The 57,671-nt window shown below is 38.7% G+C and carries 54 protein-coding genes and 1 riboswitch (2 of these 55 cut by a window edge); of the genes, 37 read left to right on the top strand and 17 right to left on the bottom strand.

The features are described 5' to 3' along the window. Window positions 1-2,512 carry the 5' portion of a vitamin B12 dependent-methionine synthase activation domain-containing protein gene (locus E0W68_RS01440; protein WP_135217623.1) on the bottom strand. It extends 1,730 nt beyond the left edge of the window, so 2,512 of the gene's 4,242 nt are visible here — the first part of the coding sequence; the start codon lies at window positions 2,510-2,512; the stop codon falls past the left edge of the window. A 125-nt stretch (window positions 2,513-2,637) separates the two neighbouring features. Next, window positions 2,638-2,744: riboswitch (SAM riboswitch) on the bottom strand. Between the two features lie 84 nt (window positions 2,745-2,828). Between E0W68_RS01440 and E0W68_RS01445 the strand changes: the two genes are divergently transcribed. Continuing rightward, the gene (locus tag E0W68_RS01445) at window positions 2,829-3,449 is read left to right on the top strand and encodes a hypothetical protein (protein ID WP_135217624.1); all 621 of its coding nucleotides are present in this window, start codon (window positions 2,829-2,831) and stop codon (window positions 3,447-3,449) included. Here E0W68_RS01445 and E0W68_RS01450 read toward each other — a convergent pair. Together E0W68_RS01450 and E0W68_RS01455 are read right to left on the bottom strand one after the other, a co-directional pair. After that, window positions 3,435-3,971 carry a hypothetical protein gene (locus tag E0W68_RS01450; protein ID WP_135217625.1) on the bottom strand — a complete coding sequence of 179 codons (537 nt, stop codon included), beginning with the start codon at window positions 3,969-3,971 and terminating at the stop codon, window positions 3,435-3,437. The two genes, E0W68_RS01445 and E0W68_RS01450, sit on opposite strands and share 15 nt — an antisense overlap. Before the next feature lie 104 nt (window positions 3,972-4,075). Further along, a complete protein-coding gene (locus E0W68_RS01455; protein WP_135217626.1) occupies window positions 4,076-4,519 on the bottom strand; it encodes an OsmC family protein in 444 nt (147 codons plus the stop codon). 50 nt (window positions 4,520-4,569) lie between these two features. On the opposite strand from E0W68_RS01455, the gene E0W68_RS13815 reads away from it, so the two are divergent. Together E0W68_RS13815 and metK are read left to right on the top strand one after the other, a co-directional pair. After that, window positions 4,570-4,731 carry a hypothetical protein gene (locus E0W68_RS13815; RefSeq protein WP_162845785.1) on the top strand — a complete coding sequence of 54 codons (162 nt, stop codon included), beginning with the start codon at window positions 4,570-4,572 and terminating at the stop codon, window positions 4,729-4,731. A 432-nt stretch (window positions 4,732-5,163) separates the two neighbouring features. Next, entirely contained in the window at window positions 5,164-6,414 is a 1,251-nt protein-coding gene (metK, locus tag E0W68_RS01460) for a methionine adenosyltransferase (protein ID WP_135217627.1), read from the top strand. A 72-nt stretch (window positions 6,415-6,486) separates the two neighbouring features. On the opposite strand, the gene E0W68_RS01465 is transcribed toward metK, so the two are convergent. Further along, window positions 6,487-6,705: a hypothetical protein gene (locus tag E0W68_RS01465; RefSeq protein WP_135217628.1), complete on the bottom strand. Its 219-nt coding sequence runs from the start codon at window positions 6,703-6,705 to the stop codon at window positions 6,487-6,489. A 213-nt stretch (window positions 6,706-6,918) separates the two neighbouring features. Then, window positions 6,919-7,395, bottom strand: a complete 477-nt coding sequence (locus E0W68_RS01470; protein ID WP_135217629.1) for a hypothetical protein — start codon at window positions 7,393-7,395, stop codon at window positions 6,919-6,921. A 184-nt stretch (window positions 7,396-7,579) separates the two neighbouring features. Here E0W68_RS01470 and E0W68_RS01475 point away from each other — a divergent pair, with 184 nt between their 5' ends. The 4 genes from E0W68_RS01475 (at window position 7,580) to E0W68_RS01490 (ending at window position 10,224) form a co-directional block, all read left to right on the top strand. Then, a complete protein-coding gene (locus tag E0W68_RS01475) occupies window positions 7,580-8,374 on the top strand; it encodes an NHL repeat-containing protein (protein ID WP_135217630.1) in 795 nt (264 codons plus the stop codon). After that, window positions 8,374-8,988, top strand: coding sequence for a deoxynucleoside kinase (locus E0W68_RS01480; RefSeq protein WP_135217631.1), 615 nt, complete (start codon window positions 8,374-8,376; stop codon window positions 8,986-8,988). The genes E0W68_RS01475 and E0W68_RS01480 overlap by 1 nt, the downstream gene beginning before the upstream one ends. A 130-nt stretch (window positions 8,989-9,118) precedes the next feature. Continuing rightward, on the top strand, window positions 9,119-9,799 hold the full coding sequence (locus E0W68_RS01485; protein WP_135217632.1) for a DUF433 domain-containing protein: 681 nt from the start codon (window positions 9,119-9,121) through the stop codon (window positions 9,797-9,799). Beyond that, window positions 9,799-10,224: a PIN-like domain-containing protein gene (locus tag E0W68_RS01490; RefSeq protein ID WP_135217633.1), complete on the top strand. Its 426-nt coding sequence runs from the start codon at window positions 9,799-9,801 to the stop codon at window positions 10,222-10,224. Before E0W68_RS01485 ends, E0W68_RS01490 begins: the two co-directional genes overlap by 1 nt. A gap of 57 nt (window positions 10,225-10,281) precedes the next feature. Here the strand turns inward: E0W68_RS01490 and E0W68_RS01495 are convergent, their stop codons facing one another. The 4 genes from E0W68_RS01495 to E0W68_RS01510 all read right to left on the bottom strand — a co-directional run bounded on the left by E0W68_RS01495 (window position 10,282) and on the right by E0W68_RS01510 (window position 17,166). Beyond that, entirely contained in the window at window positions 10,282-12,711 is a 2,430-nt protein-coding gene (locus E0W68_RS01495) for a sodium-translocating pyrophosphatase (protein ID WP_135217634.1), read from the bottom strand. A 114-nt stretch (window positions 12,712-12,825) separates the two neighbouring features. Further along, the gene (locus E0W68_RS01500; RefSeq protein ID WP_135217635.1) at window positions 12,826-13,356 is read right to left on the bottom strand and encodes an inorganic diphosphatase; all 531 of its coding nucleotides are present in this window, start codon (window positions 13,354-13,356) and stop codon (window positions 12,826-12,828) included. A 256-nt stretch (window positions 13,357-13,612) separates the two neighbouring features. Then, the gene (locus E0W68_RS01505; RefSeq protein ID WP_135217636.1) at window positions 13,613-16,105 is read right to left on the bottom strand and encodes a DUF5686 and carboxypeptidase-like regulatory domain-containing protein; all 2,493 of its coding nucleotides are present in this window, start codon (window positions 16,103-16,105) and stop codon (window positions 13,613-13,615) included. 65 nt (window positions 16,106-16,170) lie between these two features. Beyond that, the gene (locus tag E0W68_RS01510; protein WP_262712109.1) at window positions 16,171-17,166 is read right to left on the bottom strand and encodes a pyruvate dehydrogenase complex E1 component subunit beta; all 996 of its coding nucleotides are present in this window, start codon (window positions 17,164-17,166) and stop codon (window positions 16,171-16,173) included. Between the two features lie 203 nt (window positions 17,167-17,369). On the opposite strand from E0W68_RS01510, the gene E0W68_RS01515 reads away from it, so the two are divergent. The 14 genes from E0W68_RS01515 to porT all read left to right on the top strand — a co-directional run bounded on the left by E0W68_RS01515 (window position 17,370) and on the right by porT (window position 26,883). Then, on the top strand, window positions 17,370-18,056 hold the full coding sequence (locus E0W68_RS01515; protein WP_135217638.1) for a hypothetical protein: 687 nt from the start codon (window positions 17,370-17,372) through the stop codon (window positions 18,054-18,056). A 178-nt stretch (window positions 18,057-18,234) separates the two neighbouring features. Then, window positions 18,235-18,981, top strand: coding sequence for an electron transfer flavoprotein subunit beta/FixA family protein (locus E0W68_RS01520; RefSeq protein WP_135217639.1), 747 nt, complete (start codon window positions 18,235-18,237; stop codon window positions 18,979-18,981). Between the two features lie 90 nt (window positions 18,982-19,071). Next, on the top strand, window positions 19,072-20,040 hold the full coding sequence (locus tag E0W68_RS01525; RefSeq protein ID WP_135217640.1) for an electron transfer flavoprotein subunit alpha/FixB family protein: 969 nt from the start codon (window positions 19,072-19,074) through the stop codon (window positions 20,038-20,040). A gap of 95 nt (window positions 20,041-20,135) precedes the next feature. After that, window positions 20,136-20,756, top strand: coding sequence for a bifunctional nuclease family protein (locus tag E0W68_RS01530; RefSeq protein ID WP_135217641.1), 621 nt, complete (start codon window positions 20,136-20,138; stop codon window positions 20,754-20,756). 81 nt (window positions 20,757-20,837) lie between these two features. Then, the gene (locus E0W68_RS01535; protein ID WP_135217642.1) at window positions 20,838-21,683 is read left to right on the top strand and encodes a thymidylate synthase; all 846 of its coding nucleotides are present in this window, start codon (window positions 20,838-20,840) and stop codon (window positions 21,681-21,683) included. A gap of 35 nt (window positions 21,684-21,718) precedes the next feature. Continuing rightward, window positions 21,719-22,057, top strand: coding sequence for a 2TM domain-containing protein (locus E0W68_RS01540; protein ID WP_135217643.1), 339 nt, complete (start codon window positions 21,719-21,721; stop codon window positions 22,055-22,057). Then, the gene (locus tag E0W68_RS01545; protein ID WP_135217644.1) at window positions 22,057-22,554 is read left to right on the top strand and encodes a dihydrofolate reductase; all 498 of its coding nucleotides are present in this window, start codon (window positions 22,057-22,059) and stop codon (window positions 22,552-22,554) included. The genes E0W68_RS01540 and E0W68_RS01545 overlap by 1 nt, the downstream gene beginning before the upstream one ends. Beyond that, window positions 22,547-22,804: a DUF7660 family protein gene (locus tag E0W68_RS01550; protein ID WP_135217645.1), complete on the top strand. Its 258-nt coding sequence runs from the start codon at window positions 22,547-22,549 to the stop codon at window positions 22,802-22,804. Before E0W68_RS01545 ends, E0W68_RS01550 begins: the two co-directional genes overlap by 8 nt. A gap of 112 nt (window positions 22,805-22,916) precedes the next feature. Beyond that, window positions 22,917-23,762: a bifunctional helix-turn-helix domain-containing protein/methylated-DNA--[protein]-cysteine S-methyltransferase gene (locus tag E0W68_RS01555; RefSeq protein ID WP_135217646.1), complete on the top strand. Its 846-nt coding sequence runs from the start codon at window positions 22,917-22,919 to the stop codon at window positions 23,760-23,762. 12 nt (window positions 23,763-23,774) lie between these two features. Then, entirely contained in the window at window positions 23,775-24,488 is a 714-nt protein-coding gene (locus tag E0W68_RS01560) for a 2OG-Fe(II) oxygenase (protein WP_135217647.1), read from the top strand. A 7-nt stretch (window positions 24,489-24,495) separates the two neighbouring features. Continuing rightward, window positions 24,496-24,744 carry an Ada metal-binding domain-containing protein gene (locus tag E0W68_RS01565; RefSeq protein ID WP_135217648.1) on the top strand — a complete coding sequence of 83 codons (249 nt, stop codon included), beginning with the start codon at window positions 24,496-24,498 and terminating at the stop codon, window positions 24,742-24,744. Next, window positions 24,728-25,336 carry an alpha-ketoglutarate-dependent dioxygenase AlkB family protein gene (locus E0W68_RS01570; protein ID WP_135217649.1) on the top strand — a complete coding sequence of 203 codons (609 nt, stop codon included), beginning with the start codon at window positions 24,728-24,730 and terminating at the stop codon, window positions 25,334-25,336. The genes E0W68_RS01565 and E0W68_RS01570 overlap by 17 nt, the downstream gene beginning before the upstream one ends. Window positions 25,337-25,442: 106 nt before the next feature. Continuing rightward, on the top strand, window positions 25,443-26,174 hold the full coding sequence (gene ubiE, locus E0W68_RS01575; protein WP_135217650.1) for a bifunctional demethylmenaquinone methyltransferase/2-methoxy-6-polyprenyl-1,4-benzoquinol methylase UbiE: 732 nt from the start codon (window positions 25,443-25,445) through the stop codon (window positions 26,172-26,174). Between the two features lies 1 nt (window position 26,175). Further along, window positions 26,176-26,883, top strand: coding sequence for a type IX secretion/gliding motility protein PorT/SprT (porT, locus tag E0W68_RS01580; RefSeq protein ID WP_135217651.1), 708 nt, complete (start codon window positions 26,176-26,178; stop codon window positions 26,881-26,883). On the opposite strand, the gene E0W68_RS01585 is transcribed toward porT, so the two are convergent. Next, window positions 26,870-27,607 (bottom strand): TrmH family RNA methyltransferase, encoded by a 738-nt coding sequence (locus tag E0W68_RS01585; protein ID WP_135217652.1) that lies wholly within the window; start codon window positions 27,605-27,607, stop codon window positions 26,870-26,872. The genes porT and E0W68_RS01585 overlap by 14 nt on opposite strands. A gap of 39 nt (window positions 27,608-27,646) precedes the next feature. On the opposite strand from E0W68_RS01585, the gene tamL reads away from it, so the two are divergent. The 4 genes from tamL to E0W68_RS01605 all read left to right on the top strand — a co-directional run bounded on the left by tamL (window position 27,647) and on the right by E0W68_RS01605 (window position 32,993). Then, window positions 27,647-30,217 (top strand): translocation and assembly module lipoprotein TamL, encoded by a 2,571-nt coding sequence (gene tamL, locus E0W68_RS01590; protein ID WP_135217653.1) that lies wholly within the window; start codon window positions 27,647-27,649, stop codon window positions 30,215-30,217. A gap of 48 nt (window positions 30,218-30,265) precedes the next feature. Continuing rightward, on the top strand, window positions 30,266-31,333 hold the full coding sequence (fbaA, locus tag E0W68_RS01595; RefSeq protein ID WP_135217654.1) for a class II fructose-bisphosphate aldolase: 1,068 nt from the start codon (window positions 30,266-30,268) through the stop codon (window positions 31,331-31,333). 68 nt (window positions 31,334-31,401) lie between these two features. Beyond that, window positions 31,402-32,256, top strand: a complete 855-nt coding sequence (accD, locus tag E0W68_RS01600; protein ID WP_135217655.1) for an acetyl-CoA carboxylase, carboxyltransferase subunit beta — start codon at window positions 31,402-31,404, stop codon at window positions 32,254-32,256. A 95-nt stretch (window positions 32,257-32,351) separates the two neighbouring features. Beyond that, window positions 32,352-32,993 carry an outer membrane beta-barrel protein gene (locus E0W68_RS01605; protein WP_135217656.1) on the top strand — a complete coding sequence of 214 codons (642 nt, stop codon included), beginning with the start codon at window positions 32,352-32,354 and terminating at the stop codon, window positions 32,991-32,993. 16 nt (window positions 32,994-33,009) lie between these two features. On the opposite strand, the gene E0W68_RS01610 is transcribed toward E0W68_RS01605, so the two are convergent. After that, the gene (locus E0W68_RS01610; protein WP_135217657.1) at window positions 33,010-34,260 is read right to left on the bottom strand and encodes an ABC transporter permease; all 1,251 of its coding nucleotides are present in this window, start codon (window positions 34,258-34,260) and stop codon (window positions 33,010-33,012) included. A 157-nt stretch (window positions 34,261-34,417) separates the two neighbouring features. Between E0W68_RS01610 and purH the strand changes: the two genes are divergently transcribed. The 6 genes from purH (at window position 34,418) to rodA (ending at window position 41,519) form a co-directional block, all read left to right on the top strand. Next, window positions 34,418-35,944 (top strand): bifunctional phosphoribosylaminoimidazolecarboxamide formyltransferase/IMP cyclohydrolase, encoded by a 1,527-nt coding sequence (gene purH / locus E0W68_RS01615; RefSeq protein ID WP_135217658.1) that lies wholly within the window; start codon window positions 34,418-34,420, stop codon window positions 35,942-35,944. A 63-nt stretch (window positions 35,945-36,007) separates the two neighbouring features. Continuing rightward, window positions 36,008-37,036, top strand: a complete 1,029-nt coding sequence (locus E0W68_RS01620; RefSeq protein WP_135217659.1) for a rod shape-determining protein — start codon at window positions 36,008-36,010, stop codon at window positions 37,034-37,036. A gap of 11 nt (window positions 37,037-37,047) precedes the next feature. Further along, the gene (gene mreC / locus E0W68_RS01625; protein WP_135217660.1) at window positions 37,048-37,872 is read left to right on the top strand and encodes a rod shape-determining protein MreC; all 825 of its coding nucleotides are present in this window, start codon (window positions 37,048-37,050) and stop codon (window positions 37,870-37,872) included. Continuing rightward, window positions 37,865-38,371, top strand: a complete 507-nt coding sequence (locus tag E0W68_RS01630; RefSeq protein ID WP_135217661.1) for a rod shape-determining protein MreD — start codon at window positions 37,865-37,867, stop codon at window positions 38,369-38,371. Before mreC ends, E0W68_RS01630 begins: the two co-directional genes overlap by 8 nt. Continuing rightward, on the top strand, window positions 38,368-40,245 hold the full coding sequence (mrdA, locus tag E0W68_RS01635; RefSeq protein ID WP_135217662.1) for a penicillin-binding protein 2: 1,878 nt from the start codon (window positions 38,368-38,370) through the stop codon (window positions 40,243-40,245). Before E0W68_RS01630 ends, mrdA begins: the two co-directional genes overlap by 4 nt. A 17-nt stretch (window positions 40,246-40,262) precedes the next feature. After that, window positions 40,263-41,519, top strand: coding sequence for a rod shape-determining protein RodA (gene rodA / locus E0W68_RS01640; protein WP_135217663.1), 1,257 nt, complete (start codon window positions 40,263-40,265; stop codon window positions 41,517-41,519). A gap of 43 nt (window positions 41,520-41,562) precedes the next feature. Here the strand turns inward: rodA and E0W68_RS01645 are convergent, their stop codons facing one another. After that, window positions 41,563-42,672 carry an ABC transporter permease gene (locus tag E0W68_RS01645; RefSeq protein ID WP_135217664.1) on the bottom strand — a complete coding sequence of 370 codons (1,110 nt, stop codon included), beginning with the start codon at window positions 42,670-42,672 and terminating at the stop codon, window positions 41,563-41,565. A 4-nt stretch (window positions 42,673-42,676) separates the two neighbouring features. Continuing rightward, the gene (locus tag E0W68_RS01650) at window positions 42,677-44,920 is read right to left on the bottom strand and encodes a carboxy terminal-processing peptidase (protein WP_135217665.1); all 2,244 of its coding nucleotides are present in this window, start codon (window positions 44,918-44,920) and stop codon (window positions 42,677-42,679) included. A 141-nt stretch (window positions 44,921-45,061) separates the two neighbouring features. Here E0W68_RS01650 and surE point away from each other — a divergent pair, with 141 nt between their 5' ends. The 4 genes from surE to E0W68_RS01670 all read left to right on the top strand — a co-directional run bounded on the left by surE (window position 45,062) and on the right by E0W68_RS01670 (window position 49,864). Continuing rightward, a complete protein-coding gene (gene surE, locus E0W68_RS01655) occupies window positions 45,062-45,844 on the top strand; it encodes a 5'/3'-nucleotidase SurE (RefSeq protein WP_135217666.1) in 783 nt (260 codons plus the stop codon). 48 nt (window positions 45,845-45,892) lie between these two features. Continuing rightward, on the top strand, window positions 45,893-47,008 hold the full coding sequence (gene lpxB / locus E0W68_RS01660) for a lipid-A-disaccharide synthase (protein ID WP_135217667.1): 1,116 nt from the start codon (window positions 45,893-45,895) through the stop codon (window positions 47,006-47,008). 63 nt (window positions 47,009-47,071) lie between these two features. After that, on the top strand, window positions 47,072-47,794 hold the full coding sequence (locus E0W68_RS13920) for a C40 family peptidase (RefSeq protein WP_225990310.1): 723 nt from the start codon (window positions 47,072-47,074) through the stop codon (window positions 47,792-47,794). A 42-nt stretch (window positions 47,795-47,836) separates the two neighbouring features. Further along, on the top strand, window positions 47,837-49,864 hold the full coding sequence (locus tag E0W68_RS01670) for a ComEC/Rec2 family competence protein (RefSeq protein ID WP_135217668.1): 2,028 nt from the start codon (window positions 47,837-47,839) through the stop codon (window positions 49,862-49,864). 10 nt (window positions 49,865-49,874) lie between these two features. Here E0W68_RS01670 and E0W68_RS01675 read toward each other — a convergent pair whose 3' ends face one another. From E0W68_RS01675 to E0W68_RS01690, 4 genes are read right to left on the bottom strand one after another with little or no spacing between them, the layout of a single operon-like run. Beyond that, window positions 49,875-50,339: a thioredoxin family protein gene (locus tag E0W68_RS01675; RefSeq protein ID WP_135217669.1), complete on the bottom strand. Its 465-nt coding sequence runs from the start codon at window positions 50,337-50,339 to the stop codon at window positions 49,875-49,877. Window positions 50,340-50,386: 47 nt separating this feature from the next. Beyond that, complete coding sequence (locus E0W68_RS01680) at window positions 50,387-51,928, bottom strand: peptide MFS transporter (RefSeq protein WP_135217670.1); 1,542 nt, start codon at window positions 51,926-51,928, stop codon at window positions 50,387-50,389. Next, window positions 51,928-53,478, bottom strand: coding sequence for a peptide MFS transporter (locus tag E0W68_RS01685; protein WP_135217671.1), 1,551 nt, complete (start codon window positions 53,476-53,478; stop codon window positions 51,928-51,930). Before E0W68_RS01685 ends, E0W68_RS01680 begins: the two co-directional genes overlap by 1 nt. Further along, window positions 53,479-55,650, bottom strand: a complete 2,172-nt coding sequence (locus E0W68_RS01690; protein ID WP_135217672.1) for a S9 family peptidase — start codon at window positions 55,648-55,650, stop codon at window positions 53,479-53,481. It abuts the gene before it with no gap. A 163-nt stretch (window positions 55,651-55,813) separates the two neighbouring features. Between E0W68_RS01690 and E0W68_RS01695 the strand changes: the two genes are divergently transcribed. Then, window positions 55,814-57,139 carry a hydroxymethylglutaryl-CoA reductase, degradative gene (locus E0W68_RS01695; RefSeq protein WP_135217673.1) on the top strand — a complete coding sequence of 442 codons (1,326 nt, stop codon included), beginning with the start codon at window positions 55,814-55,816 and terminating at the stop codon, window positions 57,137-57,139. A gap of 4 nt (window positions 57,140-57,143) precedes the next feature. After that, a protein-coding gene (locus tag E0W68_RS01700) for a GYDIA family GHMP kinase (RefSeq protein ID WP_135217674.1) crosses the window boundary here: on the top strand, window positions 57,144-57,671 show its 5' portion. The gene runs 378 nt beyond the window's last position; only the first 528 of its 906 coding nucleotides appear in the window; it begins with the start codon at window positions 57,144-57,146; the stop codon falls past the right edge of the window.

Below are 57,671 nucleotides of genomic sequence, written 5' to 3' on the forward strand. Positions count from 1 at the left end.
AATTCCCTATAATATGTTGCCTCCTGAATTTATAGCCTTCAAGTTTTTTTCCGCTTAATGCGTACCATAAAAGCTTTTCAGCTTCAGTAGGTTTATTACGCATCTGTTTACAAAATTCTTTGAGCAGATTGTAATTAGCAGGATTAGCCGTTTTCCAATATAGTTGCCCTTTTAGGTTCTCTTTGGAAGTTCCCCCTTCGGGGGCGGAGGGGGCTTGGTTTATATAAGGTAACAGATATGCCACCGCTTTTTTCATCACCCGTGCTGACTTTACCACTTGTGGCAGGAACATTTTTCCGCTGCCAAAAAGGTCGCCCACTACATTCATTCCCGCCATGAGATTTATCTCGATAACCTCAATAGGTTTTGCAGCTTGCTGTCGGGCTTCCTCAACATCAGTTTCTATAAACTCATCAATCCCTTTTACCAAGGCATGGGTAAGTCTTTCCTGAACAGGTAAGGCGCGCCACTCTGCCTCTCCCCCAACCCCTCTCTTTTGGAGAGGGGAATCTGAATCTCTTACTTTTTCGGCTAATGCCAATAATCGTTCGGTAGCATCATCGCGCCTGTCGAGCAGCACATCTTCTACATGCTCCAGTAATTCTTTATCAATTTCATCATATACTTCCAGCATCTCAGGATTTACAATACCCATATCCATCCCGTTTTGTATAGCATGGTATAAAAATGCCGAGTGCATTGCCTCTCTCACCCTGTCGTTACCGCGAAAAGAAAACGATACATTACTTACCCCGCCACTCACATGGGCATAGGGCAGGTTTTCGCGTATCCATTTAGTTGCCTGAAAGAAATCTAAAGCATTTCTGCGATGCTCTTCCATTCCTGTAGCTACAGGAAATATATTCGGGTCGAAAATAATATCCTGTGGCGGGAAGTTTACTTTATTGACTAATATATCATAACTACGTTTGCAAATATCAATACGTCTTTGGTAGGTATCTGCCTGACCGGCTTCATCAAAAGCCATCACGATAACGGCAGCACCATAACGTTTTATTTTTTTGGCATGATTAATAAAAAGCTCTTCGCCTTCTTTCAGGCTGATGGAATTTACCACACTTTTGCCTTGTGTAACTTTTAGCCCTGCTTCGATGATTTCCCATTTAGAACTATCAATCATTACAGGTACTCGGGCAATATCGGGTTCGGCTGCAATAAGGTTCAGGAAAGTTGTCATGGCATGAACGCCATCCAACATCCCCTCATCCATATTGATATCGATAATTTGTGCACCGCCTTCTACCTGAGCGCGAGCCACATCCAGTGCTTCTTCGTATTTCTCCTCTTTTATCAGTCGCAAAAACTTACGTGAACCCGTAACATTAGTACGCTCTCCCACATTAATAAATGCCAGCCCCCCGACCCCCGAAGGGGATGTTTTGCCAAAAGGACGATAAGGAAAAATGAGAGGCTCCAGTCCCGATAGCAAAAGTCCTGTTTCAGGCCTCCCCAACCCCTCCAAAGGAGGGGCTTCCTCATCAGTGCCAAAAGCCCCTCCTTTGGAGGGGTTGGGGAGGCTTATGTGGCTTACTGCTTCCGCTATCAGCCTGATGTGCTCAGGTGTAGTGCCACAGCATCCGCCTATAATATTTACTAAGTTATCATTTAGGTACTCTTTTATGAGTTGTTGCATTTCCTGCGGGGTTTGGTCGTATTCACCAAAGGCATTAGGCAATCCTGCATTGGGGTGCGCCGATATATTTAATGTAGTATTCTGTGCCAGTCGTTTCAGGTACGGTTTTAACTGGTCTGCTCCCAGAGCACAATTAAAACCTATACTCAGCAACGGAATGTGCGAAATAGAGATAAGAAAAGCCTCTACCGTTTGCCCCGAAAGGGTACGCCCCGAAGCATCGGTTATGGTACCGCTCACCATGATTGGGATATTAGCACTCAGTTCGTCTTTTACTTCTTCGATAGCGAAAAGGGCTGCTTTCGCATTTAATGTATCGAATATAGTTTCTACTAACAAAACATCGACACCGCCCTTTATCAGTGCTTTAACCTGCTCTTTATAGGCAACAACCAGTTCATCAAAAGTTACGGCACGAAAGCCAGGGTCGTTCACATCGGGGCTCATACTCGCGGTACGATTGGTAGGCCCTATAGAGCCTGCTACAAATCGGGGCTTATCAGGGTTGGCTTTGGTAAATTCATCGGCTGCTTCGCGTGCCAATCGTGCCGATTCGTAATTGAGTTCGTAAACCAAATGTTCCATGTGGTAGTCTGCCATACCGATGGTAGTACTGCTAAAGGTATTGGTTTCCACAATATCGGCTCCCGCTTCAAAATATTGGCGGTGGATTTCTTTTATTGCCTGTGGTTGCGTGAGCGAAAGTAAATCGTTGTTACCCTGTAACGGATGCGGGAAATCGGCGAAGCGTTCTCCCCTGAAATCTTCTTCGGTAAATTTATAGCGTTGCAGCATCGTGCCCATTGCTCCGTCGAGAATGAGTATGCTGTTTTTTAATGCTTCTTGTATTTTTGACATTGTCTTCAGTTAAAAGTTTAAATGTTCAAAAGTTTAAAAAGTGCCTTATGGCAGTTATATAAACTTTACTAAAAACATGTCATCAAAAAAAGGGAGTGAGAATATTGCGATAAGCAATATTTCGTGTGTTATCTATCCGCATTACTGTGGTAGAATTTAGCACCTTCTTTAAAAGTTTAAAGGGTTGCTAAGGCTTCATCGGGTCTATTCCCTCTGCCTTTCGTGATAACATATCAGTGTGTATAAGAACACTACAAAGTAATGGAATATATGTTTACGAAACAAATTTGTTTTATATTTACATATATAATTTCATATGAAATTAAGATTTTTCATATTTGCTATCGCAGCACTACTAACTTCATGTAAAACACAGCCTGAGCATAATAATCAAGGCAAGATAACTATAGAGTTTTATGACCCGGGATTTACTTTAGACAGTTTATCAGATCTCCGTACTGATGGTTATTATGAAATAAAATCAATTTCTGGTACATATACTACTGATTTAATTGTATATAAAAGAATGCCCCCAACATATGGATTTATACAATTCTATAAAGATGGTTTTTGCAGGATAGGTCCATGGAATGGCTTGTATGAAAGTCCGGAAGCCATACGACAAAAAGTAATGCTAAATAATACATATGTACACTGGGGTATTTACAAAATTTCTTCTGATTCCTTAGCTATCGAATTTCTAGATGGAAGATGTAATGAATCCCGAAATACTATAAATGCAATTATTAATGATGAAAAAATTATTATAACAAACCTGGGGATTAGAAAGTACTCCTATACTGAAAACAAAAGTGATTCTCTTACAAGCAGTTGTATCGGCAAGTTTGTACAAGCTGAGCTACATTACGATGAAAAAGATAACTACCTTAAGAACAACATAGAAAATTATTTAAGTGACTCTTCAGAAGCCCAATAGCTCTTCTTTTCTTTTCTTTTTCTCTACAACCTTAAGTATGACATTATAAAGTTGTTCTACAACCTTTGTCTTATCCCCCTTAGGGCTAAGGTACTCATACTCCAGCCCACGACTATCGGCAAGAAATTGTACTGCTTTCCCAAAATTTTCAGAACGGTTGGCTACTTTCTCGTTTATAGATAGTACACTAAAACCGTTACGTATCAGTTCGAGGTATTCGTCCGGCAGGCTGTTGCTTGCGGTAGCATCTATCGCAATAAGGTTTTCCATACTATAGGCACGCACAAAGTTGAGTACATCGTCCATTTTAAACGGTATCCCAAACTGAATAAAATTGGCTTCCCATGAGTAGTTTACGCCTTCCTTCTCATAGAAAGCCACAGTTGAGTTAGTTATTATAGGAAATCGTATATCTATTTTTTCTTCAAGAACAAGGTTTTTCCTGTTCTTTACTACTTTATTAATCAGGGCACTCCCGGCATTACCTATGCCGAAGAGTACTATATTTATTTTATGATTCATGGCATTTTTTTTAGCATTAAAAGAGGCTGCCTTTGGTTGCCGCAAAGGCAGCTCTTCTAAATAAACAAACAAACAAAAACAACTTATAATCCAACTTACTTATATCAGTTGTATGCAAATTCTTTAAACAATATCAAGTTTACGGGTGTGTTGTTCACAAGGGTATGATAGGCAGGGCTGCGCTGCTGTACCTCGGCAAGCCATTTTTGCAATACCTCTATAGACACTTGCGCAGCAGGTTTCAATTTTATTTCTATACTGCTGAAACCCGGTTTTACACTACCGGCTTTTTCTTCCCGGTTTAAGCTCCCTGTAATTTCTATTTGCAGCGAGTTTAGCGGTATGCCCTGCTCCTGCGCCACGCGTTGCCCCAAAGCGTTAATGCAGCCGGCAAAACCGGCAAGTATATATTCGTATGGGTTTGGCCCTTCCAGTTCGGGGTATTTGGAGTTTTGGCTTATTCTCAAATCGGTGTTCAGGGTTTTTACAACAAATTGTTTGTTGTTCCCTGTATAGCCGAGTACATTTATGGATTGTGCGGTATTCATAGCTTTATTATTATTTTGTATTGATGATTATGTTTAAAAAAAAGGCTCTTTTGGAGAAGTTACCAAAAGAGCCTGAACATGAATTATATACTAAAATCAAATCGTTCTTCGCTTTGGTAACAGGGCATACAGCCATTGCATCCATGTGGTGCAAATGGTGTGGCGACAGGTTGTTGTATGTGCGAAAGATGTTATCATTTTTAATGTCCTAATTTTATAGTGTATGCAACAAAAAAGCCCTCCTGATATTGGGAGGGCTTAGTGTTTTTATATTTTAAAAAATTTAAAACGAACCAATAGCAACCTCCCGGGAAATATTCCACATGGTATGACGGCGGTATTGGCAGGTAATAAATTTCATTATAATTTCATTTTTAACTGAAACAAACTTCGGAACTATTTTATTACAAAACAAGAAAAATTTAAAACTTTAACACTATAACCTTTTCGTGCCTGTTACTAATAAATTCCTAAAACAAGCAAAGCATTTTTTTTATTTCAAATAGGTTTTATACCTTTGCTGCATAAATTTCGAGGAAAGATTTGTACTGATTGCAACCTCATTAAAAAATGCTAAAGCAGGATACTTCTCCCCTTTAGTTTCGCGTTGCACTTATCTCTCCTCCTTAACAGTAATAATTTTTATGGCATATTTATTTACGTCAGAATCAGTGAGCGAAGGGCATCCTGATAAAATAGCTGACCAGATTTCGGATGCATTAATTGATAACTTTTTGGCTTTCGACCCCGATTCGAAAGTAGCCTGCGAAACTTTAGTAACTACAGGACAGGTAATACTTGCCGGAGAGGTAAAATCTAAAACCTACCTTGATGTACAACAAATAGCACGCGATGTTATTAAAAAAATAGGATATACCAAAAGCGAGTATATGTTTGATGCCAACTCTTGCGGTATCCTTTCGGCTATACATGAGCAATCGCAGGATATTAACCAAGGGGTTGACAGACAGAGTAAGGAAGAACAGGGAGCGGGTGACCAGGGTATGATGTTTGGTTATGCTACCAACGAAACGGAAGATTATATGCCGTTGGCATTGAACCTGTCGCACAAACTGTTGCAGGAACTTGCCGTTTTACGTCGTGAAAACAGCGAAATTACTTACCTGCGCCCCGATGCTAAAAGCCAGGTAACACTGGAGTATGACGATGACAACAAGCCTGTACGCATTGAGGCTATTGTTATCTCTACCCAACATGATGATTTTGCTGAAGAAGCTGCTATGCTGGCAAAAATTGAAAAAGATATTAAAGAGATATTGATACCGCGCATTATAAAAAACAATCCGCAGTATGCGCATTTGTTTAATGATGCTATACACTACCACATTAACCCTACAGGTAAATTTGTAATAGGTGGTCCTCATGGCGATGCCGGGCTTACCGGTCGTAAAATTATTGTAGATACCTACGGTGGTAAAGGCGCGCATGGTGGAGGTGCATTTTCGGGTAAAGACCCAAGTAAAGTTGACCGAAGCGCTGCTTATGCTACCCGACACATTGCTAAAAACCTTGTAGCTGCGGGTGTAGCTGATGAGATACTGGTACAGGTGTCTTACGCTATTGGGGTAGCTAAACCTATGGGTATTTATATAAACACCTATGGTACAAGCAAAGTAAAACTAACTGATGGTGAAATTGCTAAAAAAGTAGAACAACTGTTTGATATGCGTCCTTATTTTATAGAGCAACGCCTGAAACTGAGAAACCCTATATACAGCGAAACGGCTGCCTATGGACACATGGGGCGCAAGCCTGAAACGGTTACCAAAACGTTTACTGCGCCTAACGGCGAACAAAAAACGGTGGAAGTAGAACTTTTTACCTGGGAAAAACTGGACTATGTTGATAAGGTAAAGGAAGCCTTCGGGATTTAATTATTTTTCAGCTATATAAAACAATAAAGAGGCTCCTGAGCCTCTTTGTTGTTTTTATGCAAATCGAATGAATTATCCGAAAACACTTTTAAAAGCAGTATCTAACTGACTTTTAATATCTTCCGGAACACTCTTATTGATATAAAGAAGTATAGGAAGTTCTTTTTCAGATTTGCCGATGATAAATACCTTCGAAAGTGTTTTACCTCTGAAAAAATCCTGATTATCTACTCTTATCTGAAATGCAAGTGAACTGAATTCACTTTTTTTATTCTGAAAATCTGTTGCCATAATTATTTTTATGTTAGCAACAAATATAATTATTATCTATTATTTAAACTAAAAATAATAAATATTATTTATTTTACCTTACAGAATATAAATATATTCTTATAATATACTCTCCTATTCATTTTCCGTCTGATGAACTTATAACAAACGGGAATAAAAAAAGCCTGCTCTTAAAAAAAGAGCAGGCTTTATTATTATTTAATTAAGAGTGCCTTATAGCGGGCAATACTGTACTGAGAATGTACCGTTGATGCTGTTCTCTTCTTCATCAAAACCGGCAGCCATTACTTTCCCCTTAACCATAGTTTCGGTAATTTCAGTAATTTCTATTTTGCCATCAAGAGTACCTTCAAAACCGTCGCCGTTAACATCTCTGAACTGAAGTGTCATTTCACCATCTTCTCTGTTGTACGTACCTACTGCTGCAGGAACGGTTATCCATATAGACTCTTCAACATCCGAATCGCAATCTACAGCATTTTCATTCAAGAAAATATAAAAGCTATCTACGCCATTAAGCTCAATAGACCTTGCTGTACCTCCGCCAATAGTAAAATCTTCACTGTAAACAACCCCGGAAACAGGACTGTTTGAAAATTCATCTGTTGAAGTGTTGTCTGAATCATCAGAAGAACTGCATGAAACCATTAGTGACGCTGCTACAAATAAAGAATAAACAATTTTTTTCATTTTCATTTTTGATTTTAATTATTGCGCAAATATATCAATTCCGCTGACATAAAATCACTTAACCAATTAATTAACAAATTTTAAAAAAAGAGCTTTTGCTGAGTACCTAAATAAATTATGATAAATAGCACTGCCATATACCGCGTAATTACTATTTTTATAAGCCACAAGCACTCGTATTTATATGAAATTCCAAGTTTTGTTTATCATCATATTAAGCCATATCACGCTGTTGGCGCAGGAAAAAACAATTCCTGCAAAATTGCTTTCCAAAACTCCGATTACTACAGCGCGCTACGTTGGCACAGATGCTTTCGGGTGGAAATATACCATTCAGAATAATGTGTTTAAAAAAGAGAAGGACGGCAGCAGCGTAAAATACAACAGCGTGTCGCTGGGCGATATTTACCGTGTCGATTTACAAAACCCGTTACAGGTAGTGCTTTTCTATAAAAATTTTAATACCGCCGTGTTACTCGACAGCCAGTTGAACGAAACCACCCGCATCAATTTTTCGGAACTGCAACAACCCCTGCTTGCCGAAGCCGTAGGGCTTGCCTCGCAAAACAGGCTTTGGGTATATGACACCAACACACAACAGGTAGGGCTGTATGATACTGCTACAAATACTTTTAAAGCTTTAACCCCTCCGTTCAACAAAACATTGCAATACTACGAGTCGGGCTACAACTATTTTTATTGGGCAGATGATGTTAATAACCTTTATGCCGTAAACCCATTTGGCAAAGTAAACTTCCTGGGGCAGTTGCCCGATTTCAAAAAAATACAACTTGTTAACGACAAGCAGGTTTTACTTGAAAAAGACATGATATTGTACCTGTACAACCCAGAAAACACAAGCCTGAAAAAGATAGCCATAGTGGAAAAAAGCTTTGAAAATTTTTACTATTCCGCCCAAATTTTGTCTATTTTTACCAACAACGAAATCATACAATATAACGTAACACTACCTGAATAATGCATATAGCTGTAGCCGGAAATATTGGTGCCGGAAAAACCACGTTAACAGGATTATTGGCAAAACATTTTAAATGGGAACCCCACTATGAAGATGTAGTTGACAACCCCTACCTGGACGATTTTTACCACCAGATGGAGCGATGGTCGTTTAACCTGCAAATTTACTTCCTGAACAGCCGTTTTAACCAGATATTGCAAATACGCGAAAGCGGTAAAACCATTATACAGGACCGAACGATATATGAGGACTCCCATATATTTGCACCCAACCTGCACGCTATGGGGCTCATGACCAACAGAGATTTTAATAATTACAAATCGCTGTTTGAACTGATGGAGGGCTTTGTAGGCGCACCCGACCTGCTTATATACCTTCGCAGCTCGATACCCAACCTGGTAAAACAAATACACAGCCGAGGACGCGATTATGAAAACTCCATTTCGATAGATTACCTGAGCCGACTTAACGAACGCTATGAAGCATGGATACAAAGCTATGACAAAGGCAAACTACTGATACTGGATGTAGATAAACTGGACTTTGTAGATAACCCGGAAGATTTAGGGACTATCATTAATAAAATTGATGCAGAGTTAAATGGGTTGTTTTAGCGTTTATTTCTAACTCAAAAAAAAATTGAAATTAATTTACTATTTTTACAGTAAATTCTAAGAATATAATCTAACTTCAACACCATTTTTAAAAAATTACATTACAAATATTTCTATTTACAAATCCTAAATGAGTCATACACTAGAAAATAATCTACAATTAGGCAATGGCATTTTCACAACCTCTGAAATTGCTGAAATCCTACAATTACCTTACCAGAAGGTAAGAAAATGGATTTTACAATATTGGGATGGAAAATTGGGTTCTATATATAAAAAAAATTATTCTTGGCAGATTGATAATAATAGGGCTGTAGGGTTTCATACTCTGATTGAATTTTATGTAATGATGCAGTTTGCTGAAAGAGGGATAAAAGTTAGTGCCGTTTTAAAAGCACATAATGTACTTGCTGAAAAATTTAATACACATTTTCCCTTTGCACACTCTGAAGTAGTAAATAATATTCATACGGATGGATATAAAATTTATATTAAAAGCAACGGAGACCTAATAACCCTTGATGGTACAGAGCAATTAAATTTAGAGTTTATCAAAATGTTCTTCAAGAAATTAGATTTTGGAAATGATTGTTTAGCAACAAGATTTTGGCCATTAGGAAAAAAAGCTAACGTTGTTTGTGACCCACATCATAAATTTGGTCAACCAGTAATAAAAGACACTAGCATTCAGACTATTGCTATTTATAAAATGTATCAAGCAGAAGAGCCTATTAAATTTATAGCATCCATTTATGACATTTCTGTAAAGTCTGTTAAAGATGCTGTCAAGTTTCACCAATCCGCTGCATAATGGTAAATGGGCTTAAAATATATATTGATGAAAATTTGCCTAGCCAACTTGCAGATGCTCTAAATCTATTACAACAACCTTTAAATTTTAATGAAAAATATCCGATACAAGTCTTATCTATAAAGAAAGTTTTTGGAGAAGGCGCAAAGGATGAAGATTGGATACCTAAAGTTGGAGCCGAAAAAGCGTACGTTATTACACAAGATAGTCGTATTCAATCACAAAAACATCAAAGAGAACTATATTTAAAATGTGGTGTTGGTATTTTCTTTTTAAATCCTCCATCAAAAGGTGGGTTTAAATATTGGGATATGGTACAAAAATTAATTGCTGAATGGGATAATATTAAAAGAATAATACGTAAAGAGAAACCTCCTTTTGCCTATAGAGCTTCATCAAAGAAACATTTTGAAAAAATGGATTAAAACAAACCAGCCCCGCAATGCGGGGCTGACTTTTTATTATTCAAGGTAGTAATTTTACTACTCCATTTGTTTCTCTTTATATTCAGCTATTTTCTCATTTACTTCTTCTTCCGTTCCAGAAAAAATTTGTTCATCAGTTTTAACCTGTTCCTTACTGCTATAGGTTGATATTGTTACGGTAGCCGTCATATTACCGTCGTTATCTCTTTGTTTGTCAATTGAGATTTCCTTACGGGTTTCCTGTCCCAGTATAACAGGCTGCTCCATAACCGTACCATGCGACACATCAAGCCCGTCGTTAGCACCATGACCGCCCAATATTGGGGCAATCACCAGCCCTATAAGGCACGTTAGTTTAATCAAAATATTCATCGATGGCCCTGAGGTATCTTTAAACGGGTCGCCTACCGTATCACCGGTTACGGCAGCTTTGTGTGCATCCGAACCTTTATACGTCATTTCACCGTTAATCATAACACCTGCTTCAAACGATTTTTTAGCATTATCCCATGCACCGCCGGCATTGTTTTGAAACACTGCCCATAGCACACCTGATACTGTTACACCTGCCATATAACCGCCCAGCATTTCGGCTACCAGTTGGTTATTTTCAGGGTAGATAAGCATCCCTACTAATACAATAGCAATAGGGAAACCTATGGTAAGCACACCCGGCAGCATCATTTCGCGCAGAGCCGCTTTAGTCGATATTTCCACACACTTGCCATATTCGGGCTTGCCTGTACCTTCCATAATACCCGGTATTTCTTTAAACTGCCTGCGCACTTCATATACCATGTCCATAGCAGCTTTTCCTACCGAGTTCATCGCCAATGCTGAGAATACTACGGGAATCATTCCCCCTACAAACAGCATGGCAAGTACAGGCGCTTTAAATATATTAATACCATCAATACCTGTAAAGGTTACATAGGCAGCGAATAATGCCAATGAGGTAAGCGCAGCCGACGCAATGGCAAAACCTTTACCGGTTGCAGCGGTAGTATTACCTACGGAGTCTAAAATATCGGTGCGGGTACGTACTTCTTTAGGCAGTTCGCTCATTTCGGCAATACCCCCGGCGTTGTCCGATATTGGTCCAAAGGCATCAATAGCAAGTTGCATGGCTGTAGTAGCCATCATAGCCGAAGCTGCAAGCGCCACACCATAGAACCCTGCAAAAGCATAGGATGCCCAAATAGCACCCGCAAAAAGCAATACTGTGGGGAAGGTAGATATCATGCCCGTAGCAAGTCCTGCTATAATATTAGTACCTGCCCCTGTACTCGATTTTTGTACTATGGCAAGTATCGGTTTTTTACCCAGTCCTGTATAATATTCTGTAACCGATGATATAACACCGCCTACTATCAAGCCCACTATCGCAGCATAAAACACCCTGATAGAAGATATATCTTTCGTTCCTTCGCCATAAAATTCCATTTTCATGGTTTCGGGTAACATATATTGTACTAAAAAGTAACATGAAACAGCTACCAGTACTATCGAAACCCAGTTACCCACATTCAGCGCGTTTTGTACCTGTGCTTCTTTAGCATCGTTACTGCTTATTTTTACCAGCATAGTTCCTATTATTGAGAACAGTATCCCGAAACCTGCTATTGCCATAGGCAGCAATATGGGTCCTATACCGCCAAAAGCATCGGTAAATCCGGGGTTATCTGCTATAATATCTCTTAAAACATAGTTACCCAACACCATCGCAGCAAGTACTGTTGCCACATACGACCCAAAAAGGTCGGCACCCATACCGGCTACATCGCCCACGTTATCCCCTACGTTATCGGCAATAGTGGCGGGGTTACGGGGGTCATCTTCCGGAATACCGGCTTCTACTTTACCTACAAGGTCGGCACCCACATCGGCTGCTTTGGTATAAATACCCCCACCCACACGGGCAAAGAGCGCAATAGACTCAGCACCCAGCGAAAAGCCCGCAAGCGTTTCGAGTACTATAGTCATATCGGCAGTGTTTGTCCAAACACCTTCCATAAAGTAATGGAAGAAAAATATAAAGAATGCTGTTAATCCTAACACGGCAAGCCCGGCAACGCCAAGCCCCATTACGGTACCACCGCCAAAGGACACTTTAAGTGCCTGCGGCAGGCTGGTGCGTGCTGCCTGTGTGGTTCTCACATTGGTTTTGGTGGCTATTTTCATTCCCATATTTCCGGCAAGTGCCGAGAAGAACGCCCCAAAAATAAAGGCAACTACTATAAGTATATCGGTAGTAGGAACAATGTATGAAATTACGGCAAGGGCTATGCTTGCTGCAATTACAAAAAAAGTAAGTAGTCTGTATTCTGCTTTCAAAAAAGCGAGAGCGCCCTCGTAAATGTAATCTGAAATTTCTTTCATCTTACCGTCTCCGGCATCCTGCTTTAACACCCAAGATCTCTTTATAGCCATAAAAAGAAGACCCAGTACGGCCATAATGACCGGCACATAAATCATAATTGAATCCATAAATAATAATTTGGTTTGTTGTTAACTTATTGTAAATATAACAAAACCAACGAAAAAAAAGCAATACTCATTGACAGAATATTGCTTTTTCCTTAATTATTTATGAAAATTTAATTATCGAATACTGAACAGTTCCTGAGGTCTGTTTTCTAAAGTATCAAAACGATCTACACATTTGTCTATAATTTCGCGTGCTTCGTTTACATCGCCCCATCCTTCAACATCAACTTTCTTCTGCTCAAGGTCTTTATATACCTGAAAGAAGTGTTCTATCTCTTTTAAAAGGTGCGGGTTCATATCGCTAAGGTCTTCCAGCCTGTTCCACACCGGATCTGACACGGGTACGCATACAATTTTTTCATCCGGTCCTTTTTCATCAGCCATATGGAAAACGCCTATTGGTTTTACTTCCATTACACAACCGGGAAAGGTAGGCTCTGTAACCAACACCAATACATCAAGCGGGTCACCGTCAAGCGCAAGTGTTTCCGGGATAAAGCCGTAATCGGCAGGATACATCATAGAAGAAAAAAGCATCCTGTCGTAGCGTATTTTTTTTAATTCAAAATCATATTCATACTTGTTCCTGCTTCCTTTTGGGATTTCTATCAGAACATCAAATGTTTTTAAGTTTGCTGCAGACATATTTATATTTATATTATTTCTTTTATTAAGCGATTGCAAAAGTAGCACAAAAATAGTGTTTTGCAAGCGTATAAAAGCCTATTGTGTGCAGTAAATCGGGATATTCACACAAATTTAATGCAGAATATACATAACTGCTTTTTATGAAGAATTTATTATTGTGCAAAAGGCATCAGCTATAATTACTGAGATGAAGAACAGTAAATTATAAAAAAAATATCTACTTATTAAATAAATGGTTCTGCTTACTGCTTTTTTAGAAGTGGAAGCCAAATACGCCTTTTACGGTAAATTTATTGGCATCGGGCAGGTTAAGGTAGTTACCCCTCCAGGCAAAATCTATACGGAATACTTTGAAAATATTACCTATTCCGGCATGATATTCCCAATATACATCTTCGGGTGCCCTGTAAGCAATACTCGAAGCATTGAGCCTTAAATTATCATCAGACACAGTACCATATACGCCTTTTATACCTACTATTTCGCGCAGGTTTAAATCTCTCAAAACAGGAATACGTGAAAACAGCCTTCCGTTAAAATTATGCTCTAAGTGCAGCGATACATATTCATCGGCTACAAACTCATAATAGTTCATCAGGTTGTAGGTATTGGGTATAATAAAGTAGGACTGGTTACCGGGTATTACACCCATAAGCCCAAGCGGTACTTCGCCAAATATTTTTCCTGCCTCAAGCGTGGTAAAGAAACGCCCGAAACCGCCTACCAATACAGGCTGCCTGTAGTAAAACTGTAGTTTTCGGTAATTAAAATCATTATCGGTAACGCCATCAATACCATGCGAGAAGTTTAGATATAATCTGGTATAATCATCATCTACATCTGATCGTTCCACACCATACCCTATAGTCCTGCGTCCGGGTGTATAATCTATCAGCAAGCCGTATTCGTATTGCTCAACCAATCCTTTTGTTCCCAAAGACGGGTTGTTCGGGTCTATATAATAATCGAGCCTGAATGTACTTAACGATGCTGATTTAAGGGTACGATAAGACGCATTTGCCCTGAAAACCACATTTTTCAGTGGTTCTATCTCTGCTGAAAAATTACTGAAATTGACGGAAGTTAGTTTACTGTTGTCTCCACTGGCAAATATTGCGGATGAGGCAAAACTCCTGCCCAGCACATCGGTAGAGCCTGTAAGGCTTACCCCTATCTGCTCTACATCGCGCCGTGTACCCGCAGCCAGTATAATACGTTTCTTTTTATCTACCATCCATTTACCCGACATACCATATTTAAACTGGTTGTCTTTAAAGCCATATGCGGTGTAACCTTCTAAACGCCAAGGGTCGTTTTGCCCGAAATAGGTACGCCCGCCTGTGCGCAGCCTTACGCCCTCCACATCATTATATCCGAAGGTTGAGAAAATGGGACCGTAATCAAATTTACCGATTTGATAGTAACCGCTGCCTAATGTAGCGACAAGGGTGTACATTCGTTTAAATTTGGGGACTGTTTTTAATGTGTCGAGCATTTTGTAAACGGATTTTTCATCTTTGTTAAGCGATTCAAAGCGATTTTCTGCCCAATATTCTTCCGACCGTTTGTGTATAGAGTCATTATAATAGTTTACTTCTTTTGCATAAAAATCGTTCGGCTTTTTTATATCAAATTCATAATCCCTGAAAAGCGTTGTACGCTTACCATATACTCCTTTTGATTCTTCTTTTTTGCGTAATGCAAAGTCGGACATCATGTGGTCACGCTTTAATAAAAATACCGAGTCGTTAAGCACATCAAACTCCTGCTCTATATAAATATCTTTTACCCAGTTGATGTTAGCCCCTTTACTGGCTGCCATGCTTATTTTTTTTATGGCAAAGGTGGTATCGTTTACCCAAAAGTTTCCTTTAAAGGTGAGCTCGTTTTTACGGCGCGGGTAAAACACTATATTGTAGCACCACTTGTTGTCTATATAAGTACTGTCGTGCAACACATAGTTATATACGTTAATACCTGTGCGCGACAGTGGGCTTACAAAGTCTTTATCAAAAAACTTTAAATAATTATCATAAATATCATAGTCCGCATAAAGGTCTTTTACAAAAGCAATAATTTGCTGGTTATCGCTAAACCCTGAGTTTTTATTAGCCTGTTGTATTTCCTTTTCGCTATTGGTAGTGTTGTCGCCATATACTTCGCTCAGACTTTCGTTTATAAAAATAGGCAAGTAGGTTTTTCCTGTAACGCTTGATGTATCTACATGCTTAAAGATAAACTCCATACCCTTGAAAATTTTGCTTGCCATGAAAGCACTGTCTATACTGTTCATGTCAAACTCCACCTTTTCGTACTTGTCATACTGGTATTGGTCGAACATTTTGAGACCGTTTTTACGGCGGCGTTCCCATATTTTTCGCAATATATCTATCGCAGGATTGTTTTTCTTTGATGTTTTACCGGAGTACAGCACTACTTCTTTAAGCTCCTGAGAATCGTTAAGTACTACCTTCATGTTGTAGGTAACCGATTTTTCAAGAGGTATCTCTTCTGTAGCGAAACCCACAAAAGAAACTACTATTGCCGAATACGTGCTTTGAGACTCCAGATAGAACTTTCCGTTCTCATCTGTTATAACTCCTTCGCTTGATGATTTAAAATATACATTGGCATAAGGTATCGGTAAACTTGTCTTATCCAGCACCACACCACTCACTTTAGTCTGCGAAAAAATAGTATTGGTAAGGAGCAGGAAAAACCCTAATAGTAGTATTTCTCTTTTCATATGTCTATAAACAAAAACTTCATCATAATATTATGATGAAGTTCCAAATATAATAGTTTATTTTGTTATTTATACATAACTTTTTTAACCGCTTTTACTACGTCACCGGCGTTGGGTATCCACTCTTTAAGAAGTGCGGGCGAGTAAGGTGCAGGGGTGTCGGCAGTGGTAATACGTTGTATAGGGGCATCCAGATAATCAAAAGCTCTTTCCTGAACAATATAAGTAATCTCTGAAGCTACACTGCCAAACGGCCACGCCTCTTCAAGCACTACCAACCTATTTGTTTTTTTAACTGATTTAAGAATCGTTTCATGATCCATAGGGCGCACTGTTCTCAAATCTATAATTTCGCAGCTTATGCCTTCTTTCTCCAATTCTTCGGCAGCGGCAAAAGCTTCTTTTATTATTTTTCCGAATGATACTATCGTAACATCCTTACCTTCGCGTTTCACATCGGCAACGCCAAGCGGTAAAGTATATTCTCCGTCAGGCACTTCGCCTTTATCGCCATACATCTGTTCCGACTCCATAAAGATTACGGGGTCGTTATCACGAATTGCCGATTTTAATAATCCTTTTGCATCATAAGGATTAGAGGGTACAACTACCTTTAATCCCGGTGTGTTGGCAAACCAGTTTTCAAAAGCCTGAGAGTGTGTAGCTCCTAATTGCCCTGCTGAAGCTGTAGGCCCGCGAAATACCATTGGCATTGGGAACTGACCTCCTGACATTTGGCGCATTTTGGCAGCATTATTAATAATCTGGTCGATACCCACAAGTGAGAAGTTAAAAGTCATGAACTCCACTATAGGTCGGTTACCATTCATGGCAGAGCCTACTGCAATACCGGCAAAGCCAAGCTCGGCTATTGGTGTATCTATAACTCTTTTAGCACCAAATTCGTCAAGCATTCCTTTCGATGCCTTGTAGGCGCCATTATACTCGGCAACCTCTTCGCCCATTAAATATATAGTTTCATCGCGGCGCATTTCTTCGCTCATCGCTTCGCAAACGGCTTCCCTGAATTGTATCGTTCTCATGTAAAATACTTTTTCAATATTAAAGTGAATGGCAAAAATAAAACTTTTAATTATTATTTAGCATTTTAAAAATGCAATAATATCATTTAAAACCTCATAATTTATGCTGTTTCCTTAAAAAAGATTACGAAAATGTTTTCGTAATATAACTTAGTTATACAAAAAATTAAAAGTAATTATTTATTTTTGAAACAAATACAGAATCAACTAAACTAATTCTTATGAAAAAAGCCTTAATCCTCCTGTTCCTTTTTATGGCATTTGTTGCCAATGCTAATGAATATTATAAAGCCAAAATTCAATTGTTAAGTGGTGATGTAAAAGAAGGCTATGCAGAATTACCCAGCAATCGTATTTTAGACGGTGCTATCAAATTTAAAGAAAGTGAGAAGGGAAAAACTACAAAATTTAAAAATGATGACATTGATATAATTTTATATACCACCGAGGCAGGGAAATACCTTTTCGAAAGAAGAAATACAAGAATAGCCATAAAATCATTCGGTAAAGAACGTGAAAAAACATACAAATCCAAATCGTGGCTTTTAGTAAGGTTTTACGACCCTTTAATAACATATTATTGGATAGGTCAAACTTATTTAATAGACGAGGAAGGGGATATGGTTGCAAGAACCGTAGATACTTCCGGTACGTGGGCAGATATAAGCCTTTTTTACAGACGTCCGGGTGAGGATGCCCCTACCTTGATGGCCTCTTTTTCATCTATTACCATTATAGGAGCTGAAAAAAAATTTAGGAAATGGGCAATGCTTTATTTTGGAGAGGATAATGAAATCGGGCAGCGTATAGAAAATAAGGAATTTAAGATTGAAAACATGCTCGAACTGGCTAAAGCCTATGTAGCCTATAAAAAGAAAGCAGATGGAGTAAACACAATACAGGAGTAGATAAAAACTTTCTGATTTCGTAAAATAAAGCCTGTATAAAGCGAGTTTAATCGGAATATGAAAATTTTAAGCCGTAAATTTTAAATTTATGTAATTTAATATGCGTGCATAGTTTTTTATTCAGAATATTTTACTAATTTCGTAACGAATAAACATAAACTCCTATAACTTTATAAAAATGAAAATATTAGTCTGCATCAGCCATGTGCCTGATACTACTTCAAAAATCAACTTTACAAACGGCGACAGTGAGTTTGACACTAACGGTGTGCAGTTTGTAATAAACCCTAATGATGAATTTGGTCTTACCAGAGCTATTTGGTTTAAAGAGCAGCAAGGCGCCAGCGTAACAGTAGTTAACGTAGGCGGTGCTGATGCCGAAGCTACATTACGTAAAGCACTTGCCATTGGTGCCGATGAAGCGATACGTATAAATGCGAACCCTACCGATGGCTTTTATGTAGCAAAACAACTTGCCGAAGTAGCAAAAAACGGAGGGTATGACCTTATTATAGCCGGAAAAGAATCATTAGATTATAATGGCGGTATGGTTCCCGGTATGCTTGCTGCACAGTTAGGATACGATTTTGTAAACTCTTGTATAAAACTGGATGTTGAAGGAAGCGATGCTAAAGCTGTACGCGAAATAGATGGCGGTAAAGAAACACTGAGCACTAAACTGCCCCTTGTTATTGGCGGACAAAAAGGACTTGTGGAAGAAAAAGACCTAAAAATACCTAACATGAGAGGTATTATGATGGCAAGACAAAAACAACTTACGGTATTGGAGCCGGTAGCTGCAAACAACAACACGCAAGCCGTGAAATTTGAAAAACCAGCACCAAAATCGGCTGTGAAACTGATAAGTCCTGATAACCTTGACGAACTTATAAACCTGTTGCACAACGAAGCGAAAGTAATTTAGTGTACCAATAATCAATTTTTCAATGTACCAATTAATCTGTCGCAAGACAATTGCTACATTGATACATTAAACCATTAAAAAATCAGAAAAATGTCAATCCTAATATATGCCGAATCAGTAGAAGGAAAGTTTAAAAAAACTGCTTTTGAGCTTGCTTCCTACGCAAAAAAAATAGCTGCAGAAACAGGAACAACTGTTACCGCACTAACCATTAATGCTGCTGACACCTCTGCACTTGGCAACTATGGTGTAGATAAAATATTAACTGTAAACGCAGACAAGCTGAAAGCATTTAACGCTAAAGCGTATGCCGATGCGATTAAACAAGCAGCGCAAAAAGAAGGGTCTAAAATTGTTTTATTCTCATCTACTACCGATAGCCTATATACTGCACCACTTGTAGCTGTAGGTCTTGATGCAGGTTATGCATCAAATGTAGTAGCATTACCCGAAAGCCTTTCGCCTTTCCGTGTAAAAAGAACTGCTTTCTCTAACAAAGCATTCAACATAACCGAAATCAGTACCGATGTAAAAGTACTTGCCATAGGCAAAAACTCATTCGGTCTTATCGAATCGGCATCAAGCCCCGCTGTCGAAGAATTTTCGCCATCTCTAAATGATAATGACTTTACTATTAAAGTAGAAAATGTAGAAAAAGTAACCGGAAAAGTAACCATTGCCGATGCCGAGATAGTAGTATCCGGCGGACGTGGTCTTAAAGGTCCTGAAAACTGGGGGTTGGTAGAAGACCTTGCAGCCGTATTGGGTGCAGCAACAGCTTGTTCCAAACCGGTATCTGACCTTGGTTGGAGACCTCACAGCGAGCACGTGGGGCAAACCGGTAAACCGGTAGCATCTAACCTGTATATTGCCATAGGCATATCAGGAGCAATACAGCACATTGCGGGTATCAATGCCTCTAAAGTTAAAGTAGTTATTAATACCGATGCAGAAGCGCCTTTCTTTAAAGTGGCTGATTACGGTATTGTGGGCGACGCTTTTGAAGTTGTACCAAAACTAACCGAAAAATTAAAAGAGTTTAAAGCAAATAACTCATAATTTTATTATAAATTGTGCCCATAAAAGGGCTATCCGAACAAGGATGCTTTATCTTTGACGGATAGCCTTTTTTTAGTTATAGTGGAAAGATTATTATGAGCTTAGTAAAACTAACGATTAAAGGAATTTCATACAGCCAAACGCAAAATGGCGCCTATGCATTAATCCTTAATGAAGTAGACGGAGAACGCAAACTGCCTATAGTTATTGGTGCTTTCGAAGCCCAATCGATAGCCATTGCACTCGAAAAAGAAATTAAACCCCCACGACCTTTAACTCATGACCTTTTTAAAAACTTTGCCGACAGGTTTGATATCGTGGTAAAGCAGGTTATTATCCATAAGCTGGTAGATGGTGTTTTCTTTTCGAGCATTATTTGCGAAAGAGATAAAATAGAAGAAATTATAGATGCCCGCACATCCGATGCTATTGCGTTGGCACTGCGCTTCAGCGCACCTATTTTTACTTATAAAAACATATTGGATAAAGCAGGTATTTATCTTAATATAAACCCTTCGGAGACTGAAACCGAAGGAGCAGCAACTGACGATGTACTGTCGCCGACGCAAACATTCGGAACAGAATCTGTTTCCGGGGAAGGTTACTCCCAATACAGCCTGCAGGAACTAAACGAAATGCTGGAAGGCGCAGTGCAAAACGAAGATTATGAAAAAGCGGCAAAAATCCGCGATGAGATATCTAAAAGAGAGAGCTAAATTTGGTTATTTGTTCATTCTACTATTTGGCAACTACACCCCAAATATCCAAAAACCAAATCTACAAATAAACAGGTTACGATGAAACAATATCACGACTTAGTAAAGCACGTTTTAGAGAACGGCAATCAAAAAGGAGACAGAACAGGTACAGGAACGCTGAGTGTTTTTGGTTATCAAATGCGTTTTGACCTTAGCGAAGGTTTCCCTTTAGTCACTACCAAAAAATTACACCTTAAATCGATTATATATGAATTACTTTGGTTTCTTAAAGGCGATACCAACACTGGCTACCTTAATGAAAACGGAGTAAAAATATGGGATGAGTGGGCTGATGAAAATGGCAACCTTGGTCCTGTGTACGGGCACCAATGGCGCAACTGGGACAGTAAAGAAATAGACCAGATTACAGAGCTTATTGAAACCCTGAAAACCAACCCGAACAGTCGCCGTATGATTGTCTCGGCATGGAACCCAAGTGTACTGCCTGACACTTCAAAATCATTTGCTGATAATGTTGCCGAAGGTAAAGTAGCGCTCCCGCCCTGCCATGCATTCTTTCAGTTTTATGTAAGCCCCCCAGCCTCCGAAGAAGGAAAAGGCAAACTATCTTGTCAGTTATACCAGCGTAGTGCCGACATATTTCTGGGAGTACCTTTTAATATTGCATCCTATGCGCTGCTAACTATGATGATAGCGCAGGTATGCGGACTGGAAGCGGGCGATTTTATCCATACCTTTGGCGATGCCCATATTTACAATAATCATATCGAGCAGGTAAACCTGCAACTGAGCCGTGAGCCTCGCCCATTACCTAAAATGGTGTTAAACCCTGACGTAAAAAATATTTTCGATTTTAAATTTGAAGATTTTACGCTCGAAAACTACGACCCGCACCCACACATAAAAGGAGCGGTTGCGGTTTAAGCTATTTTTATTACCTTTAGTTAAAAATAGGGAACATGGAACCAAACCAACAAGAACTGTATGAATATGCCCGAAAACGGGTAAAACAAAAAAAGCTGGTTTACCTGCATTTTATCCTACTTTTTATAGGCAGCCTTTTTTTGTACATCATCAATAAGTGGCTCAATGTTCGCGACGAGTACGACTGGTACTTGTGGGCAATAACCGCATGGGCGTTTTTATTCATCCTGCATTTTATAAAGGTTTTTGTTACCGAAGGTTTTATTAATAAGAAATGGGAACGCGAACAGATAGACAAACTGGTAGCACGACAGGAACGCCATATTAATCAGTTGGAAAAGAAGCTGAACAATACTAACGACACCGAACAATAATGACGATTACCCTTATTGCCGCTGCTGCCGAAAATAATGCTTTGGGCAAAGACAACCAAATGGTATGGCACTTGCCGGACGACTTTAAGCGGTTTAAAAAACTTACTACAGGGCACCATATTATTATGGGGCGCAAAACGCTGGAAAGCATGAACGGCGCGCTACCCAACCGCACTAACATAATTATTACCCGCCAAAAAGATTACACCTGCGAAGGCTGCACGATAGTACACAGCCTTGACGAAGCCCTTGCTGCCTGCCCGCAGGATGAAGAAGTTTTTATAATAGGCGGAGGCGAAATATACAAACAAGCTATAGATAAAGCCAATAAAATAGAACTTACCCGCGTTCATACTACCGTAGATGCTGATGCTTATTTTCCTGAAATTGACGAAAGAGAATGGCAGTTAGTTTCAGAAGAATACCACCCAAAAGATGAAAAACATAAATTAGATTTTACGTTTAAGACTTGGATAAAAAGCAATCTTAATGGATAATACTGATATAACTTATCCTATAAACGACAAAGAAGACTTCATAGAATTTGTTCGTGAGTTATATGAAGTCTTCAAAACCAACCCTGAAAAATGGGAAAACAATACTATTGAATTATTTTTAGAAGCAATGGCAGCTTATGCTAAAGATATTCAAGGTTATTATGACAACACAAATCAAAATATAGATGCAAATAAAGCATCATGGCAAGTCTTTGCTGACATATTAAGCGGAGCCCGGATATATGAATAGTTCATTAATTCCTATAAAACCTAGTCTTAAATAAAAACAACCAACATCAGCAAGTTTCAGATTTTATAGACAAGGTATAGTCACGATATTTGTATTATAAAATTAAGATACAATGAGTGTACAGGAAAACATAAACTACACCCGTATTGCTGCTGCAATAGAATACATAAAAACCAACTTTAAAGACCAGCCGAGTTTAGATACCATTGCAGAGAAAATACATTTAAGTCCGTTTCACTTTCAACGATTGTTTACCGATTGGGCAGGCACAAGCCCAAAAAAATTCCTGCAATACATAAGCCTTGAACATGCCAAAAAGCTATTGACAGAAAATGATGCTACACTTTTTGAAGCAGCTCATGAAACGGGATTATCAGGTACAAGCAGGCTGCACGACCTCTTTATAAACATTGAAGGCATGACGCCTGCCGAGTATAAAAACGGCGGAAAAGATTTAATCATCAATTATAGTTTTACAGAAAGTCCTTTTGGAAATCTTATTATAGCTTCTACTCCAAAAGGCGTTTGCTATATGGCTTTTTATGATAATGAAGAAGTCGCGTTAACGACTCTTAAAGCAAAGTTCCCTAATGCTGTATTTAATAATAAATCTGATTTATTTCAAAAAAATTCGCTATTCATCTTCAATAACGACTGGAGTAAACTCCCCGAAATTAAACTCCATTTAAAAGGAACTGACTTTCAGCTAAAGGTTTGGGAAACCTTATTAAAAATCCCCATGGGGCAAGTGTCAACCTACGGTACCGTAGCAACCGCTATGCAAAAGCCTACTGCCTCAAGAGCCGTTGGCACAGCTATTGGCAGCAACCCCGTCGCATTCCTCATTCCTTGTCATAGGGTTATACAATCTACAGGAAACATTGGTGGTTATATGTGGGGAAATACCCGTAAAACAGCCATCATTGGCTGGGAAGGTGCTAAAAGTGATTCATATTAATCTCTCTTTTCCATGAAAAATATTGAATCTAAAATAGCAGGAATCGACTGGGCAGAAGTAACAGAACAAATGCACCAAAAGGGCTTTTCAGTTATTCCTCAATTTTTAAGTAATGAAGATTGCGAAGCAATAAAAGACAACTATGACACTCCTAATGCTTTCCGAAAAAAAGTAGTGATGGAAAGGCATCGTTTCGGACTTGGGGAATACAAATATTTCAACTATCCTTTACCTGACTTAATACAGTCTGTACGCAATCAGGTTTATCCCAAACTGGCACCCATTGCTAATGCATGGATGAAAGTACTTACTATCGACAAACAATTTCCGCTTACACATAATGAGCTTTTAGAGCAGTGCCATAATAACAACCAGAAAAAAGCAACTGTTTTAATTTTAAAATACGGAAAAGGAGGCTTTAACACACTGCATCAGGATTTATATGGCGATGTATATTTTCCGCTTCAAACTGTGCTGTTCTTAAACGAACCCGATGAAGATTACGGCGGTGGCGAATTTGTACTAACAGAACAAGTTCCGCGAGCGCAATCGAAAGCCATTGTATTAAAACCTAAAAAAGGTGACATGCTTATATTTACTACCAATTTCAGACCTGTGAAAGGAATAAGAGGTTATTACCGCACTACTATGAAACACGGAGTAAGCGAACTGCATAGCGGTAACAGGTTTACACTTGGTATTATCTTTCATGATGCAATAAGTTAATATTATTATGTTACAGCACATTACTATAAGCGACTTACAGGTAAGGACATTAATACGACACAAAGAAATTCAGTATGCAGGCAACCAAAACTTAAAAATTTACGGAACTTTGCACTGCAAATCAGGAAAACGGATGCTTCGCAAAAACAGAGTTTTCTTTCTATCGGAAGAAGAAGCTAAAGCAAAGGGTTACAGACCTTGCGGACACTGTATGAAAGATGCTTACAAAATTTGGAAAAATGGACTTGTTCAATAATTCACCTGCTAATGAAACCAACCTCCTACCCTATGATGGTACAGTAAACTATTATGGTACTATCTTTTCTCAGGAAGAAGCCAATTATTACTTAGAGGAATTGCTAAACAACATTGAGTGGAAAAATGACGAGGCAATTATTTTCGGTAAGCTGATAACCACCAAGCGCAAAGTAGCATGGTATGCCGAGCAACCTTTTGAATATACCTATAGTAACATTACTAAAAAGGCTTTGCCTTTTACCCCCGCATTAGCTGAACTAAAAAACATAACCGAAAAACTTACGGGCGAAACCTACAACTCCTGTCTGCTCAACCTGTACCACGATGGCAGTGAAGGTATGACATGGCACAGCGACGGCGAAAAAGACTTAAAGAAAAACGGCGCTATCGGCTCGCTAAGTTTTGGTGCTGCACGCAAGTTTGCTTTTAAACACAAAGAAAGTAAAGAAACCGTATCGGTTATTTTAGAACACGGCAGTCTGCTGGTTATGAAAGATACTACACAAACCCATTGGCTGCACCGCCTCCCTCCTACCAAACTGGTGAAAACACCTCGCGTAAACCTTACCTTCAGGACTATAGTTCGATAAAATATACACTTCAACAGTTTATATTTTTTATGTCAGCCCTGTAGGGTTGCAGTAATTATGTCCTGTTATTATTAAAAGTTCTGTTATCTTTGCCCAAAATAAAAAAATGCCGAAAAACGTAACACCATATAAAGATTCCGAGCTGGGCAAAAAAGAGCAGGTAGCCCAAATGTTTGATACCATTTCTGAGAAGTACGATGGGCTTAACCGTGTAATCTCGTTTGGTATTGATGTGAAGTGGCGCAAAAAAGTGCTTAAAATGGTGGCGGATACCAAACCGCAAACCATATTGGATATTGCTACAGGCACAGGCGATCTTGCTATATTGATGACCGCCACATCGGCAACCGAAATTATAGGTGCCGATATCTCAGCAGGCATGCTGGAGGTAGGTCGAAAAAAAATAGCCGAGCGTAAAATGAACAACAAAATACAAATGGTACTGGCTGATAGCGAAAACTTACCTTTTGACGATAACTATTTTGATGCCGTAACGGTAGCTTTTGGCGTTCGTAATTTTGAAACTTTGGAAAAAGGACTTGCCGAAATATTGAGAGTACTAAAACCCGGTGGTATTTTTGTAATACTGGAAACCTCTGTACCTACTAAGTTTCCGTACAAACAAGGGTATCGTTTTTACTCAAAATTTATACTGCCTGCCATAGGCAAATTATTCTCTAAAGACAGATCGGCGTATGCCTATCTCAGCGAGTCGGCATCCGTTTTTCCTTATGGTGAAGCGTTAAACAATATTTTGAGAAAAATTGGGTTTATAGAGGTACATCATTTGCCGCAAACATTTGGTGTAGCTACTATTTATTCCGCTTCAAAAAAGTAAAATGAAGAAATTGTTTTTATATATAGCACTACTCACGGGGCTAATCTGCAACGCGCAGTTTGGCACACAGGTATTTGCCAAAGACCCGATTATTAACCTTGAAAATTTTGATAAGCAACGGGTACACTGGGGTTATTTTCTCGGGTTTAACAGCTATGGTTTTAAAATGGATTATACTGACGATCCGGGTGTGGATGTAGAGGTAAAGCAATCTACAGGCTTTAATGTGGGGCTGGTAGGTAACTTGCGCCTTTTTGAATACTTAGACCTGCGCTTTGAGCCGGGACTGTACTACACGCAACGAAATTTGAGTTTCCCCGAGGTAGAAGATGAATTTGACCGACTTAGAGAAGTAAAATCTACCTATCTGCATTTTCCTTTATTATTAAAATTTTCGTCCAAAAGAACAGGCAATGTAAGACCTTATCTTGTAGGTGGTTTCTCTCGAACTTTAAACCTGTCAAGCAATGAAAAGGCTCAGGATGATAACCTTACGGGTATTTTTCGAATGAAAAAAATGACGAATAACTGGGAAGTGGGCTTTGGTGTCGATCTTTATTTCGAGTATTTTAAATTCTCACCTTCCATACGCGGAGTATTCGGACTTAAAGATGAGCTTGTTCGTGATAACGACCCTAACAGCCCTTATACAGGCAATATAGAGTCGATGCGAACGCGCGCCATACTTATCAACTTTACATTCCACTAAAATTACGGCGGAATTCGCTTAATATAACAGCAGCGGCAGTGGCTACATTAAGGCTTTCGGTTTCCTGTAGCTTACCAAATCTTGGTATGGCTATTTTATGAGTTACTTTTTGTGCTATTGCTTCCGAAATACCGTTGGCTTCATTACCCATTACTATAATACCCTCTTGCGGTAGTTGTTGGGTATATACATTTTCGCCATCCATAAAAGTGCCGAAAATGGGCAGTGCAGTATTGGTTATATACTCTTCCAGACTGGTATATACCACATTTACCCGTGCTATGCTGCCCATAGTTGCCTGTACTACTTTGGGGTTATATACATCAACGCTTTGTTCTGAGCATATCAAATGTTCGATACCAAACCAGTCGCACAGCCTTATTATAGTGCCCAAATTACCGGGATCGCGAACATCATCCAGGGCTATAATCAACCCTTTTTCGGGTATTTGTTTTTCATCCGGTATTTTAAAAACACCAATGCAGGTATTGGGTGTGGTGAGCATGCTTATTTTTTTAAGCTCAACATCGGTTACTGGTATAATTTTAGTAGTAGTAACTCCCTGAAAAACGGATTGTGTGGTATAGAGTTCTTGCAGTTCAAAATTGGAATTGAGTAATTCCTGTACTACCTTTACACCCTCGGCAATAAACAATTTATGTTGCTTTCGGTATTTTTTTTGCTGTAAACCCGTTATTAGTTTAATTTGGTTTTTACTAACCATAAAAAATGTATTTTTGAATTACTATTTGGTACTACCGTCTTGAGAAATAAAATAACAAAAATAGCACTAATTATATTATCGGGTTTCTTTTTCTATTCGTGTTCCCTCGTAAAGCGGGTTCCGGATGGAGAACATCTTTTAGAGAAGAATAATATAGAAGTAAACGGCGAGTCTAAAAAAGACGATGAGCTGAAAGATCAATTATATCAGCAACCCAATAGCAGCATATTTGGCTATCACCTCAGGCTTCACCTGTATAACCTTGCCAAGCCCAACGCCGACTCTTCCTATCAGGCATGGCTGGATCGTGACCCAAAACGGCATGAATTTTTAAAAAGCCTGCTTTCGGAAAAGCAAGTACAGCGTTTTGGTCACTCTTTTGTAGTATCAGGATTTAGCAAATTTCTTAAAAAAGTAGGCGAGCCTCCTGTAACTATAGATGCCACAAGAGTACGAAAATCTGCCAACAGGCTTCTTTCCTATTATTATAAACAAGGTTTTTTTCGCACACAAGTCGGTTTTAATATTGATACTCTCGGCGGTAAAAAAGCGCAGATAAATTATAATGTTATTACAGGCAAACCTTATATTGTAGATTCTATAAGCACTTATATAGATACTCCTGTGCTCGACAGCCTGTATCAAACTACACAAAAGAACTCTTTAATAAAAAAGAACAAACAGTATAACGAATCTGACTTTACGGGAGAAAGAGATCGTATTAAAGCCTATTTCAGGAACAGAGGGGCTTATACTTTTGAGGTAAACAACATATCGTATGTAGTAGATACTGTAAATACAAACTACAAAGCTAATGTAGATCTTATCATTAACGATGAAACTATAAGGAATGATGACTCTACCTATACTCGCCCATTTAAATTATACAAAATAAGCCAGGTAAATATTTATACCAAAAACCTGGGGGATAAAAACCAAGAGATAGACAGTACGTCCTACAAAGGTTTTAAAATATTCAGCACAGGAAAACTAAACTACAGAACTAAAGCACTTACCGACCCTGTTTTTATTATACCGGGCGATATGTATGCCGATTCTACACGTGCACTTACTTATAAATACATGAATAACCTGAGGGTATTTAATTACCCTAAAATAGGATATGTTATAGATAGTACTGATGCAACAGGGCAATCGTTAATTACAAACATTTATCTTAGCCCGGAGAAAAAATTTAAATTCATTACCTCTGCCGATGTCACTCACTCCAATATTCAGGATGTAGGTTTAGAAGGGAGTATGGGGGTTTCTATCCGAAATTTATTTCGCGGAGCAGAAATTCTGAACCTTACTGTCAGAGGCAATATAGGTTCTTCGAGCGATCCTGATATTGCCAACCGAAACTTTTTTAATATTCAGGAATACGGTGCTGATGCAAAACTTAGTTTCCCGCGGCTCTTTTTCCCTTTTAAAACAGAAAGCATTATACCCAAAAATATGATACCCTCTACTTTACTAAGTTTGGGTATAAGCAGGCAGCAAAATATTGGTTTGGATAAAGAGAGTTTTTCGGGAGTATTAAATTATAACTGGACTCCGAAAGAAACAGTTACAGCCAGTCTCGATCTGTTCAACATTCAGTATGTGCGTAACGTTAACCCGCAAAACTACTTTAATGTATATAACTCATCTTATGACAGGCTTAATGATATTGCCAATGATTATGTAAATGATATAGATCCTGAATATTTTAAAGAAAACACAAATCCGGCTCAAGACAAACAACTGATAATTGAGAGCGGTACAAATGCATTTATTGATGAGGTAACCGATGGTACTATTCCGGTTTCGTCGGAAGACGCGAGAAGTGTACGGAGTATAGAAGAACGAAAAAAGAGGCTTACTGAAAATAACCTGATAGCAGCTACAAACTTTACTTATACCACCACATCCAAAGAAAACCTTAATGACAACACCTTTTTTGTTTTTAAAACAAAGATAGAAACAGCAGGTAATGCACTTACACTACTATCAGAACTTACAGATAAAGGAGAAAGAAGTGCCAGCGGAAACAAAACCATATTAGATGTTGAGTATTCTCAGTATGTTAAAGGAGAACTGGACTTTATCAAACATTTTGACCTGCGCAGAGGAAAAGTGTTAGCCATGAGAGCCTTCTTTGGTCTTGCACTACCCTATGGCAACTCAAACACGATACCATTTACCCGAAGTTATTTTGCAGGTGGTAGTAATGATAACCGTGCATGGCAATCCTATAGTCTAGGACCCGGCAGAAGCGGCGGGCTTAACGACTTTAATGAAGCTAACTTAAAAATGGCTTACAGTGCCGAACTGCGTTTTAATATATTCGGGCAGCTTAAAGGAGCCGTATTTGGCGACGTTGGAAATATATGGAATGTGTTTGACAACCAGGACGACCCTGATTATACCTTTAACGGGTTAAGCTCCTTCCGTGATTTGGCGCTGGGTTCGGGCTTCGGGGTTCGATATGACTTTAATTTCTTTGTGGTAAGGCTCGATCTTGGTTTTAAAACCTATGATCCGGGCAGACCCGTGAATGACAGATGGTTTAAGGAATATAATTTTGCCAACACCGTTTACAATGTCGGAATTAATTATCCATTCTAAACTTAAAAATACTATTTTTGTACATCAAACTCTAAAATCAAAAAAACAATGGCTCATAACATCAAGCCCGGTGTAGCTACCGGAGACCAGGTTCAGGAGATATTTAAATATGCCAAAGAGAAGGGCTTTGCCCTGCCGGCTGTAAACGTTACAGGGTCGAGCACCATAAACGGTGTATTAGAAACTGCCGCAAAACTAAATGCACCTGTTATCATACAATTCTCTAACGGAGGCGCTGCATTTAATGCAGGTAAAGGACTGGCTAACGATGGGCAAAAAGCAGCTATACTTGGTGCTATTGCAGGAGCAAAACACATACATACACTTGCCGAGGCTTATGGAGCAACGGTAATATTACATACTGACCACTGTGCAAAAAACCTTTTGCCTTGGATAGATGGGTTGCTTGATGCCAGCGAAGCACACTTTGCAGCGCATGGCAAACCATTATTCAGCTCACACATGCTTGACCTTTCAGAAGAGCCAATCGAAGAGAATATTGAAATATGTAAAGAATACCTTGTAAGAATGAGCAAAATGGGCATGACCCTGGAAATTGAGCTTGGTATAACAGGTGGTGAAGAAGACGGAGTTGACAACTCGGATGTGGATAGTTCTAAACTATATACACAACCGGAAGAAGTAGCCTATGCTTACGAAGAGTTGAACAAAGTATCTGATAAAATTACTATTGCTGCTGCTTTTGGTAATGTACACGGGGTTTACAAACCAGGTAATGTAAAACTTACTCCGAAAATCCTTAAAAACTCGCAAGAGTATGTACAGGAAAAGTTCAATACAGGAGCTAACCCTGTAGATTTTGTTTTCCATGGCGGTTCCGGTTCCACACTCGAAGAAATAAGAGAAGCTATCGGCTATGGCGTTATTAAAATGAATATTGATACTGACCTGCAGTATGCTTTTACCGAAGGTATCCGCGACTATATGGGCAGTAAAGTTGATTACTTAAAATCGCAGATAGGTAACCCTGAAGGTGCTGATGTACCGAACAAAAAATACTACGACCCAAGAAAATGGATTCGTGAAGGCGAAGTTACCTTTAATGCAAGATTAGAAAAGGCTTTTGAAGACCTGAATAACGTTAACACCCTATAATAATTTTAAAACTGCAGGCTGTTGCAATGCAACAAGTGGCAGTTTTTTTTATTTAAATAAAACAGAATATGGCTTGGTTTAAGAGAACGGAGAAAGGAATACAGACACCAACCGAAGATAAAAAAGATGTACCTAAAGGTTTGTGGTACAAATCGCCCACAGGCAAAATTATAGATGCCGAAGAACTGGAAAGAAATTTTTATGTAAGCCCCGAAGACGGTTACCACGTGCGTATAGGGAGTAAAGAATATTTTTCTATCCTTTTTGATGACAACGAGTTTAAAGAGCTTGATGCCAACATTACATCCAAAGACCCTTTAAAATTTGTTGATACTAAAAAATACAGCGATCGCCTTAAAGAGGCTATGGAGAAAACCAAGCTAAAAGATGCGGTACGCACAGCGGTAGGAAAATCTAAAGGTAAAGACCTTGTGGTATGTTGTATGGATTTTGCCTTTATAGGCGGCTCTATGGGTGCTGTGGTAGGCGAAAAAATTGTTCGTGGTATCGACTACTCCATAAAGCACAGATTACCATTTGTGATGATTTCAAAATCAGGAGGCGCAAGGATGATGGAAGCGGCAATGTCGCTGATGCAGCTTGCCAAAACATCAGCTAAGTTGGCACAGCTTGCCGATGCAGGGCTGCCCTATATATCGTTGTGTACCGACCCTACTACGGGTGGCACTACGGCATCCTACGCTATGCTGGGCGATATTAATATCTCTGAGCCGGGTGCGCTTATAGGATTTGCCGGACCGCGTGTAGTGAAAGACACTACCGGTAAAGACCTGCCCGAAGGCTTCCAGACCGCAGAGTTTGTAATGGAACACGGTTTCCTTGATTTTATTACACCAAGAAAGGAACTGAAAGATAAAATAAATCTTTACATTGACCTTATACAGAACCAACCGGTTCGATAAAATAAAAACCCCGCTTAAAGCGGGGTTTTTATTTTACTTAGCATTAGTATGAATAATAATCATATATTTGACGACCAATTGAAAAATTAATTATTATGAAAAAACTTATTTACTTCTTAATATTTTTTCCAAGTTTAATATTTGCTCAAAATCAAAATGATGAGAGAAAATTTAATTTTAATTTTAAAGCTGGTGTAGTCTTGTCAGATGCTTCAACAGATAAAGCATATATTGATAATGAAAACATAACTAAAAATAAAACATCGTTCTATTTAGGAGCAGGTTTTGAATACTTTATTTCAAAAATGTTTAGTACTAATATTGGTTTAGAATATCTGACAACAGGCTCAGAAAAAACTGGAAATAATTTTGAAAAAATAGATTTTAGTCAAATTAAAATTCCTTTAACAATAAAAGCAAAATTATTTAAAGGATTATATCTTGAAGGAGGAAGCTATGTTTCTTTCATAACCAATATGGATACTAAAGACTATAGCGGGGAAATAAATCCAAATTATATAGAAAATGAAAATATAGACTACGGAGTATTATTTGGGTTGGGTTACAATTATAATGATTTTTTCATTGAAGCTAATATAAATATTGGCTTTGTCGATCTGATAAATTATAATGAGAATAACTTTGGCCCCGAATTTGACCCAATCATAGATGCAGGCGAATCAGATCCTGAATTTAAAAACAAATATTTTCAAGTAGGAGTTGGTTACAAATTTTAATCAATATTTTTACACTCTACATCCCCGTCCTAATCGCCTCAACAGGGTCAAGTTTAGCGGCTGCAATTGCGGGTAATATGCCCGAAGCAAGCCCTATAGCAACGGCAAGCCCCGTACCGATAACCACATTCCAGAAACCGAGAATAAACTCAAAATCGAGGGCTTTGGTAAGTATCTCCGCAATACCCCACACCATAAGCATCCCCACTATACCGCCAATTACGGAAAGGATTACGGCTTCGAATAAAAACTGGAATAGTATAAAGCGGTTTTTAGCGCCCAGCGCTTTTTGAATACCAATAAGGTTAGTACGCTCCTTAACCGAAACAAACATAATATTGGCAATACCAAAACCACCTACCAGCAGAGAGAAAGCACTGATAATCCAGCCTATCATATTCATTTGCCCGATGATATCATCAATAAGGTCGGTAAACCCGGCAAGTATGTCTATCATAAAGTTGCTTATATCCCCTGCTTTTATCCCCCTGTACGAGCGTAATTTTTGGGTTATATCTGCCATAACAGCATCGGGCTCGGCATCGGGTTGAGGCTTTATCACAATTACAGGAGTCATAAAACTATTGTTATCGCCATACATACGCCTGACAAAATTAACAGGGATAATTATCGTAATATCGTTACTCGGCCCGAAAGTACTTTCACCCTGCTTTTCTATAACACCTATAACGGTGAAACGCTGCCCGTAAATGCGTATTTTTTTATCAATAGGATTTTGTCCTCCAAATAGGTTTTCTGCAACTTCATGCCCTATTACCGCTACGGCTTTACCCGAATTGGACTCTGCCTCATTATAAAAACGTCCGTCCTTAATATCCAGGCTTTGGATATCGGCAAATTCATACGATACAGGAACCATATTAATATTATTAACCGATTTGTCTTCGTACTTTACAATCTCGCTCTTGGTAAATATCTGAAAAGCCATGTACTCTGCCATGGGCACGGCATCTTTCAGGTACTGGTATTCATCAAAAGTAACATCGGGAAACTGCTCGCGCTTCCAGCGCGGAATATCGGTCGGACCGAACGAAAAACGTTTCAGGTACATCGTGTTCTCATCCACTTTGCTCAAATCTTTTCTGATTTTCCTGTCGAGCGAATCTACTGCGGCAAGTACGGCAATGATAGAAAATATACCAATGGTAACCCCCAACAGCGAAAGGAAGGTTCGGAGTTTATTGTTTATAAGCGCATTCATCGCAAATGCAAGACTCTCTCTAAGTAAGCGCAGGTATAAAAGCATAGCAATCGGTTTGTCTTGTGTAAAATTCCATATTTTTTTTGCAAAAACCTAAAACATCAAATAATAAAATAGAAAAGGATAGAAATAATGCATATCTTACCTTTGAATGTTAAGCCTGTATTAACTACTTTTGCATTTTGAAACACAACTACACAAAATGAGCACACAAAAAACCATTTCATCAGCACTTATATCAGTTTTTGACAAGGACGGGCTTGAACCGATTGTTCGTAAACTGCACGAGCATAATGTAACTATCTACTCTACGGGTGGTACGGAATCTTTTATTAAAGATTTGGGCATACCTGTTGTAGCGGTAGAAGATGTAACTTCCTACCCTTCAATACTTGGCGGTCGCGTAAAAACATTACACCCAAAAGTTTTCGGTGGTATTCTTAACCGTCAGGACAATGAGCAGGATGTACAGCAAATGCAGGAGTATGATATACCACAAATAGATTTGGTTATTGTTGATTTGTATCCATTTGAAAAAACAGTAGCTTCCGGCGCACCTGAAGCTGATATTATAGAAAAAATAGACATTGGCGGTATATCATTAATACGTGCTGCGGCAAAGAATTTTAAAGACACTGTAATTGTTGCATCAGTAAACGAATACAGCCTTTTTCTTGATACAATTACTGCAAATAATTGTGCTACAACGCTGGAAGAGCGTAAACTGTTTGCCACAAAAGCATTCCATGTATCCTCGCATTATGACACAGCTATATTCAACTATTTTAATACGGATGATACTTTTTATAAAGCAAGTATTGCTGAGGGGCAGGTTTTACGCTATGGCGAAAACCCACACCAAAAAGGCTTTTTCTTTGGTGAATTTGACAAAATGTTTGACAAACTTCACGGAAAAGAATTATCATACAATAACCTCCTGGATGTAGATGCAGCGGTAAACCTGATGCAGGAGTTTAAAAACGATGCCCCTACATTTGCCATACTAAAGCATAACAATGCCTGTGGTATTGCTACAAGAGCCACTGTAAAAGAGGCTTACCTTGATGCGCTTGCGGGCGACCCTACCTCTGCTTTTGGAGGCGTATTAATAGCTAATACAAAAATAGATAAGGCTGCCGCCGAAGAAATAAATAAACTTTTTTGCGAAGTGGTTATCGCTCCGGGATATGACGATGAGGCAACAGCGATACTGCAAGAAAAGAAAAACAGGATACTACTGGTACAGCATGATGCAGAACTACCTGCCAAGCAGGTGCGCACCTGCCTAAACGGGTTGCTGGTACAAGATAAAGATAACATTACCGACAATAAAGAGCATCTTACAACCGTTACGGTAACATCGCCTACCGCGCAAGAGGTTGAAGACCTTATTTTTGCCTCTAAAATATGTAAGCATACCAAGTCGAATACTATTGTATTTGCAAAAAACAAACAACTTTTTGCATCAGGCACAGGGCAAACCTCGCGTGTAGATGCATTAAGGCAAGCCGTTGACAAAGCGGTAGCTTTTAATTTTGACCTTAACGGAGCTGTAATGGCAAGTGATGCTTTTTTCCCGTTTCCCGATTGTGTGGAGCTGGCAAAAAATGCAGGAATTACCGCCGTAATTCAACCCGGAGGATCGATAAAAGACGAATTGAGTATTAACTATTGTAACGAAAATAATGTTGCAATGGTATTTACAGGAACAAGACATTTTAAACATTAATTTTACTACTTTTGTAAGCCTGAACGCATACAAAACACGAACCCTAAATACATTAAATAAAGTATGGGATTTTTTGATTTCATGACCGAGGACATTGCCATTGACCTTGGTACCGCAAATACCCTCATTATCCATAATGACAAGGTTGTTATAGACAGCCCCTCTATAGTAGCACGCGACCGTATATCGGGCAAAATAATTGCTGTTGGTAAAGAGGCAAACATGATGCAGGGTAAAACACATGAAAACATAAAAACCATACGACCGCTTAAAGACGGTGTTATTGCCGACTTTGATGCTTCTGAAAAAATGCTTACTATGTTTATCAAAAGCATACCGGCATTAAAAAAGAGGCTTTTTAAACCTGCCTTGCGCATGGTTATCTGTATCCCATCAGGTATTACCGAAGTAGAGATGCGTGCGGTAAAAGAATCGGCAGAAAGGGTAAATGGTAAAGAGGTTTATCTTATCCACGAACCTATGGCAGCAGCAATAGGTATAGGGGTAGATATTATGCAGCCCAAAGGTAATATGATTGTGGATATAGGTGGTGGTACTACCGAAATTGCAGTTATTGCGCTGGGTGGTATCGTGTGCGATAAATCAGTAAAAATTGCGGGAGATGTTTTCACTAACGATATTGTATATTATATGCGAACGCAGCACAACCTTTTTGTAGGAGAAAGTACTGCCGAGAAAATAAAAATACAGATAGGTGCTGCACTGGAAGATTTAGACTCACCACCCGAAGAAATGTCAGTACAAGGGCGAGACCTGCTTACCGGTAAACCAAAACAAGTAGATGTTTCCTATCGGGAGATAGCCAAAGCATTAGACAAGTCCATTCAGCGAATAGAAGATGCGGTAATGGAAACCCTGTCGCAAACGCCTCCGGAACTTGCTGCCGATATATACAACACCGGGATATATCTTGCAGGTGGCGGCTCGATGCTGAGAGGGCTTGATAAAAGAATATCTCAAAAAACCGATCTCCCTGTTTATATTGCCGAAGACCCACTAAGGGCAGTAGTAAGGGGAACAGGAATGGCACTCAAAAACATTCAAAAATTCAGAAGCATACTCATAAAATAAAGAAATAAGAAATGCAGCAAATATTAAATTTTATATTTAAAAACAGTATTCTATTACTGTTTTTGCTGCTTTTGGGCATATCGTTAACCCTTACCATACAGTCGCACGCCTACCATAAGAGTATGACAATTTCTTCGGCAAATGCCGTAAGCGGGTATGTATATGAACAGGTGCACAGTGCAGAAGAGTATTTGAATCTTAAAACTGAAAATGAAAAGCTGGCAGATGAAAATGCCCGACTGAAAAAATTGCTTTTTAATACAAAAGATACTGTTGATTTAACAACAGTAACCATCCCCAATACCATAGGGAGCTTTAATGTAATACAATCTAAAGTAATATCAAACTCCTACAATAAACACGAAAATTATCTTACTATAGATAAAGGAACAAAAGATGGTGTAAAACTCGACATGGGAGTTATCAGCGATAGAGGTGTGGTTGGAATAATAGAAAATGTATCGCCGGGCTATGCTACTTTAATAAGTGTTTTAAACCTAAAGTTTAAATTGGCTGCAAAAATAAAAAAGAACGGTCATTACGGCTTTTTGGTTTGGAACGGTAAAAATGCAGGCTATACTCAGCTTATTGATGTACCGAGATTGGCAACGGTAGCCAAAGGAGATACTATTGTAACAGGCGGACGCTCGGACATATTTCCTGAAAACATACCGATTGGTACTATTGATAAAATATATATAGACGATAAAACCAATTATTACACACTTGATGTAAGGCTGTTTAACGACATGACGAGCATAGGGCATGTATATGTTATAGAAAACAAAGACAGGGAAGAGATAATACAACTGGAAGCGGCAACCAAAAATGAATAATAGTGTAATAACAAATAGTGCCCGTTTTATTATTCTGCTTTTAGCACAAGTAGTAGTATTTAACCGCATAGAGCTTTTTGGCTTTATCAATGCTTTCCCCTATATTCTTTTTATACTGCTTTACCCTGTAGATGGTAACAGAGCATTACTGCTCATTTTGTCATTTCTATTAGGGATTAGTGTAGATGCATTTCTCAATTCGGGTGGTGCCCATGCAACAGCATGCCTGGTTCTTGCCTATATGCGCCCTTCTATATTTAAGTTTTCGTTTGGATTAAGCTACGAATATCAAACGGTAAAAATAAATGACCGCCTTTCGCCTGAAAGATTTTCATTTATACTCATTTCGGTTGTAATACATCATATAATTTTATACCTTTTAGAAGTATTCAGGTTCAGCCTGATACTCGATATTTTATTGCAGTCATTATTCTCCACAATATTTACGCTTATACTTTGTATAATAATAATCTATTTAATTAAGCCCGGTAAACAATGAGAAAGATTTTACTGCCATCATTTATCATTGTTGCAGCATTGCTGATATTGGCAAAGCTATACTACATACAAATACTGGATGACTCGTGGGTTAAAAAAAGTGATAATAACGCCTACAAAATAAAATATGAATATCCCGAAAGAGGTTATATATATGACCGTAACGGCGCGCTGATGGTAGCCAACCAACCCTCTTATGACATTATGGTAACCCCTATAGAAATGAGCAAAGAGATTGACACTATGGAGGTATGCCGATTGCTGAATGTTACTAAAGAATATTATATAGACCGCGTTAATAAAGCAAATACATACAGCCCGAGGCTTCCATCGGTATTTCTTTCGCAGCTTAATAAAAAAGAGTTTGCTGCCTTTCAGGAAAAAATCCGACGTTTTAAAGGTTTCGACATTGTAAAACGTTCGCTGCGCGACTATCAAATTCATGCAGCATCCAATGTTTTTGGTTACATCGGGCAGGTAGGCGAAGCTACCATCAAAAAAAATCCTTATTATAAAAGTGGCGACCTCATCGGGCGACAAGGGGTAGAGCAGGTATATGAAGATGCGCTTCGTGGCATAAAAGGAGTAAAATACATTCAGAAAGATCGTTTTAACCGCGAAATAGGTCCGTTTAAAGAAGGAATATATGATACCATAGCGGTGCAGGGTAAGGACATTACCCTTACACTTGACAGTGAATTGCAACAGTATGGCGAATCGTTAATGTTCGAAAAACGCGGAGGTATCGTGGCAATTGAGCCTAAAACGGGCGAAATATTAGCTTTGGTTACCGCTCCTACCTACGACCCTGCATTACTGGTGGGACGAGACCGTTCTGATAATTACAGAATGTTGGAAAGTGACACATTGGGTATGCCTCTCTATGACAGGGGGCTGCTTGCCGAATATCCTCCGGGTTCGCCATTCAAAATACTTTCGGGGCTGATTGGTATGCAGGAAGAGGTTATTGACGAAAACAGTACTTTTATCTGTAATCACGGCTTTTCATACGGGCGTGGGGCATTCATGAAATGCCACTGCCCCGGTGGTGCCATACAATTGCACAATGGTATTTATAAATCATGTAATACTTATTTTGCCAATACCTTTAAGCTTACTATAGATAAATATCCAAAACCGGAATCGGGGGTTAATGCCTGGAGCAGCCACCTGAAAAGCTTTGGTTTAGGCGACTTTTTAGGGTATGACTTGCCTCCGGGAAGAAAGGGACTTATACCCAACGCCCAGTTTTATAAACGATATTACCCTAACGGGGGTTGGCGAAGCTCTACCATAATATCAAATTCCATAGGTCAGGGCGAGGTGTTAATGACTCCTATCCAACTGGCAAATATGATGGCTATTGTAGCTAATGAAGGGTATTATTATACTCCCCACATTATTAAAAAAATTGATGGTGGTAAAATAGATGAAAAATTTACAACAAAGCATTATACCACTATAGATAAACAATATTTTAAGCCCATTATAGACGGATTGCATGATGTATATAACATGGGAACGGCAAGCACATTGCGTGTAAAAGACATAGAGATATGTGGTAAAACAGGTACTGCCGAAAACTTTGCCAAAATAAACGGTGTACAAACACAGCTCACAGACCACTCTATATTTGTAGCCTTTGCCCCTAAAAATGATCCTAAAATTGCTATTGCCGTATTTGTAGAAAATGGCTACTGGGGTGCTCGCTGGGCAGGACCTATAGCTACCTTAATGATAGAGAAATACCTGAAAGGTACTGTAAGCCGTAAAGACCTTGAGGTAAGGATGCTTACCAAAGGGCTTAAACACGAGTATGAAAAGGTTATAAGCAATGCGCCTTTTAAAATAAACGAACGTTATTATGCCTATTAAGGCTTAATTTAATCTGCATGAAAAATCAAAGTGTAAGCAATAACATAGACTGGATTATTGTCCTGCTGTATATGGCATTGGTTGCATCGGGATGGATGACTATCTACTCGGCATCACTTCCTAACGAAACTACCTCTATATTTGACTTAGACCAGATATATGGCAAACAATTACTGTTTATATTAGTAAGCATCCCTATTATATTGGTTGTACTGACGCTTGATGCTAAAATTTACGAAAAGTATGCTCTTATTTTCTATACAATATCTATTGTATTACTGGCAGGTCTGTTTATATTTGGTAAAACCATAAAAGGACAAACCAACTGGTACTCTTTTGGCGGTTTTGGTTTACAACCTTCGGAGTTTGCTAAAATAGCAACTTCGCTTATGGTAGCAAAATTTTTGAGCGATGCGCAAATCAGCCTCAAAAACACAAACCACCAATTTATTACTTTCGGCATTATATTACTTCCTGTAGCACTTATACTTATGCAGCCTGACGCAGGGAGCGCCATGATTTTTACAGCACTCATTATAGCCATATATCGCGAGGGGCTGCCGGGCTGGTACTTATGGACAGGCTTTTTGGCAATAGTTCTCTTTATAGTATCATTACTTATAAAATGGCAGTATGTATTACTATTTGCATTTATTATAATGCTCGCTGCTTTTTTTATGACACGACGCTCCAGGCGAAACCCTGTATTGTATATTATGATATTTATAGCAATATCCGTGTTTACCTACTCAACAGATTTTGTATATGAAAATGTATTAGAACCACACCAAAAAGACAGGATAAATGTACTTTTCGGGAAAGAAGTTAATAATCAGGCAGAGGGCTACAACCTCAACCAGTCATTAATAGCCATTGGTTCGGGTGGGTGGACAGGTAAGGGCTATTTGGAAGGCACACAAACTAAAGGAAAATTTGTACCGGAACAGCATACTGATTATATTTTTACAACCGTAGGCGAAGAATGGGGATTTATAGGGGGAATGACGGTAATTATACTTTTTGTTACCCTATTGCTCCGTATAATATATATTGCCGAACATCAAAAATCACAGTTCAGCCGAACGTATGGGTATTGTGTAGCAGCTATATTATTCATGCACTTTTTTGTAAATATCGCCATGCTTATTAACCTCTTCCCAACTATCGGAGTACCTCTCCCCTTCTTTTCCTATGGTGGGTCGAGCCTGTTTGCCTTTACCATACTGCTGTTTATTTTTATAAAACTGGATGCTAATAAGGTTAATGAGTGGTAAAAACCTCTCTTAATCTCTTAAAGAAGAGGGAAAGTTTAATTTACTACTCCGCCTTTACATCCAAAGCATCCCGCAGTGCATTACCTATCATCATAAAGGCGAGAACCAGTAACAGCATAGCAATACCGGGAGCCAGGGCAAGATAGGGCTTACCAAGAATAATGTAATTATAATGATCTTTTATCATGCCTCCCCAACTGGGTACGGGCGGTTGTGCGCCAAGCCCTAAAAAGCTAAGACCGCTTTCTACCAGTATTGCCGAGGCAAAATTGGCTGCCGATATTACAATAACAGGAGCTATACTATTAGGCAATATATGTTTAAAAATAATTCTGCTGTCGTGATACCCCAAGGCGCGGGCTGCTGTAACAAATTGCATTTGCTTGAGGCTCATTACCTGCCCCCGCACTACACGTGCCACTTCTACCCACATGGTAAGCCCTACGGCTACAAAAACCTGCCAAAAACCTTTGCCCAATGCCAGAGTAATAGCAATAACCAATAAAAGCGTAGGTATCGACCAAATGATATTGACAAGCCACATGACGAAAGCATCGACCTTGCCACCAAAATAGCCCGCAACAGCACCAAAGAATATGCCTACCACAAGGGATATGAATACGGCTACAAATCCTATGGCTATGGATACTCTAGACCCTATAAGGAGCCTGCTGAGCAAATCGCGCCCCTGGCTGTCAGTGCCTAAAATAAATTTTTGTTGCCGTATATAATTTTCTATGATGAAATTTGCATCAGTAGCTGTACCATATTCTGAAAGTGCTATCGTTTTTGTTACTGCCATCGAGGCATCTTCGGCATACTCCGTATAAGTGAGGCTATCGCTTTCTATTTTATAATCTGACACCGGTACTTTCGGCTTGGTATAGGTTTTTCCGGTAAAATAATCAGTCCAGTTTGTTTCAATAGGGGTATGAGAGGGCAGCGTTAGCATTGTAACTTCAAAACCCGGTGGTTTGGAATTTAAAGAAAGGTCGCCCCAGTTGGCATTTTTGGTTTTATCGGGGGCAAGTACATAGGCAAAGAGTGCTACAAACACGAGCAAAACGATAAACCAAAAACTTAAAACGCCCCAAAAATTCTTCCTGAATTTTTGGAGCGCTAAGTCTGTAAGCGATTGATTGGATTTATCCATTCAATTATCTTGTTTTAACTACTTTTTCTTTTTTAGTTACCACCACACCCTTGCCTGAAGATTTTGTTTGCATATCTTCCAGTACATTAAGTGCCTCTTCCACATAAATATCGTTAGAAAGGCTTTCATACCACCTTTCCTTTTTCTCTGCAAATGAGGGGTCTTTTTCAAATATTTTCTTGTCATGCGGAAGTGCCTCAAATTTAAGGTTGTTCTTATAATCATTAAGCACTTTAAACTTCTTGGTTATTTCCTCATTTTTGGCAAGTTCTGCCTTAAATTTATCAATATTAAGGTTGTAGGTATTATCGTCTTTTTGCTCATTAATCCATTTCGCATTTTCATCTACTAACTTGAATTGCGAATTATTAGCCATTCTTTTTTTACTGTTTTCTATTATCGAAGTAAAATTATTCTTAGCGGTATTATATTCCGCCGGAGCAATTTTATCCCAAGGCATAGCATTATCTATATCGCGTTCGCCCATATCAATATACGAGTACCTATCCGGCATTATAATATCGCTATATACGCCTTCGCGTTGTGTAGAGCCACCATCTATCCTGTAAAATTTCTGGGTAGTGGTTTTAAGCGCGCCAAGGTCGCCCATGGTGTTACTCTTTACAAACTGGTTAAGGTCTATAAGGTTTTGTACTGTACCTTTTCCGTAAGTATGGCGGCTACCCATTACAATACCTCTGTTATAATCTTGTATGGCTGCTGCAAATATTTCTGATGCCGAAGCCGAGAAATTATTTACCAATACTACAAGCGGTCCATCCCATTGTACTTTAGGGTTATTATCGCTAAGTACTTCTACTTTACCGCTTGGCTTTCCGTCGTCTGAACGGGAACGTACTTGTACCACAGGTCCTTTCTCTATAAACAGTCCTGTAATATCTACAACGGTTTTAAGCGAACCGCCACCGTTGTTCCTCAAGTCCATAATTATGCCTTCTACACCTTCCTCCTTCAGTCTTTGTACCTCAAGAGCTATATCTTTGGCAGCATCCCGGCTGTCTTTATTTTCAAAGTCAATGTAAAATTTAGGCAGATTGATAATTCCGTACAGCTTACCGTCCTTATTTACAATACTTGATTTGGCATAGGTTTCTTCTATCTCTACTACTTCGCGTATAATAGAAATTACATCGAGGGTACCATCTACTTTTTTAACGGTAAGGCGCACCTCTGTGCCTTTAGGTCCTTTTATTTTTTTAACTACATCGTCAAGGCGCATTCCTGCAATATCCACAGGCTCATCACTGCCCTGCCCTACTTTCATAATAATATCGCCTTGTTCAAGCTCTTTACCTCTCCATGCAGGTCCGCCGGGTATTAATTCTGATATTTCTACGTAATCGCTTTTCTTTTGCAGCCTTGCGCCAATACCTTCGAGAGAACCTCTCATGCTGGTATCAAATTTTTCTTTATCATCAGGTGCAAAATAAAAAGTATGCGGGTCAAAACGCTCGGCAATGGCATTAAGGTATATGGTAAACCACTCGTCACGCTCTAAGTCATCAATAAAATCAAAGTAATCGTCTAATGATTTCATTGTTGATTCTCTTGCTTCTTTTTCAAGTTCGGTAAATGTTTTCTTAGTACCGTCTTCTTTCTTATCGGAAACTTTTGCAGGGTCGGTTTTCTCACCAACTTTTAAATTTTCCTTATTCTTATCCGCAGGAGCATCTTGTAGTTTTTGCTTATCAGTAATAGTAGATAGTACTGATAACTTTAATTGCTTTTCCCAACGCGACTTTAACGCATCATTATTAGCCGAATAAGGCTGCTTTTCATAATCTACATTAAACTCTTCATCTATCTTATAGTCAAAAGGTTTTGCGAGTATCTCTTTATAAAATCCTTCTGCTTCACTTATTCTTTTTAACAGTCTTTCATGAGTAAAATCAAAAAAAGTAAGGTCTTTCTCCAATATCATATCGTCAATACGGGTCTCATATTTTGAAAATTCATCAATATCCGATTGTATGAAGAAGCGTTTTGAAGGGTCTATACTTTCAAGATAACTTTTGTAAACGCCTTTCGAGAACTCATCATCAATATCAGCAGGGTCATAATGTCCTTTTTCAATTACAAAGGTTATTAACTCTACTAATAATCTATCTTTTTCCGGGTCAGATGTTTGTTGTTGCTTAGGTATAAAACTCCACAGTGCTACTGCCAGTACAGCAACAATCAACAATATTTTATAATTTCTTTTCATATAGCGTAAAATAGCATTCATTAGAGTAAATTTATATAAAAAACTATGCCAAAAATTCATTTACCAAAAAAATCAGTCAACATATAAAATAATGGCTACACCATAAATTTACGTATTTTAGCAAACGTAAAAGTACAACTCTTATTTTGAAATTGCTATACAATGAAAAAAAAACCACTTATACTGGTTACTAACGATGATGGCATATCAGCACCCGGTATCAGGGCGCTTATAGCTGTAATGAAACAAATAGGCGAGGTAGTTGTGGTGGCTCCTGATAGCCCGCAATCGGCAACGGGGCATTCTATAACTATTAATAATACGCTGTTTATAAACAAAGTAGATATAGATGCGGATGTTGAGGAAGAGTATAGCTGCTCGGGAACTCCGGTAGATAGCGTAAAATTTGCAGTACATGAAATACTGAAGCGTAAGCCTGACTTGTGTGTATCGGGTATTAATCATGGTTCTAACTCATCTATAAATGTCATCTATTCGGGTACTATGAGTGCTGCGGTAGAGGCAGGTATGGAGGGTATTCCTGCCATTGGCTTTTCATTATCAGATTATAACTGGAATGCTGATTTTGAGCCTGCAAAAAAATTTGTAAAAAAGATAGCACTGGAAGTACTTAAAAACGGACTGCCCGAAGGGGTAATACTTAATGTGAACTTCCCGAAGCTTAAAGAAAATGAGATTAAGGGAATAAAAGTGTGCCGACAGGCTAAAGCAATATGGGAGGAAAAATTTGACAAGCGCACAAACCCACAAGGCAGGGACTACTACTGGCTTACAGGCGAATTTATAAATATGGATAAGGGCGAGGATACTGATGAGTGGGCACTGGCACATGGTTATGTAGCTATTGTACCTGTACAATTTGACCTGACAGCTTATCATGCCATACAGCAATTGAATAATTGGAAACTAAACGAAATTTCCTAACACGTGTTCTGTCATACTATTAAATATTTTGAAGTATAAATTAAACCCATGAAATATTACATTATTGCGGGCGAGGCATCGGGCGACCTGCACGGGGCAAACCTGATGAAGGAATTATATAGGCAGGATACCCAAGCCGAAATACGCTTTTGGGGGGGCGACCTCATGCAACAAACAGGCGGCACGCTGGTAAAGCACTATCGTGACCTTGCTTTTATGGGGTTTACCGAAGTGCTGCAAAACCTGAAAACGATACTGAATAATATAAAAACATGTAAAGAGGATATTACTGCTTTTAAACCCGATGTAATAGTTTTTATAGATTATCCCGGTTTTAATATGCGCATTGCCCAATGGGCGCGTAAAGAAGGTTATAAAACGCACTACTACATATCGCCGCAAATATGGGCTTGGAAAGAAAACCGCATAAAAGCCATAAAACGGGATATAGACCAAATGTATATTATACTTCCGTTTGAGAAAGATTTTTATGAAGTAAAACATCAATATCCTGTGGAGTTTGTAGGGCATCCGCTTATTGATGCGATACAAAACAGACCTGTTACAGATAAAGAGGCTTTCCGAAAAGAGAATAATCTTGACCATAAACCCGTAATAGCCCTTTTGCCGGGCAGCCGTAAACAGGAAATAGCCAAAATGCTGTCGGTAATGCTATCCGTAGTAGATGATTTTCCCGATTACCAGTTTGTAATTGCGGGAGCACCCAGCCAGGAATTTTCTTTTTACAAACAGTTTTTAAATAAAAAAAGTGTTCACTTTGTAAGCAATAAAACCTACGATTTGCTGAGTATTGCCCATGCTGCTTTGGTAACATCGGGCACGGCAACGCTGGAAACAGCTCTGTTTAAAGTACCCGAAGTAGTATGCTATAAAGGCAGTTGGATATCCTACCAAATAGCAAGGCGCATTATTACCCTGAAATATATATCGCTTGTAAACCTCATTATGGATAAAGAGGTGGTAAAAGAATTGATACAAGGCGACTTTAATAAAAAGAATATTAAAAAGGAGCTGCAAAAAATACTTAGTCCTGCCCATCGTGAAAAGTTATTGGAAGAATATAATGTTCTTGAAGAAAAACTGGGCGGAGCAGGTGCAAGCGAAAGTACAGCCCGATATATCATCAAACATTTAAAGCCGTAATAACATTCCGCTTAAAAAATTTCTATATTTGCAAATATTGATGTCGAACTGAAAAGTCTTGTTTTGAAAAAACTTCTTCCCATATATATTTTGTTGCTCCTGGTTTCGTGGAAATCATCGGCACAAATTATTACTTCTAAAAAAGAAGCTCTGAAAAAGGGGGTTTATTCTTATGCGGAAAAAGAAAACGACTCAGAAACGGCAATGGTTGAAGTTACTGAAGCACCCGTTAGCCTACCATCGGAAAAGATAACGGTGAATAGCAACGAAACTATTGAAGATAAAGAAGGAAGGAAGACTGAAAAAGCAGAAGAAAAAGAAAGAAAAAGACTTCGAAAATTAATAGAAAGCCAAAGACCCGACCCTGATTTTATTCCTGCTCCTGATGAGAGTTATTTTGCACAACAGGTAGTAAACAATGCGATGCAGTTTGAAGGAATTACTTACAGAACGGGCGGCACTACCAAAGAGGGTATGGATTGCAGCGGTATGGTATATACTACCTTTAATATTTTTGACATCTCGCTCCCACGAAGTTCGCACGAAATGGCTAAAGCGGGCAGAAAAATAAAACTGACAGAAGTGAGAAAAGGCGACTTGCTTTTCTTTGACAATAATCCGCGCAGAAATAGAATAAACCATGTAGGGCTGGTAACCGAAGTAACCGAAGACGGTGAAATAAAGTTTATCCATGCCACGCTGCAGCTTGGCGTTGTGGTTTCGTCATTAAAAGAGCCTTATTATGAAAACAGCTTTATTCAGGCTAACAGGGTTATAGAAGATTAATTGCACAGGATGAATAATTAACTTTCAATATCATAATTGCTCATGAAGGTATTGAAATATCCTGTTATTCCCATTACGTTACTGCTCGCCACAGGAATAGCCGTAAGTGCTTATACCAATCCTCACCTAGTCTATTTATACATTTGTACAGCGGTAGCTTTTATTGGTTTTATCATAACCTATTGGTTTTCGTTCAAAACATTGCTGCCAAAACCTTATTTTACGATAAGCACAGGTATTCTGACTTTTTTTATCGGCATGCTGGTTTTTTCATTTCATTATCCTCCAAATCATGCTACGCACTATACCCACCTAATTACTACCGAAGATACACCTCTGATGATTAAAGGGTATATATCCGAAAGGATTAAACCTAACGATTTTAATGAAAAGTATTATTTTAAAATACAATCGGTAAACAAGCAACACGCTACAGGCAAATTATTAGTAACCGTACCAATAGATGATGATGGTTCTCTGCTAAGGGCAGGCGACGTCATGGTTATATATGCCATGCCACAACCCATTACTAAAATAGGGAATCCGCATCAGTTTGATTATGCTGCCTATATGGAAAAACAAAATGTTTTTCATCAGATAAAACTAAAGGATAATTATATAGCAGCAGGGCAGATAAAAAACTTCGATTACTATACCGAAAGTTTCCGTAATACACTCATCAACAGTTTTGATCAGCATGGCTATAGTCCGGAAGTAATGAATGTTATAAAAGCATTACTGTTAGGGCAAAGGCAGGACATGGATAAAGATATTAACCAAGATTATATTGATGCCGGTGTTATCCATATACTTGCCATATCAGGACTTCATATAGGGATATTGTTTTATGTGCTCAATTTACTACTCAAACCTTTAAACCATTTTAGTAAAAACGGAAAGCTATTTCAGTTACTCATCATACTTGCTTTTCTATGGAGTTTCGCAATTATTGCGGGGCTTTCTGCATCAATAGTACGTGCTGTGGTTATGTTCAGTTTTGTGAGCATCGGTTTGTATTTTAACCGCAATGCCAATACATTCAACTCCATTGCGGTATCTATGCTGGCACTACTTTTGGTAAAACCTGCTTTTTTGTTTGATGTTGGTTTTCAGCTTAGCTATGCCGCTGTTTTTGCTATTGTATGGATGCAACCATTGTACCGAAAAATAAAAGTATCTAAATATAAAGCTGTTAATTATTTTGCAGATATAGTAGTTATTTCGTTAGTGGCACAAATGGGTGTACTCCCACTTAGTTTGTATTACTTTAATCAGTTCCCTATGCTTTTTCCTGTGGCAAATATTGTGGCGATACCGCTTGTTACTCTTGCCCTCATTATCGGCATTACAGTACTCGCATTCAACTTTATCTATACTGATTTGGCATTGCTTATAGGGAAAGTGTTAGGCTTACTCATTGAGTTTATGAATGATTTTATCAATTGGATAGCCTCTTTTAAAAACTTTGTAATAAAAGATATTCCCTTTACCCTGTTGCTCATGCTGTCGCTCTATACTATCATTGCGTTTGGAGTATTGTGGAGCTTTAATAAACAATATAAACGCCTCATAGCTTTACTTTGTGCAGTATTGAGCTTTCAGCTTATTTATACTACCACAAAATGGCAAGCCGATAACAGCGAAGCGTTTGTAATATTCAATAACTATAATCATAGCCTTACAGCACATAAACAACATAACGCCATAACTTTTTATACGAATGACAGCCTTGCTCAGGAAAACCGTAATATAAAAGCCTTTGCCAAAGGCTGTTTTACCGACAGCATAGCTATACTGCCTTTACAAAATACCATTTGGTTTAAACAAAATAAAATACTGGTAATTGATAGCGTAGCTGCATACAACAACACCATACAACCTGATGTTTTAATACTTACACACTCTGCTAAAGTAAACCTGGAGCGATTACTGGACAGCCTTAGCCCAAAAGTAATAATTGCAGATGCCACCAACTATAAAAGCTATGTTGCCCGATGGGAAGCAACCTGCCGTAAAAAGAAAATCCCTTTTCATGCTACTGCCGAAAAGGGATCTTATATAATTGAGTGATATTATTCTTTTATGATTTTGCTTTAAGCGCTTCCATAAGCTGATCAGGAGTAAGATAACCAACTATCGGTTCTTTTACATTCCCTTTGCTGTCAAAAATCATCATCGAAGGATAGGCACGCACTTTAAGGAATAAGGTAAATTCATGTACTGAGTTTCTTCCTTTCCTTCCTTCCACATGATTAGGGTTTGAATATTTTTTCCCTTTATAATTAACTTCGCTGCTGCCTTCTGCATTAAATTTTACAGCATAATAATTCGTGTTGATGTAATCAGCCACTGCTTTATCATGAAAAGTGTTTTTATCAAGCATTTTGCATGGTCCGCACCAGTCGGTATAAACATCCATAAAAATAGGCTTCGCATTTTTCTTTTGAGCAGCAAGTGCCTCATCAAGCGACATCCATTTTATTTCCTGTGCCTGTGTTGCCATAGCTCCTAAGGCAACAAACAAGGTTAAAAGTAATTTTTTCATATTTATAGGTTTTAATAGTATATGATTTTCAAAAACAGTGCCGAATATTATCGCACCCCGTGCATCAATTTTTTGATTAACGGATTAAGTAACGAAATTATAATTCCTAACCCTATTGGTACGATTGTAAATATAAGGAAAAATGTACTCAATGAGTATTCCTCACTAATTTTCTCAATCATACCTCCCATTGAACCGGCTATTTTATTACCCATCGCAATAAATAAGTAATAAACCCCGAACATCATCCCTATCCATGCGGCAGGTACAAGTTTTGATACATATGATAATCCTACAGGAGAAAGGCAAAGTTCGCCAAGCGTATGGAACAAGTATGCAAAAATTAGCCATACCATACTAACCCTTACAATATCTGTCGCACCGGGCTCTATAGATATAGCTCCGTAAGCTAAAAATCCAAAACCAACTCCTAATAGTATTAAGCCGAGTCCAAATTTAATAGCTCCTGGCAAATTGTATTTACTCTCCCACCATTTAGAGAATAAAGGTGCAAAAGTAATAATGAATAACGAGTTAAGGATTCCGAACCAAGTCGCAGGAACTTCTGCTTTAGAATCTGCAAATTCTCTGTTCACTTTCCAGAGAACGATGCACCAAATAATTATAAAACTAATTGAAAGTATAATATTACCTAGGGCATACTTTTTAAATGTTTTAGAGAATAATTTTATCAATACATAAGTAATAATTGCTAGAGGAACGATTGTTAAAATAGCGTCAATTATTTTAAAAGTCATCCCTGCATTACCCTCCAGTACCCTTTGTGTATACTTATCAGCAAAAATAGTCATAGACCCTCCTGCCTGCTCAAAAGCAGCCCAAAAGAATACGGTAAATACTGAAAATATAAAAACTACTATTAATCTATCGAAAACTATATTGCTCGGAGTATCATCCTTTTTAGTTTCTTTTTTTAACTCCCTGGTCTTTTTTGCAGAAAGCCCTACATCACCGAAAATATTCTGGGTAAAGTAAAACTGAAGCATTCCAAAAAACATGAATATACCTGCAAGGCCAAAGCCCAAGCTCCAACTAACTTTTTCACCTATGTAACCACAAAGCATAATTCCTAAAAAAGCTCCGGCATTTACTCCCATATAAAATAGCGAGTATGCACCATCTTTTTTCTCCGGATGATCTTTATACAGATTACTAATCATAGATGTCATGTTAGGCTTAAACAAACCATTACCCACAATAAGGCAACCGAGTCCAATATATAAAAACAACTCTGTTTCAACCGCCATCGATGCGTGTCCAAGAGTCATTATAAATGCTCCAATAATAACTGCCCATCTATATCCAAGAAGTCTATCCGCTATAAGTCCTCCCAGCACAGGCGTAAGGTAAACACCCATAGTATAAGTCCCATATAATCCTAAGGCTCTCTCTGTTGTCCATTCCCACCCGCCTTTTTCATAAGTAGAGATTAGAAAAATAACCAAAAGGGCACGCATTCCGTAATACGAAAAACGTTCCCACATTTCTGTAAAGAACAAAACAAATAATCCTGCCGGATGTCCTAAAACATTAGATTTAAAGAAGTCGTTTGATGTAGTTTTTTCCATTAGTATGTAGTAGTTTCAATTGTGTTTTCTGTAATTTGTGTTTCGTTATCCTCAACGCCGTGAGTAAGTCTTTTTAATGGTTTAAGTAATGCTATAACCAAAAACCCAAAAGCAATAGTGAAGATAAAAATACCTGCAAAAATAGTTAATTCTCCAAATTTCGAAGCATTCTCTCCTAAAATTCCCGCTACTTTATTACCTAATCCTGTAGAGGCAAAGTAAACACCCATCATCAATGAGGCATATTTTACCGGTGCTAATTTGGTAATAAAGGATAACGAAACAGGCGAAGAGCATAATTCTCCGATAGTATGGAACAAATAAGCTAATATCAGCCAGTACATTGCAGACTCTCCATTTTCCTGATATTGTAATGAGGCGAATACCATAAATACAAAACCTGTACCCATGATAATAGTACCGGTTGCCATTTTAAACAGTGAAGAGGCTTCTTTATTTTTAAGTTTACGATTTGCCCAAAAGTTTGCCACACCTACGGCAAATAATATTATAAAGCCTGCGTTAAAACCCTGAAATACAGCAGCAGGTATGGTATAACCTAAAAAGTCACGATTGGTTTTCTGTTCCGTATATAAGCTCATCAATCCGCCGGCTTGTTCAAAAGCACCCCAAAATACTATTACAAGACCAAAAGAAAGTAACAGTACCAAGAAACGGTCTTTCATCACCTGTGTTTCCAGATCTTTATATATCATCATCATCAACCCGACTACCAAAGAGATAAAAACAAACAATGCTCCGTACCCCCAACTATCATTCCCTTCAAAAGTAAAACCGGCATATACTGAGAGTAATAGTAATACTACTACTATAATTAGCTGTGTAGGAGATTTTAGTAACTTAAGAAATATAGTGAAAATAGATACACTGTCTTTTTCGGTTGCCTCAAGGGGTGCGTTACCCACATGCACTAAATATTTTTGTCCCCACAGGTAAACCACTAATCCCAGCAGCATACAAATACCTGCCAAACCAAATCCATAATGCCAGCCATATACCGCAGCTACAATACCTACGGAAGAGGTTGCCAATAATGAACCTAAATTAATACCTATATAAAAGATACTAAATCCTTTATCTCGCCTTATATCATTTTCTTTATACAATCCTCCTACCATAGTAGAGATATTCGGTTTCAGCATACCGACCCCCAATACAATAAGTCCTAAACCGGTAAAGAAAGCCCATTCCTGATCTACAGCAAGCACTCCATGTCCGAAAACAAGTATAATTGCCCCAACCAGCACCGACTTTTTTTGTCCTAAATAACGGTCGGCTACTATACCACCGGGTATCGACATTACATATACCAACATGGTGTACCAGCCGTATAAAGCCAACGATTCTGAATTAGACCAGCCTAACCCGGGGTTAGCGTCCATTGCAGACCGAGCCATATACAGCGTTAACAGAGCGCGCATTCCGTAATAAGAAAAACGCTCCCACATTTCGGTTAAAAACAGTATGTAAAGCCCTACCGGATGCCCAAAAAGTTCTTTTTCGTGCGGTTGTTTTGTAATTGCAGACATTTATAGTTTTTCTTTAATAAAATTAGTCATTTTGGTATAGAGTTGCAGTCGTGTGGCACCACCATATATACCGTGATTTTTGTCGGGGTAAATAGCCCAGTCAAATTGTTTGTTTGCCTGCACTAATGCTTCTACCATAAGCATGGTGTTTTGCAGGTGTACATTGTCATCGGCAGAGCCGTGTACCAACAGGTATGAGCCTTTTAATTTCTTTACATGATTTATTGGAGAGTTTTCATCATACCCCGATGCGTTTTCCTGTGGTGTTTGCATGTAACGCTCGGTATATACCGAGTCATAAAAACGCCAGTTGGTTACAGGTGCAACGGCAATAGCCATTTTAAACACATCGTTACCTTTCAAAATACAGTTAGACGACATAAAACCGCCATAACTCCAACCGAAGATTCCGATACGTGAAGCATCTACATAGGCATACTGCCCTATCTCTTTGGCAGCGTCTATCTGGTCTTCCACTTCATATTTACCCAACTCTTTATAGGTTACTTTTTTAAACTCGGCACCTTTAAAACCTGTTCCGCGACCATCTACACAGGCTACTATGTAGCCTTGTTGTGCCAACATCATAAACCAGTAGTCGTCATAGCCGTTCCAGTCGTTATTTACCTGTTGCGAACCCGGTCCGCTGTATTGGTACATAAATACAGGATACTTCTTATTCGGGTCAAAATCGGTTGGTTTTATCATCCAGGCATTCAGCTTATGCCCTTTTGGAGTAGTAATTTCCATAAATTCTTTAACAGGCAGGCTGAATGTTTTTAATCCGTCAGCCAGTGCCTTGTTATCCAGTATTTCTTTTACCTGCTTACCATCTTTTGTTTTATGCAAACTATAAGTAGGCGGCGTGGTACTATTAGAAAATGAATTAATGAAGTAATCAAATTTAGGGCTGAAGGTTGCCTCGTTTGTACCCGTTTGCGGAGTAAGGCGTGTTTTGTTTTTACCGTTGATACCGATGCGATATACATCGCGGTTAATAGAACCGTTTTCTACCGACTGATAAAAAATAGTTCCTGTTTTATCATCAAAGCCATAGTAATCCGTTACCTCCCAGTTACCTTTGGTAATTTGGTTTATCAGCTTACCCTTACTGTCATAATGGTAAATATGGTTGTAACCGTCTTTTTCGCTCGTCCAGATAAAACTGTTATCCTTAAGAAAAGTAAGATTATCCGTAATATCTATATAAGCTTTGTCTTTTTCGTTAAGTACACCTTTTGCATTTCCGCTATCGGCATCTACAAAAACAAGGTTAAGTTCATTTTGATGTCTGTTTATTAGCTGCACACTCAAAGTTTGCGCTTCGTTAGTCCATTTTATACGCGGAATGTAATAAGCATTAAAATCATTAAGATTTACTTTTTTAGTCGTATTTGCTTTTACATCATATACATGCAATGACACCTTCGAGTTGTTTTCTCCGGCTTTCGGGTATTTAAATGTATAAGGTGCCGGGTATAAGCCTTGATTGTAGTACTCCATCGTAAATTCAGGCACTTCGGTTTCATCAAATCGGATGAAAGCTATTTTATCGCCTGCCGCGTTCCAGTCATAAGCACGCACAAAGGCAAATTCCTCCTCATATACCCAATCAGTAATACCATTTATTATGGCGTTCTTTTTACCATCTTTAGTAATTTGGGTTACGGCTTTGGTTGCTACATCATACACATACAGGTTGTTTTGGTAACCATAGGCTATTTTAGAATTGTCTGCCGAAAAAGTAGGTTCTTGTATTTTACTATCGCCAACCTTTACCAGCGTTTTGGCAGCAATATCATACACAAAATAATCAGCAACAAACGAATGTCTGAATATCTGCTCAGAATTTGTGGCTATCAATATTTTTTGCTCATCAGGGCTAAAAGTATAACTGTCTATACCCTTCAATTCCGTATGATTTTTAGAGTCTATAAGGGTACTTACCTTCTCCAGCGTGGCAAAATCATATAAGTCAATTTGTGCAACACCCGTATTCCAATTAATATTCAATACAGTATATTGGTTGCTGTTTTTCATGGCATTCAGTTCATCCATGTGGTTTGTACGGAAAGCCCCTCCCCATATCTGTTCGAGGGTTATTTTTTGTTGCGCCGTTACAGGCAACGTTGCCAGTAAAAAGAAAAAAAGTACTTTTTGAATGTTATTCATTTTGCAGATGGTAAAAAACTCCCAATTTTAGTGAAAATTTATGAATTATTGGTTGTTTTTTTTGTTAAATACAATTTTGATGTTAAATCGCTATTGTAATATTTTAGCAAATGCAACTGCTATACTGTATCTTTGCAGCTATTACTATTTTAAGCAACTGAAAATGAGTAAAGCAATAGCGGGGTTCTCTAAACTGACGAAAAATGAAAAAATAGCATGGATTGCTAAAGAATACTTTTCTAACCCCGACGAAGCAACAGCTTTGATACAAAAATATTGGAATACTGACAGGGAACTCCAAAAACTGCATGACGAATTTATCGAAAACACCATTACCAACTTCTATTTACCGCTGGGTATAGCGCCAAATTTTAATATAAACGGTAAGGATTATACCATACCGATGGCTATAGAAGAAAGCTCGGTAGTGGCAGCAGCATCCAAATCAGCAAAGTTTTGGGCAACGCGCGGAGGTTTTAAAGCAACCGTTTTAAATACTGAGAAAATCGGACAGGTACACTTTATGTTTAAAGGTGATTCTGAAAAATTACAAACATTTTTCAACACTATAAAACCCAAACTATTTTCAGAAACCGAAAGTATAACGGTAAATATGCAGAAACGCGGTGGCGGTATTTTGGATATTGAGCTACGTGACAGGACTGACCTGCTACCCAATTATTACCAACTACATGCTACGTTTGAAACAGTTGATAGTATGGGGGCAAACTTTATAAACTCTTGCCTCGAACAATTTGCCAAAATACTAAGAAGCGAAGCTCAAGGATATATAAACTTTACCGAGAAGGAACAAAACCTACAGGTGGTAATGAGCATACTCTCGAATTATGTACCCAACTGCGTGGTGCGTGCCGAAGTATCCTGCCCGGTAGCCGACCTTAATGAAGATGCAACCATAAGCCCTGAAGAATTTGCTGAAAAATTTATCACAGCAGTACAAATAGCCGAAGTAGAGCCTTTTCGCGCCGTAACCCACAACAAAGGTATTATGAACGGTATTGATGCTGTTGTACTTGCCACGGGCAACGATTTCCGCGCCGTAGAAGCAGGCATACACGCCTATGCTTCTAAAAACGGGAAATATAGTAGCCTGTCGCACGCTACGGTTGAAAACGGGATTTTCAGGTTTTGGATAGATGTACCCCTTGCATTGGGCACTGTAGGCGGGCTTACATCGTTACATCCGTTGGTTAAACTGGCGCTGGAGATGCTTGGCAAGCCTTCTGCGAGAGAATTAATGCAAATAGTAGCCGTAGCCGGATTAGCGCAAAACTTTGCAGCCCTGCGCTCGCTAACCACAACCGGCATACAGCAGGGACACATGAAAATGCACCTGATGAATATTTTGAACCAACTGGAGGCTACCGAAACGGAAAAGCAAAAGGCTATAAAACATTTTGAAAAAAATACAGTGAGCCACTCCGCTGCGGGGGAGTTTATACGAGAATTGCGGAATGTAAATGTTTAGTATCTTGAAAAAGACTTTTTACAGTAACGGAAAATTATTGCTTACAGGGGAATATGCTGTTTTGGACGGGGCTAAAGCTTTAGCCCTGCCTACAAAATTCGGGCAGTCGCTGCACACTGAATTTTCAGGAAATGACAGGCTTTACTGGAAAAGTTTCGATGCCGATGGCAGTATTTGGTATGAGGATACCGTTCTTATAAACGAAATAAAAAATAACAGCTACAAAGGCGAAAACTTTATTACAAAACAGTTAACTGAAATATTGTATAGTGCCCACAATACCAATCCTAAAATATTAAATACAGGCTATAATGTTATAACTGAGCTTACATTTCCGCGCAAGTGGGGGTTGGGTACATCCTCTACATTAATAAATAACATCGCCCAATGGTTTGGCATTGATGCCTACCAATTATTATGGAAAAGTTTTGGGGGTAGTGGCTATGATATTGCCTGTGCACAAAATGATTCAGCTATACTATATCGTATAGAAAATGAATTACCTGTTGTAATTCCTGTGAATTTTAAACCT

This window comes from Flavobacterium salilacus subsp. salilacus, assembly GCF_004634195.1.
GTDB classification, from domain to species: Bacteria; Bacteroidota; Bacteroidia; order Flavobacteriales; family Flavobacteriaceae; genus Flavobacterium; species Flavobacterium salilacus.

Bases quoted from the DNA above. Each gene is read 5' to 3' on its own strand.
- rodA (WP_135217663.1), top strand. From the start codon at position 40,263: ATGAAAAATCAAAGTGTAAGCAATAACATAGACTGGATTATTGTCCTG.
- lpxB (WP_135217667.1), top strand. From the start codon at position 45,893: ATGAAATATTACATTATTGCGGGCGAGGCATCGGGCGACCTGCACGGG.
- E0W68_RS01535 (WP_135217642.1), top strand. From the start codon at position 20,838: ATGAAACAATATCACGACTTAGTAAAGCACGTTTTAGAGAACGGCAAT.
- E0W68_RS01585 (WP_135217652.1), bottom strand. From the start codon at position 27,607: ATGGTTAGTAAAAACCAAATTAAACTAATAACGGGTTTACAGCAAAAA.
- surE (WP_135217666.1), top strand. From the start codon at position 45,062: ATGAAAAAAAAACCACTTATACTGGTTACTAACGATGATGGCATATCA.
- E0W68_RS01680 (WP_135217670.1), bottom strand. From the start codon at position 51,928: ATGGAAAAAACTACATCAAACGACTTCTTTAAATCTAATGTTTTAGGA.
- E0W68_RS01630 (WP_135217661.1), top strand. From the start codon at position 37,865: ATGAATAATAGTGTAATAACAAATAGTGCCCGTTTTATTATTCTGCTT.
- purH (WP_135217658.1), top strand. From the start codon at position 34,418: ATGAGCACACAAAAAACCATTTCATCAGCACTTATATCAGTTTTTGAC.
- E0W68_RS01465 (WP_135217628.1), bottom strand. From the start codon at position 6,705: ATGGCAACAGATTTTCAGAATAAAAAAAGTGAATTCAGTTCACTTGCA.
- E0W68_RS01675 (WP_135217669.1), bottom strand. From the start codon at position 50,339: ATGAAAAAATTACTTTTAACCTTGTTTGTTGCCTTAGGAGCTATGGCA.
- E0W68_RS01565 (WP_135217648.1), top strand. From the start codon at position 24,496: ATGTTACAGCACATTACTATAAGCGACTTACAGGTAAGGACATTAATA.
- E0W68_RS01450 (WP_135217625.1), bottom strand. From the start codon at position 3,971: ATGAATCATAAAATAAATATAGTACTCTTCGGCATAGGTAATGCCGGG.
- ubiE (WP_135217650.1), top strand. From the start codon at position 25,443: ATGCCGAAAAACGTAACACCATATAAAGATTCCGAGCTGGGCAAAAAA.
- E0W68_RS01525 (WP_135217640.1), top strand. From the start codon at position 19,072: ATGTCAATCCTAATATATGCCGAATCAGTAGAAGGAAAGTTTAAAAAA.
- metK (WP_135217627.1), top strand. From the start codon at position 5,164: ATGGCATATTTATTTACGTCAGAATCAGTGAGCGAAGGGCATCCTGAT.
- E0W68_RS01495 (WP_135217634.1), bottom strand. From the start codon at position 12,711: ATGGATTCAATTATGATTTATGTGCCGGTCATTATGGCCGTACTGGGT.
- E0W68_RS01620 (WP_135217659.1), top strand. From the start codon at position 36,008: ATGGGATTTTTTGATTTCATGACCGAGGACATTGCCATTGACCTTGGT.
- E0W68_RS01500 (WP_135217635.1), bottom strand. From the start codon at position 13,356: ATGTCTGCAGCAAACTTAAAAACATTTGATGTTCTGATAGAAATCCCA.
- porT (WP_135217651.1), top strand. From the start codon at position 26,176: ATGAAGAAATTGTTTTTATATATAGCACTACTCACGGGGCTAATCTGC.
- E0W68_RS01540 (WP_135217643.1), top strand. From the start codon at position 21,719: ATGGAACCAAACCAACAAGAACTGTATGAATATGCCCGAAAACGGGTA.
- E0W68_RS01545 (WP_135217644.1), top strand. From the start codon at position 22,057: ATGACGATTACCCTTATTGCCGCTGCTGCCGAAAATAATGCTTTGGGC.
- E0W68_RS01470 (WP_135217629.1), bottom strand. From the start codon at position 7,395: ATGAAAAAAATTGTTTATTCTTTATTTGTAGCAGCGTCACTAATGGTT.
- E0W68_RS01645 (WP_135217664.1), bottom strand. From the start codon at position 42,672: ATGGATAAATCCAATCAATCGCTTACAGACTTAGCGCTCCAAAAATTC.
- E0W68_RS01520 (WP_135217639.1), top strand. From the start codon at position 18,235: ATGAAAATATTAGTCTGCATCAGCCATGTGCCTGATACTACTTCAAAA.
- E0W68_RS01610 (WP_135217657.1), bottom strand. From the start codon at position 34,260: ATGCTTTTATACCTGCGCTTACTTAGAGAGAGTCTTGCATTTGCGATG.
- E0W68_RS01475 (WP_135217630.1), top strand. From the start codon at position 7,580: ATGAAATTCCAAGTTTTGTTTATCATCATATTAAGCCATATCACGCTG.
- mrdA (WP_135217662.1), top strand. From the start codon at position 38,368: ATGAGAAAGATTTTACTGCCATCATTTATCATTGTTGCAGCATTGCTG.
- mreC (WP_135217660.1), top strand. From the start codon at position 37,048: ATGCAGCAAATATTAAATTTTATATTTAAAAACAGTATTCTATTACTG.
- E0W68_RS01695 (WP_135217673.1), top strand. From the start codon at position 55,814: ATGAGTAAAGCAATAGCGGGGTTCTCTAAACTGACGAAAAATGAAAAA.
- E0W68_RS01490 (WP_135217633.1), top strand. From the start codon at position 9,799: ATGGTAAATGGGCTTAAAATATATATTGATGAAAATTTGCCTAGCCAA.
- E0W68_RS01485 (WP_135217632.1), top strand. From the start codon at position 9,119: ATGAGTCATACACTAGAAAATAATCTACAATTAGGCAATGGCATTTTC.
- E0W68_RS01555 (WP_135217646.1), top strand. From the start codon at position 22,917: ATGAGTGTACAGGAAAACATAAACTACACCCGTATTGCTGCTGCAATA.
- E0W68_RS01670 (WP_135217668.1), top strand. From the start codon at position 47,837: ATGAAGGTATTGAAATATCCTGTTATTCCCATTACGTTACTGCTCGCC.
- accD (WP_135217655.1), top strand. From the start codon at position 31,402: ATGGCTTGGTTTAAGAGAACGGAGAAAGGAATACAGACACCAACCGAA.
- E0W68_RS01530 (WP_135217641.1), top strand. From the start codon at position 20,136: ATGAGCTTAGTAAAACTAACGATTAAAGGAATTTCATACAGCCAAACG.
- E0W68_RS01515 (WP_135217638.1), top strand. From the start codon at position 17,370: ATGAAAAAAGCCTTAATCCTCCTGTTCCTTTTTATGGCATTTGTTGCC.
- E0W68_RS01480 (WP_135217631.1), top strand. From the start codon at position 8,374: ATGCATATAGCTGTAGCCGGAAATATTGGTGCCGGAAAAACCACGTTA.
- E0W68_RS01505 (WP_135217636.1), bottom strand. From the start codon at position 16,105: ATGAAAAGAGAAATACTACTATTAGGGTTTTTCCTGCTCCTTACCAAT.
- E0W68_RS01550 (WP_135217645.1), top strand. From the start codon at position 22,547: ATGGATAATACTGATATAACTTATCCTATAAACGACAAAGAAGACTTC.
- E0W68_RS01570 (WP_135217649.1), top strand. From the start codon at position 24,728: ATGGACTTGTTCAATAATTCACCTGCTAATGAAACCAACCTCCTACCC.
- E0W68_RS01445 (WP_135217624.1), top strand. From the start codon at position 2,829: ATGAAATTAAGATTTTTCATATTTGCTATCGCAGCACTACTAACTTCA.
- E0W68_RS01650 (WP_135217665.1), bottom strand. From the start codon at position 44,920: ATGAATGCTATTTTACGCTATATGAAAAGAAATTATAAAATATTGTTG.
- E0W68_RS01605 (WP_135217656.1), top strand. From the start codon at position 32,352: ATGAAAAAACTTATTTACTTCTTAATATTTTTTCCAAGTTTAATATTT.
- E0W68_RS01455 (WP_135217626.1), bottom strand. From the start codon at position 4,519: ATGAATACCGCACAATCCATAAATGTACTCGGCTATACAGGGAACAAC.
- fbaA (WP_135217654.1), top strand. From the start codon at position 30,266: ATGGCTCATAACATCAAGCCCGGTGTAGCTACCGGAGACCAGGTTCAG.
- E0W68_RS01560 (WP_135217647.1), top strand. From the start codon at position 23,775: ATGAAAAATATTGAATCTAAAATAGCAGGAATCGACTGGGCAGAAGTA.
- E0W68_RS01690 (WP_135217672.1), bottom strand. From the start codon at position 55,650: ATGAATAACATTCAAAAAGTACTTTTTTTCTTTTTACTGGCAACGTTG.
- E0W68_RS01685 (WP_135217671.1), bottom strand. From the start codon at position 53,478: ATGTCTGCAATTACAAAACAACCGCACGAAAAAGAACTTTTTGGGCAT.